Annotated in this window: 58 protein-coding genes (1 of these 58 running past the window's edge); 12 read left to right on the top strand and 46 right to left on the bottom strand. The window is 36.1% G+C overall.

The features are described from left to right. The 16 genes from spoIIGA to panE form a co-directional block, all read right to left on the bottom strand. Window positions 1–617, bottom strand: partial view of a sigma-E processing peptidase SpoIIGA gene (spoIIGA, locus tag BAQ48_RS25075; RefSeq protein WP_071713198.1) — the 5' portion only. 301 nt of this gene lie to the left of the window's left edge; the window shows 617 of its 918 coding nt (coding positions 1–617); it begins with the start codon at window positions 615–617; the stop codon falls past the left edge of the window. 347 nt (window positions 618–964) lie between these two features. Then, entirely contained in the window at window positions 965–2116 is a 1152-nt protein-coding gene (ftsZ, locus tag BAQ48_RS25070; RefSeq protein ID WP_000888989.1) for a cell division protein FtsZ, read from the bottom strand. A gap of 39 nt (window positions 2117–2155) precedes the next feature. Continuing rightward, window positions 2156–3457: a cell division protein FtsA gene (gene ftsA / locus BAQ48_RS25065; RefSeq protein WP_071713197.1), complete on the bottom strand. Its 1302-nt coding sequence runs from the start codon at window positions 3455–3457 to the stop codon at window positions 2156–2158. Window positions 3458–3856: 399 nt separating this feature from the next. After that, a complete protein-coding gene (gene divIB, locus BAQ48_RS25060) occupies window positions 3857–4633 on the bottom strand; it encodes a cell division protein DivIB (RefSeq protein WP_071713196.1) in 777 nt (258 codons plus the stop codon). Between the two features lie 98 nt (window positions 4634–4731). Beyond that, window positions 4732–5637, bottom strand: a complete 906-nt coding sequence (gene murB / locus BAQ48_RS25055; RefSeq protein WP_071713195.1) for a UDP-N-acetylmuramate dehydrogenase — start codon at window positions 5635–5637, stop codon at window positions 4732–4734. Between the two features lie 61 nt (window positions 5638–5698). Further along, on the bottom strand, window positions 5699–6793 hold the full coding sequence (gene murG / locus BAQ48_RS25050) for an undecaprenyldiphospho-muramoylpentapeptide beta-N-acetylglucosaminyltransferase (protein WP_001265417.1): 1095 nt from the start codon (window positions 6791–6793) through the stop codon (window positions 5699–5701). 103 nt (window positions 6794–6896) lie between these two features. Beyond that, window positions 6897–7988, bottom strand: coding sequence for a stage V sporulation protein E (spoVE, locus tag BAQ48_RS25045; RefSeq protein WP_000749496.1), 1092 nt, complete (start codon window positions 7986–7988; stop codon window positions 6897–6899). Between the two features lie 90 nt (window positions 7989–8078). Beyond that, window positions 8079–9431, bottom strand: a complete 1353-nt coding sequence (gene murD / locus BAQ48_RS25040; RefSeq protein ID WP_071713194.1) for a UDP-N-acetylmuramoyl-L-alanine--D-glutamate ligase — start codon at window positions 9429–9431, stop codon at window positions 8079–8081. Continuing rightward, the gene (gene mraY / locus BAQ48_RS25035; RefSeq protein ID WP_071713193.1) at window positions 9432–10406 is read right to left on the bottom strand and encodes a phospho-N-acetylmuramoyl-pentapeptide-transferase; all 975 of its coding nucleotides are present in this window, start codon (window positions 10404–10406) and stop codon (window positions 9432–9434) included. Window positions 10407–10428: 22 nt separating this feature from the next. Further along, a complete protein-coding gene (gene murE, locus BAQ48_RS25030; RefSeq protein WP_071713192.1) occupies window positions 10429–11904 on the bottom strand; it encodes a UDP-N-acetylmuramoyl-L-alanyl-D-glutamate--2,6-diaminopimelate ligase in 1476 nt (491 codons plus the stop codon). A gap of 207 nt (window positions 11905–12111) precedes the next feature. Then, window positions 12112–14028, bottom strand: coding sequence for a stage V sporulation protein D (locus tag BAQ48_RS25025; RefSeq protein ID WP_001266242.1), 1917 nt, complete (start codon window positions 14026–14028; stop codon window positions 12112–12114). Between the two features lie 81 nt (window positions 14029–14109). Beyond that, window positions 14110–16260 (bottom strand): penicillin-binding protein, encoded by a 2151-nt coding sequence (locus BAQ48_RS25020; RefSeq protein WP_084065092.1) that lies wholly within the window; start codon window positions 16258–16260, stop codon window positions 14110–14112. Window positions 16261–16281: 21 nt separating this feature from the next. Next, on the bottom strand, window positions 16282–16644 hold the full coding sequence (gene ftsL / locus BAQ48_RS25015; RefSeq protein WP_000067084.1) for a cell division protein FtsL: 363 nt from the start codon (window positions 16642–16644) through the stop codon (window positions 16282–16284). Window positions 16645–16659: 15 nt separating this feature from the next. Beyond that, the gene (gene rsmH / locus BAQ48_RS25010; RefSeq protein ID WP_071713190.1) at window positions 16660–17592 is read right to left on the bottom strand and encodes a 16S rRNA (cytosine(1402)-N(4))-methyltransferase RsmH; all 933 of its coding nucleotides are present in this window, start codon (window positions 17590–17592) and stop codon (window positions 16660–16662) included. A gap of 357 nt (window positions 17593–17949) precedes the next feature. Next, a complete protein-coding gene (gene bshC / locus BAQ48_RS25005) occupies window positions 17950–19566 on the bottom strand; it encodes a bacillithiol biosynthesis cysteine-adding enzyme BshC (RefSeq protein ID WP_071713189.1) in 1617 nt (538 codons plus the stop codon). A 79-nt stretch (window positions 19567–19645) separates the two neighbouring features. After that, window positions 19646–20536, bottom strand: a complete 891-nt coding sequence (gene panE / locus BAQ48_RS25000; RefSeq protein WP_084065089.1) for a 2-dehydropantoate 2-reductase — start codon at window positions 20534–20536, stop codon at window positions 19646–19648. A gap of 299 nt (window positions 20537–20835) precedes the next feature. Between panE and BAQ48_RS24995 the strand changes: the two genes are divergently transcribed. Beyond that, the gene (locus BAQ48_RS24995) at window positions 20836–21309 is read left to right on the top strand and encodes an N-acetyltransferase (protein WP_000506705.1); all 474 of its coding nucleotides are present in this window, start codon (window positions 20836–20838) and stop codon (window positions 21307–21309) included. A 33-nt stretch (window positions 21310–21342) separates the two neighbouring features. Here BAQ48_RS24995 and BAQ48_RS24990 read toward each other — a convergent pair whose 3' ends face one another. The 3 genes from BAQ48_RS24990 to BAQ48_RS24980 all read right to left on the bottom strand — a co-directional run bounded on the left by BAQ48_RS24990 (window position 21343) and on the right by BAQ48_RS24980 (window position 22715). Continuing rightward, a complete protein-coding gene (locus BAQ48_RS24990) occupies window positions 21343–21849 on the bottom strand; it encodes an RsfA family transcriptional regulator (RefSeq protein ID WP_000246477.1) in 507 nt (168 codons plus the stop codon). Window positions 21850–21979: 130 nt separating this feature from the next. Next, a complete protein-coding gene (gene rpmF, locus BAQ48_RS24985; RefSeq protein ID WP_001984764.1) occupies window positions 21980–22153 on the bottom strand; it encodes a 50S ribosomal protein L32 in 174 nt (57 codons plus the stop codon). Window positions 22154–22214: 61 nt separating this feature from the next. Beyond that, complete coding sequence (locus tag BAQ48_RS24980) at window positions 22215–22715, bottom strand: YceD family protein (protein ID WP_000872143.1); 501 nt, start codon at window positions 22713–22715, stop codon at window positions 22215–22217. A 168-nt stretch (window positions 22716–22883) separates the two neighbouring features. Between BAQ48_RS24980 and BAQ48_RS24975 the strand changes: the two genes are divergently transcribed. Then, window positions 22884–24110: a nucleotidyltransferase gene (locus BAQ48_RS24975; RefSeq protein ID WP_071713188.1), complete on the top strand. Its 1227-nt coding sequence runs from the start codon at window positions 22884–22886 to the stop codon at window positions 24108–24110. Window positions 24111–24136: 26 nt separating this feature from the next. On the opposite strand, the gene BAQ48_RS24970 is transcribed toward BAQ48_RS24975, so the two are convergent. Together BAQ48_RS24970 and BAQ48_RS24965 are read right to left on the bottom strand one after the other, a co-directional pair. Further along, the gene (locus BAQ48_RS24970) at window positions 24137–25162 is read right to left on the bottom strand and encodes a SepM family pheromone-processing serine protease (protein WP_071713187.1); all 1026 of its coding nucleotides are present in this window, start codon (window positions 25160–25162) and stop codon (window positions 24137–24139) included. Then, entirely contained in the window at window positions 25155–25946 is a 792-nt protein-coding gene (locus BAQ48_RS24965) for a patatin-like phospholipase family protein (RefSeq protein WP_000662600.1), read from the bottom strand. Before BAQ48_RS24965 ends, BAQ48_RS24970 begins: the two co-directional genes overlap by 8 nt. A 113-nt stretch (window positions 25947–26059) precedes the next feature. On the opposite strand from BAQ48_RS24965, the gene ylbJ reads away from it, so the two are divergent. Next, window positions 26060–27289, top strand: a complete 1230-nt coding sequence (ylbJ, locus tag BAQ48_RS24960; protein WP_071713186.1) for a sporulation integral membrane protein YlbJ — start codon at window positions 26060–26062, stop codon at window positions 27287–27289. Here the strand turns inward: ylbJ and coaD are convergent. Together coaD and rsmD are read right to left on the bottom strand one after the other, a co-directional pair. Continuing rightward, window positions 27281–27772, bottom strand: coding sequence for a pantetheine-phosphate adenylyltransferase (gene coaD, locus BAQ48_RS24955; RefSeq protein WP_000200601.1), 492 nt, complete (start codon window positions 27770–27772; stop codon window positions 27281–27283). The genes ylbJ and coaD overlap by 9 nt on opposite strands. Next, window positions 27769–28335, bottom strand: coding sequence for a 16S rRNA (guanine(966)-N(2))-methyltransferase RsmD (rsmD, locus tag BAQ48_RS24950; RefSeq protein WP_071713185.1), 567 nt, complete (start codon window positions 28333–28335; stop codon window positions 27769–27771). The genes coaD and rsmD overlap by 4 nt, the downstream gene beginning before the upstream one ends. A gap of 448 nt (window positions 28336–28783) precedes the next feature. On the opposite strand from rsmD, the gene BAQ48_RS24945 reads away from it, so the two are divergent. Continuing rightward, window positions 28784–29173, top strand: coding sequence for a DUF7147 family protein (locus tag BAQ48_RS24945; RefSeq protein WP_071713184.1), 390 nt, complete (start codon window positions 28784–28786; stop codon window positions 29171–29173). A 55-nt stretch (window positions 29174–29228) separates the two neighbouring features. Here BAQ48_RS24945 and BAQ48_RS24940 read toward each other — a convergent pair whose 3' ends face one another. The 6 genes from BAQ48_RS24940 to BAQ48_RS24915 all read right to left on the bottom strand — a co-directional run bounded on the left by BAQ48_RS24940 (window position 29229) and on the right by BAQ48_RS24915 (window position 32771). Further along, window positions 29229–29495 carry a YlbG family protein gene (locus BAQ48_RS24940; protein ID WP_002093356.1) on the bottom strand — a complete coding sequence of 89 codons (267 nt, stop codon included), beginning with the start codon at window positions 29493–29495 and terminating at the stop codon, window positions 29229–29231. A gap of 127 nt (window positions 29496–29622) precedes the next feature. Next, window positions 29623–30075, bottom strand: coding sequence for a YlbF/YmcA family competence regulator (locus BAQ48_RS24935; protein WP_000634352.1), 453 nt, complete (start codon window positions 30073–30075; stop codon window positions 29623–29625). Between the two features lie 114 nt (window positions 30076–30189). Next, complete coding sequence (locus tag BAQ48_RS24930) at window positions 30190–30762, bottom strand: histidine phosphatase family protein (RefSeq protein ID WP_071713183.1); 573 nt, start codon at window positions 30760–30762, stop codon at window positions 30190–30192. 76 nt (window positions 30763–30838) lie between these two features. Beyond that, window positions 30839–31084 carry a YlbE-like family protein gene (locus BAQ48_RS24925; RefSeq protein ID WP_001255876.1) on the bottom strand — a complete coding sequence of 82 codons (246 nt, stop codon included), beginning with the start codon at window positions 31082–31084 and terminating at the stop codon, window positions 30839–30841. An 11-nt stretch (window positions 31085–31095) separates the two neighbouring features. Beyond that, on the bottom strand, window positions 31096–31539 hold the full coding sequence (ylbD, locus tag BAQ48_RS24920; RefSeq protein ID WP_071713182.1) for a YlbD family protein: 444 nt from the start codon (window positions 31537–31539) through the stop codon (window positions 31096–31098). 197 nt (window positions 31540–31736) lie between these two features. Beyond that, window positions 31737–32771, bottom strand: a complete 1035-nt coding sequence (locus BAQ48_RS24915; RefSeq protein WP_071713181.1) for a CAP domain-containing protein — start codon at window positions 32769–32771, stop codon at window positions 31737–31739. 205 nt (window positions 32772–32976) lie between these two features. Between BAQ48_RS24915 and BAQ48_RS24910 the strand changes: the two genes are divergently transcribed. Then, entirely contained in the window at window positions 32977–33342 is a 366-nt protein-coding gene (locus tag BAQ48_RS24910) for a YugN family protein (protein WP_071713180.1), read from the top strand. Window positions 33343–33431: 89 nt separating this feature from the next. On the opposite strand, the gene ctaG is transcribed toward BAQ48_RS24910, so the two are convergent. The 6 genes from ctaG to ctaB all read right to left on the bottom strand — a co-directional run bounded on the left by ctaG (window position 33432) and on the right by ctaB (window position 39349). After that, entirely contained in the window at window positions 33432–34337 is a 906-nt protein-coding gene (gene ctaG / locus BAQ48_RS24905; protein ID WP_071713179.1) for a cytochrome c oxidase assembly factor CtaG, read from the bottom strand. Between the two features lie 90 nt (window positions 34338–34427). Continuing rightward, window positions 34428–34760 carry a cytochrome c oxidase subunit IVB gene (ctaF, locus tag BAQ48_RS24900; protein WP_000985701.1) on the bottom strand — a complete coding sequence of 111 codons (333 nt, stop codon included), beginning with the start codon at window positions 34758–34760 and terminating at the stop codon, window positions 34428–34430. 3 nt (window positions 34761–34763) lie between these two features. After that, entirely contained in the window at window positions 34764–35387 is a 624-nt protein-coding gene (gene ctaE, locus BAQ48_RS24895; protein WP_000557856.1) for a cytochrome c oxidase subunit III, read from the bottom strand. Continuing rightward, on the bottom strand, window positions 35387–37222 hold the full coding sequence (ctaD, locus tag BAQ48_RS24890; RefSeq protein WP_176547481.1) for a cytochrome c oxidase subunit I: 1836 nt from the start codon (window positions 37220–37222) through the stop codon (window positions 35387–35389). The genes ctaE and ctaD overlap by 1 nt, the downstream gene beginning before the upstream one ends. 60 nt (window positions 37223–37282) lie before the next feature. Then, window positions 37283–38332 (bottom strand): cytochrome c oxidase subunit II, encoded by a 1050-nt coding sequence (coxB, locus tag BAQ48_RS24885; protein ID WP_071713178.1) that lies wholly within the window; start codon window positions 38330–38332, stop codon window positions 37283–37285. A 93-nt stretch (window positions 38333–38425) separates the two neighbouring features. Continuing rightward, the gene (gene ctaB / locus BAQ48_RS24880) at window positions 38426–39349 is read right to left on the bottom strand and encodes a protoheme IX farnesyltransferase (protein ID WP_001015062.1); all 924 of its coding nucleotides are present in this window, start codon (window positions 39347–39349) and stop codon (window positions 38426–38428) included. Between the two features lie 498 nt (window positions 39350–39847). Between ctaB and ctaA the strand changes: the two genes are divergently transcribed. After that, window positions 39848–40780: a heme A synthase gene (ctaA, locus tag BAQ48_RS24875; RefSeq protein ID WP_071713177.1), complete on the top strand. Its 933-nt coding sequence runs from the start codon at window positions 39848–39850 to the stop codon at window positions 40778–40780. Window positions 40781–40860: 80 nt separating this feature from the next. On the opposite strand, the gene pyc is transcribed toward ctaA, so the two are convergent. From pyc to BAQ48_RS24855, 3 genes are all read right to left on the bottom strand, one after another. Next, window positions 40861–44307: a pyruvate carboxylase gene (gene pyc / locus BAQ48_RS24870; RefSeq protein WP_071713176.1), complete on the bottom strand. Its 3447-nt coding sequence runs from the start codon at window positions 44305–44307 to the stop codon at window positions 40861–40863. A gap of 333 nt (window positions 44308–44640) precedes the next feature. Then, on the bottom strand, window positions 44641–45822 hold the full coding sequence (gene ftsW / locus BAQ48_RS24860; RefSeq protein WP_000758415.1) for a putative lipid II flippase FtsW: 1182 nt from the start codon (window positions 45820–45822) through the stop codon (window positions 44641–44643). A 125-nt stretch (window positions 45823–45947) separates the two neighbouring features. Then, window positions 45948–46235 (bottom strand): Fpa/YlaN family protein, encoded by a 288-nt coding sequence (locus tag BAQ48_RS24855; RefSeq protein ID WP_000135694.1) that lies wholly within the window; start codon window positions 46233–46235, stop codon window positions 45948–45950. A gap of 155 nt (window positions 46236–46390) precedes the next feature. Between BAQ48_RS24855 and BAQ48_RS24850 the strand changes: the two genes are divergently transcribed. Beyond that, window positions 46391–46888 carry a molybdopterin-binding protein gene (locus BAQ48_RS24850; RefSeq protein WP_001289787.1) on the top strand — a complete coding sequence of 166 codons (498 nt, stop codon included), beginning with the start codon at window positions 46391–46393 and terminating at the stop codon, window positions 46886–46888. A gap of 37 nt (window positions 46889–46925) precedes the next feature. On the opposite strand, the gene BAQ48_RS24845 is transcribed toward BAQ48_RS24850, so the two are convergent. Continuing rightward, window positions 46926–48254: a PhoH family protein gene (locus BAQ48_RS24845; RefSeq protein WP_000358078.1), complete on the bottom strand. Its 1329-nt coding sequence runs from the start codon at window positions 48252–48254 to the stop codon at window positions 46926–46928. A gap of 246 nt (window positions 48255–48500) precedes the next feature. Beyond that, window positions 48501–48956: a pyridoxamine 5'-phosphate oxidase family protein gene (locus tag BAQ48_RS24840; RefSeq protein WP_000024585.1), complete on the bottom strand. Its 456-nt coding sequence runs from the start codon at window positions 48954–48956 to the stop codon at window positions 48501–48503. Between the two features lie 145 nt (window positions 48957–49101). On the opposite strand from BAQ48_RS24840, the gene BAQ48_RS24835 reads away from it, so the two are divergent. Further along, window positions 49102–49302: a YlaI family protein gene (locus BAQ48_RS24835; RefSeq protein ID WP_001995040.1), complete on the top strand. Its 201-nt coding sequence runs from the start codon at window positions 49102–49104 to the stop codon at window positions 49300–49302. Between the two features lie 35 nt (window positions 49303–49337). Here BAQ48_RS24835 and BAQ48_RS24830 read toward each other — a convergent pair whose 3' ends face one another. From BAQ48_RS24830 to typA, 3 genes are all read right to left on the bottom strand, one after another. Further along, window positions 49338–49613 carry a hypothetical protein gene (locus tag BAQ48_RS24830; protein WP_001258131.1) on the bottom strand — a complete coding sequence of 92 codons (276 nt, stop codon included), beginning with the start codon at window positions 49611–49613 and terminating at the stop codon, window positions 49338–49340. 15 nt (window positions 49614–49628) lie between these two features. Then, entirely contained in the window at window positions 49629–49931 is a 303-nt protein-coding gene (locus BAQ48_RS24825; protein WP_071713175.1) for a YlaH-like family protein, read from the bottom strand. Window positions 49932–50081: 150 nt separating this feature from the next. Beyond that, on the bottom strand, window positions 50082–51926 hold the full coding sequence (gene typA, locus BAQ48_RS24820; protein ID WP_000914755.1) for a translational GTPase TypA: 1845 nt from the start codon (window positions 51924–51926) through the stop codon (window positions 50082–50084). Window positions 51927–52066: 140 nt separating this feature from the next. On the opposite strand from typA, the gene BAQ48_RS24815 reads away from it, so the two are divergent. Then, window positions 52067–52246 (top strand): DUF5325 family protein, encoded by a 180-nt coding sequence (locus BAQ48_RS24815; protein ID WP_000400129.1) that lies wholly within the window; start codon window positions 52067–52069, stop codon window positions 52244–52246. A 45-nt stretch (window positions 52247–52291) separates the two neighbouring features. Here BAQ48_RS24815 and BAQ48_RS24810 read toward each other — a convergent pair whose 3' ends face one another. Together BAQ48_RS24810 and BAQ48_RS24805 are read right to left on the bottom strand one after the other, a co-directional pair. Further along, window positions 52292–53083: an inositol monophosphatase family protein gene (locus BAQ48_RS24810; protein ID WP_071713174.1), complete on the bottom strand. Its 792-nt coding sequence runs from the start codon at window positions 53081–53083 to the stop codon at window positions 52292–52294. A gap of 88 nt (window positions 53084–53171) precedes the next feature. Continuing rightward, complete coding sequence (locus tag BAQ48_RS24805; RefSeq protein WP_001250164.1) at window positions 53172–53360, bottom strand: hypothetical protein; 189 nt, start codon at window positions 53358–53360, stop codon at window positions 53172–53174. Between the two features lie 206 nt (window positions 53361–53566). On the opposite strand from BAQ48_RS24805, the gene BAQ48_RS24800 reads away from it, so the two are divergent. Further along, the gene (locus tag BAQ48_RS24800) at window positions 53567–54193 is read left to right on the top strand and encodes a YktB family protein (RefSeq protein ID WP_000175086.1); all 627 of its coding nucleotides are present in this window, start codon (window positions 53567–53569) and stop codon (window positions 54191–54193) included. Between the two features lie 81 nt (window positions 54194–54274). On the opposite strand, the gene BAQ48_RS24795 is transcribed toward BAQ48_RS24800, so the two are convergent. Further along, on the bottom strand, window positions 54275–54544 hold the full coding sequence (locus BAQ48_RS24795) for a UPF0223 family protein (protein WP_071713173.1): 270 nt from the start codon (window positions 54542–54544) through the stop codon (window positions 54275–54277). A 368-nt stretch (window positions 54545–54912) separates the two neighbouring features. Here BAQ48_RS24795 and speA point away from each other — a divergent pair, with 368 nt between their 5' ends. Both speA and BAQ48_RS24785 read left to right on the top strand, forming a co-directional pair. Further along, complete coding sequence (speA, locus tag BAQ48_RS24790; RefSeq protein WP_000084893.1) at window positions 54913–56385, top strand: arginine decarboxylase; 1473 nt, start codon at window positions 54913–54915, stop codon at window positions 56383–56385. A gap of 504 nt (window positions 56386–56889) precedes the next feature. Further along, window positions 56890–57671, top strand: a 782-nt coding sequence (locus BAQ48_RS24785) for a protein-glutamine gamma-glutamyltransferase (RefSeq protein WP_071713172.1), incomplete at its 3' end; no start/stop codon positions are given.

Below are 57671 nucleotides of genomic sequence, written 5' to 3'. Positions count from 1 at the left end.
TGTTCTAATGATGAAATATGCATAATCATAACGGGTGTTTTTGTTAATGGGTCGTACAGTTGATTCCCACTGTCAATTAAACCTGCTAGTTCTAATTCTTCTTCAGCTAATTGAATTTTCACTTTTACGATTTGATCGTAGTGTATTTTCGTAACCTCCACGCTTTCAATACGCTTTTTAGAAAAATAATAGATTACTGGAAAGCCAAAAATAACAAATAACCAACTAATTGGATCGCCGTAAGAAATGGATTGAGATTGAACCAATCCATTTACCATTTCATTCGTTTGCAAAAAGAAATGCGTTCCAATTAATCCTCCGCCAACCATAAAGGTGACAAAGTAAAAAGTAAAAACAGTTTGTGTATAATTTCTAAACGTTGTAAACCCAAATGCTGTATACACAATAAGTAACGAGTACAGTAGTTTCATAATAGGATGTGTCATCATAGAAGCAAAAGGAGTAAAGGCAAAAATAACAATGGTTGAACCTATAAATGCCCCTAACACAAGCCTCCATCTCTTGATCTTCTTTTTTAACACGGTAGCTGTTAATAAAAGTAAAAGAAAATCAATGCAGGCGTTTAACAACCAAACAATGTCGGCGTAAACAACCAAACAATTCACCTCTTTTTTTAAGTTGAGACTAGTATAATGCATATCCAATAGGAAAGTGTGTCAATTTGCGGAGGTGTTTTTTTGTTATTTTGTGATTTCTAGACATAATCTGTCGGTAAAAAATAAAAGTATAGTTTCATAGCGTAATATACTTTTATTTTTTATAAACAGATTAACTGAACTATAACTACGGCTATAAAGCAACACTGGAATTAGTGATATGTAAAAAACGAATTTCACAGGTAGTTAATGCGAAGTAAATTGAAATATACGAAATAAAAAAAGACCTGCTTAGCAGATCTTTTCCATTTAGAAAACAAAAAAGGAGCATGAAAGCTCCTTTTCTTTTATCGTCTACGACGGTTACGTAAAAATGCTGGAATATCGATGTCATCTGAGTCTGAATGGCGCTCATGTACAACCGGCTCTTCACGCTTCATTTCACGTTTTACTTCACGTTGTTTTGAAGGTTGAGCTACTGGTTGTTGCTGTTGCGTGTGATTCGAAGTCGGACGAATAATTGGTTTTGGTGGTTGAGTTGCAATGCTGTCATCAAAACCAGTTGCAATTACAGTTACAACGATATCATCTTTTAATCCTTCATTAATAACAGAACCGAAGATCATATTTACTTCTGGATCAGAAGCCGAAGCTACAATATCTGCCGCTTCTTGTACTTCATATAAGCTTAAGTTAGCTCCACCCGTAATGTTCATAATAACACCTTGAGCTCCATCAATAGATGTTTCTAATAATGGACTAGAAATCGCTTTTTTCGCAGCTTCAGCAGCACGATTTTCCCCATTACCAGAACCGATACCCATTAAAGCAGAACCTCTATTAGACATAATTGTCTTTACGTCTGCAAAGTCTAAGTTAATTAAACCTGGTGTTGCAATTAAATCAGAAATACCTTGAACACCTTGACGTAATACGTTATCCGCTTCACGGAACGCTTCTAACATCGGCGTATTTTTATCAACAATCTCTAATAAGCGATCGTTTGGAATTACAATTAACGTATCTACATTTTCTTTAAATGCTGCAATACCAGATGCTGCTTGCGTTGCGCGCTTACGGCCTTCAAATGTAAATGGACGTGTTACAACACCAACTGTTAATGCGCCTAGTTCTTTTGCAACTTGAGCAACAACTGGAGCTGCACCAGTTCCAGTTCCGCCGCCCATACCAGCTGTTACGAAGACCATATCCGCACCACGAAGTGCTTCTTGGATTTGCTCTTTACTTTCTTCTGCAGCTTTTTTCCCTACTTCAGGGTTTGCGCCTGCACCAAGTCCGCGCGTTAATTTTCCACCAATTTGCATTTTTGTTTCAGCTTTTGATAGATTTAATGCTTGTGCATCAGTATTCACAGCGATAAAGTCTACACCTTGTACACCGTGTTCAATCATACGGTTTACAGCATTGTTTCCGCCACCGCCGACACCGATAACTTTTATATTCGCTAATTGATCTTGAGTAGTATCAAACTCTAACATGTCGAAATCCCCCTAGAACCTCATTTTTCGTGTCCAATTTTAATCCCATAAATAACGGAATACACGTTTTACTTTTGACATCATACGGTCATCATTTTGATTATTATTGTTTTGATTACGAGTTTTTTGTTTCGCAGGTTGCTGTTGTACCGGCATTGGTGCAGGTACTGGTTCAAAATGCTCTTGCTTTTCCTGCACGTTTTTTCCACGTAATTTAGCTTTTTGATAAGAGTGTTTAATTAATCCAACTCCAATTGTATATTGAGGCTCACGCACACCAATATAATCAGGAGTCGCTATACGAACATTTTCATGTAAAATATCATATGCAAGATCAAGAACACCTGGCATAGAAGCAATTCCGCCAGTTAGTACATAACCAGAAGCAACTTGTTTGATTCCTAACTTACGTACTTCTTCTTGAACAAACATTAAAATTTCCTCTACACGAGCCTCGATAATATCAGATAATTCCAATTGTGAATACTGTTCTGTTTGATCACTTCCCATGATAGGAACCGTAAACATTTCTTCTTCAGATGCTGTATCATAAAAAGCATGTCCATATTTCAACTTAATTTGATCTGCATTTTCTGTTGAAGTTTTCAATCCAATCGCAATATCCTTCGTTATATGGTCCCCACCTAATGGCAATACGCTCGTCGCTTGTAACTCTCCATCTTTAAAAATAGATAACGTTGTAGAACCTCCCCCAATATCAACAAGGGCTACACCTCTATTTTTTTCATCTGAAGATATAGCAACTGTCGCAGCTGCTAACGGTTGAAGACAAATATCAACAATTTCAAGACCTGCTTTTTCTACACAACGAAGTAGGTTATGTAGTAAAGTTCTCGAGCCTGTAATAAGTGTACCTTCCATTTCTAATCTTACACCGATCATCCCGCGTGGATCGTTAATCTCGTCAAGACCGTCTACGATGAACTGTCGAGGTACCACATCAATAAACTCACGTTCAGGAGCAATTGACACAACTTGTGCTGCATCTAGAACGCGTAAGACATCTTCATTCCCGATTTCACGATCTTCATTTGAAACAGCGACTACTCCATGACAAGGAAGTAGCTGTACCTGGTTTGCATTGACACCTACTACAACTTGCTCAATGTGGATTCCCACCATGCGCTCAGCTTGTTCAATTGCTTTTTTAATTGATCGAACAGTCTCGTCTATATCAACTATCGATCCCTTCTTTAAACCACTTGATTTTACATTTCCAACACCAATAATGTTTAAGCTGTCATTAACCATTTCACCAATGATGACTTTAACATTGGATGTACCGATGTCAAGACTAACATATATTTCATTGCTGTTCATTCTTTGGCACCTCCTTCTTTATTTATACCATACAACTCAATATATGGAACAACAATCGCAACTTTACTATTTATAAGAAAAATATTCAACGTCTTTATACGTTTCCCTTTTTTAACCCTATATTTTTCTTATTTTTATTTAACATTCATTTAAGAATATCGCAGTAAACTGTGAATAACTGCTTATCTTGAAATAATTCTATTTCAAGTGTAAAGATTACCGCCAAGTATAAGTCTACACTAAGATGTACTCATAGAAAAGTGAAACTTGTACCAATCCTAGTATGAATCTACGAATTTTTACATATTTTTCATCAAATGAACCATTCTTGTAAATTCATACGCTCACAATAGAACGTCTGTTTCGTTTTTCTATAATAACGTAGCGAAAACTACCGTTCTATTCTTTTTTTTCTTCTGCTTCTAACTCTTTCGTATATGCTCCTACTTCTAAGTCAATTAATACCTTCTTACCTGGTTCAATTGTTTTTAAAATAAGAGGATAAGCTTCCATACGCTTTGCGAAATTTTGAATGGTAGTGCTCACTTCATACCCTTCATTCATATATAAAGTAAGATGGTCTTCATTCGCATTCGTAGGTGAATAACGGATTTCAGAAATGGATCTTAAAATAGTCGGTGTTAATTTTTCTAACTCAGCAATTAACTCTTTCATTTTTTCCTCTTTAAAAGGTTCAAAAATCGGTGCTGCAACAGGAAGTTTTCCGTTTGGGAGTACATCAAGTGTTTTCCCATTTTCCAACAACGGTTGTAATTTTCCATCTTTGTTTATATAACCAATCGTTACATACTCTTCAATATGAACATCAATTTTGTTCGGAAAACGTTTTTTTACATTTACTGCTTTAATTTCTTTTCGTTTCGTTAAGTTTTCTTCTGCTTTATGTGCTGTCACTCGGAAATAACTTGTATCATATGTCACACCTGATTCCTTCATCACTTGTTCATCCGTCATATAATGATTTCCAAGTACACTTATCTTTTTTATATTACTAAGCGGAGACCGAAAATAAATTAAAAAGAGTACTAATAAAAATAAAATTGATATGTATAAAATCAATCGATGATTAACATTTTTTTTGTTTTTGTTTTTTTTCTTTTGATTTTTCAACTTTGGTACACGATCTTGTAGTTTAATCACTTTACTATTTTTCATGTACGATCCCCCTATGTAACATAAAGAACGGCATGTTCCTCATGCCGTTCTTATCTTCTTATTATAACATAAATGATAATGAGCGGAACGAATAACCGTTATCTTCCAATGATTTCTACTTCTGTATGCATATCTATACCGAATTTATCCTTAATCGTATGTTTTATCAATGCGATTAAGGATAATACATCTTGCGCTGATGCCCCTCCAGTATTAACAATAAAATTCCCGTGCATTTCAGAAATTTGGGCTCCACCTATTTGATAACCACGAAGCCCCGCTTTTTCTACTAAATTTCCTGCAAATTCTGGGAGGGGATTTCGAAATACACTTCCTGCACAAGGATGATTCCACGGCTGTGTTTCGCGGCGGTAATCTTTATTCTTTTGCATGTTTCTTACAATTTCCTCACGCTTTCCTACCTGTAATTGAAACTCCGCTTCCAAAACAATACCAGGACGTTTCGTTTGTAATACAGATGTACGATAAGAAAATTCCATTTCTCTATTCATCAACCACTCAATTGTTCCGTTTTCAAATAGAATAAGAGCCTTTGATAACACATTTGATATATCTGATTTATGTGCACCTGCATTCATATACACTGCGCCACCAACACTCCCTGGAATACCACTTGCAAATTCCAGTCCAGCTAACCCTTGGCGACTAAGTAAAGTTGACAATTTAATAAGGGGATATCCACCACCAACTCTTACTCTATGGTTTTCGACCTCTAAGTGGTCTAATCCTTCTCCTAAACGAATAACGACACCTTCTATCCCTTTATCAGATACGAGAAGGTTTGAACCTCGACCAATTACAGTCCACTTTGTTTTATATTGCTTTACTAGCTGCAATGTCTTCTCAATACTGGTAACATGCTTTGGCACAATTAAAATATCAGCTGGTCCACCTATTTTCATAGTAGTGTAACGCGCTAACGGTTCGTTAACTAATACTCGACCAACATTTGCTTTTATAAGCTCATTTACTAATTGTTCCATAAACGATCTCCCCCATATTAAGTCTCCTTATTACAGTAGTATGCAGGTCGTTCACCTAACGTTATTTTTTCACAAGCTTATTCATTACTTCGTACAACTTATTTGCCGCATCTGGAATACCTAATTGCTTAGCAGCTAGCTTCATATTTTGTAATGTTTGTGCATCTAATAAAATCTCATCAATATCACGAATTAGCGTTTCAGACGTTAAATCTTTTTCAAGTAGCATTTTTGCTGCTCCTTTATCAACAACTGAACGTGCATTTTTTTCCTGATGGTTATTTGTTACGTACGGACTCGGAATTAACACACTTGGCTTACCTAACGCTGTTAATTCTGCAAGTGTTGTTGCCCCCGCTCTTGAAACAACAAGATCTACACCTGTAAGTACTTCTGGCATGTTATGAATGAAAGGTTTAATGATAACATTATCTGGATTCCCCTTTTGCTTCACCGCTTCCATCACTTTGTCATAATGTACTTCACCTGTTACATACAAAATTTCGTAACTTTTATTCCCAAATTGTTCTATCGCCTCTACAAAGGCGTCGTTAATCGGTCTAGCCCCACGACTCCCTCCGAAAATAAGTACGGATTTTTTAGGAAGAGATAAACCTACTGAACGCTTTCCTTTCATTCCATTTTGATCCATTACTTCTGAAGCTCGTGGATTACCTGTCATAACCACTTTTGACTGTGGAAAATGTTCTGTCGCTGCTTCAAAACAAACAGCAACTTTATCAACATAACGACTTAAAAATTTGTTCGTTACACCTGGTACACTATTCTGTTCATGTACAATAGTTGGAATACCTAATTTTGCTGCAGCATACACAACTGGGCCACATACATATCCACCCGTTCCAATCACAATGTCCGGATTAAAACGACGGATATATCGTTTACTATCTTGTACACCCTTTAGGAAACGCATTACTGTTTTCACATTATCTAACGATATTTTTCTTTTAAATCCACTTATAACAATAGATTGAAACGGTATACCTGCTTTTGGAACAATTGTACTCTCCAATCCATTTTCTGTACCAATATATAAAAACCTTGCTTCTGGATTTAACTTTTTTATTTCTCTAATTAAAGCAAGAGCCGGATAAATATGACCTCCAGTACCCCCACCACTTACTAATACACGCACTACTAACTCCTCCGCTTCTCATTTCTTATTTCAATCGTATTTATTTCTATATACATATTGTATTTTCACACACATACGAAAAACCCTGTCTTATAAACAGGGTTTAGTAGCGAGAATGGCGACTTATATTTAATAATACACCTACCGCCATTAACATTAATGTTAAACTTGATCCACCATAACTTAAAAACGGTAAAGTAATACCCGTAACAGGCATCAGTCCTGTTACAACACCAACATTAATCATTACTTGAATCGCAATCATCGCCACAATACCTACTGCTAAAAACGTACCATATAAATCTGGCGCTCCTAATGCGATACGAATCCCGCGCCATAATAATAGACTAAATAATAATAACACAAATGAACCACCAATAAAACCTAATTCCTCGGATAAGATTGCAAATATAAAGTCTGTTTGTGGTTCAGGTAAATAAAGAAATTTTTGTCTACTTTGTCCAAGTCCAAGACCGAATAATCCACCAGGTCCAATTGCGAGTAATGATTGGATAATTTGAAATCCACTTCCAAGCGGATCTGACCACGGATCTAAATATGATGTAATGCGTTTCATTCGATACGGTGCTGATACAATTAACCCTACAAATCCTGCTACACCAAGCAAACCAAACATTGCAAAGTGAAAGACCCTTGCTCCCGAAATAAATATCATAATGATACATGTCCCAACCATTACCGTCCCTGTACCAAGGTCTGGCTGTAACATAATCATCCCAAAAGCAAGAAACACAAAACTAAGAGCCGGTAATAAACCACGTTTAAAAGATGTAATTAATTTTTGCCGTTCCGCTAAAAATTTTGCCAAGAAAATTATCATCGCAAACTTCATAAACTCTGACGGTTGAATCGAAAATGCTCCGATTCCAATCCAACTTCGTGCTCCCCCTCGAACAAGACCAACTCCTGGAATAAGAACGAGAATAAGAAGAATGAAACAAACTAGCAAAATTACTTTTGAGTACGTACGCCACACCCAATAATCAATTTTCATAATCAAAAACATAGCCACTACACCAAGACCTGCAAACAGTAATTGTCTTTTTGCAAAAAAGAATGAGTCCCCCATTTTATAAGAGGCCCAAACTGCACTCGCACTGTAAACCATAATCATTCCGATTGTCAACAACGAAAGTGTAACGATGATGAGAATAAAATCAGGCGATTTCTTCATTACCCATAAACACCACCTCTTTAGGCAGAACCTTTTGCCCTATGTAACAAAACATCAGTAGGTGTTAGCCTACTGATGTTTTGATTTACTTTATATAAGTTTATGCACAGCTTGTATAAAAATGTCTCCTCTTTCTTCAAATGTTTTAAATTGATCCCAGCTTGCACATGCTGGAGAAAGAAGAATAACATCGCCGTCTGTAGAATGAGCATAAGCTTTCACAACTGCTTCTTCTAAAGTATCGACACTTTCAATTATATCTAATCCGGCTTTCCCTGCTGCCCTTACTAATTTTGGTGCTGTTTGTCCAAATGTTACAATCGCTTTTACATTTTTGAAATATGGAATTAAATCATCGAATTCATTTCCACGATCAAGCCCACCTGCTAGTAACACAATCGGTTGTGCAAACGCAGATAATGCTTTCTCAGTTGCTAGCATATTCGTCGCTTTCGAGTCATTATAAAACTTACGATTGTTAAGAGTTGTTACATATTCTAAACGATGTTTTACACCTGTAAAACGTTTTAACACTACCGTAATCGCTTCGTTAGAAACACCTAACAATTTCGCAATACTCATCGCAGCTAAAATATTTTCTAAATTATGCTGACCTGGTAAAACGATATCACTTACTTCAACAACTTTTTCCCCTTTAAAATAAAGAGCATTGTCTTTTATATACGCACCATCTTCAATTTCTTTCGTTGTCGAAAACAATACTTTTTGTCCTTTAGTATTCACAGATAAGGCCATCACATCTGCATCATCTGCATTTATTACACTATAATCGTTTTCTGTTTGGTTTTTAAAAATATTTGCTTTTGCTAAACCATATTCCTTCTTCGTCCCATGATAATCTAAGTGGGCTTCAAATAAGTTTAAAAACGCAGCAATTTTAGGCTGGAATGATTCTACTCCCATCAATTGGAACGATGAAAGTTCTGTAACTACAACTTCATTTTCTTTTGCATCCTGCGCTACTTCACAAGCTACAGTTCCTATGTTTCCTGCAATAACAGGATGCTTTTGTCCTTCTTTTAACATTTCAAATGTAAGCATTGTCGTTGTCGTTTTACCGTTAGATCCCGTAATTCCAACAAATGGAGCTTCTGAAATACGATATGCTAATTCCACTTCTGTCACTATTGGAATTTGCTTTTCTTTCGCAGCAACTAATATTGGATTAGAATACGGAATCCCCGGATTTTTTACAACAAGTGAGATATTTCTCTCTAACAATTCTAAAGGATGACCGCCACATACAACGTCCATTCCTTTTGCTTGCAATTCTGCAGCAAGTACATTTTCTGCTAAAGGCTTTCCGTCATTTACAATAACATTTGCCCCTAATTTTTGTAACAAGGTAGCTGCTGCATAACCACTTTTTGCAATGCCTAGTACAAGAATATTTTTATTTTGAAATTCAGTTACAGTTTTCAATTACATCCACACCCCGATATAAATTCCTAACACAGCTAATAAAAATCCTACAGACCAAAACGTTACCACGACGCGCCACTCTGACCAACCACATAATTCATAATGGTGATGTAATGGACTCATTTTAAAGACACGTTTTCCTGTTGTTTTAAACGAAATAACTTGAATAATAACAGATAAAGTTTCCGCTACGAATACGCCGCCAATAATTACAAGTAGCAATTCTTGTTTTAATAAAATTGCTACAGCTGCGATGGCACCACCTAAAGCTAAGGAACCTGTGTCTCCCATAAATACTTTTGCTGGATTCGCATTGAACACTAGAAATCCAAGTACAGCTCCTACAACCGCCATACAGAATATTGCTACTCCAAATTGCTCTTGTGCTACAGCAATAATACTAAACGCCCCAAATGCAATAGCAGCTGTTCCTGATAATAAACCATCTAAACCGTCAGTTAAGTTAACTGCATTTGATCCACCAATAAGCATAAATAGTACAAGTACAAAATACGCCCAACCTAATTCAAACTTAACATCCGTTCCCGGAATCATGATGTATGTGTGAAACGCTTGCCCTTTTCCAATTAAAAAGAACGCAATAGCAATAACAAGCTGACCTACTAATTTTTGTTTTGATGTTAACCCAAGATTTCTTTTCTTAACTACCTTTATGTAGTCATCTAAAAATCCAATCAGTCCGTAACCAAACGTCACTAATAGTAATAACGATACCTCTGCACCTAAATGATTAAACTTAATCGCCATAATAAGTGAAGTCACCATCATAGATACATATATGACAATACCACCCATTGTCGGTGTCCCTGATTTTTTTTGATGTGACTTTGGTCCCTCATCACGAATACTCTGTCCGAACTTTAATTTTCTTAAAAATGGAATAAACAATGGCGATAGGGCAACAGAAATTAAGAATGCTACCCCAGCCGTTACTAATAAACCTTGCTCAAGCACATGTAGTCCTCCTCTCACGTTGTTACTCTTCGTTGTTTAAACGCTCTGTAATTGCTTCTTTAGCGACTTCACGATCGTCAAAATGATGAACATCTTTACCAATAATTTGATACGTTTCATGACCCTTACCAGCAATGATGATGATATCTTCAGCTTTCGCGTTAGAAATTGCATGGTATATCGCTTCTTTTCTATCAATAATCACTTCATAATTATTCCCATTTGCACCCTGTACCATATCATCTAAAATAGCTCCTGGCTCTTCACTTCTTGGATTATCTGAAGTGTAAATTGCGTGAGTTGCATATTTTGTTGCAACACTTGCCATGATTGGTCTCTTCGTTCGATCTCTATCACCGCCACAACCGACGATGCAATATACGTCACCTTTTGCAAATTGTTTTGCTGTTTTCAATACATTCTCTAAGCTATCTGGTGTATGTGCATAATCAACAATAACTGTATAATTTTGTCCACCATCAACTACTTCAAAACGTCCTGGAACTCCAGCTAGTTTCTTTATCACATCAATGACAGTTTCTAAACTTACACCAGAAACAAGTCCTGCCGCTGTTGCCGCTAGTACGTTATATACATTAAATTTCCCAATCAATTTCATCGTAACATTTACGCTTTCATACGGTGTTACAAGCGTGAACGTAGTTCCACCACTTGTCATAACGATATCTTTTGCCATAATATCACTTGTTGTATCAATTCCATACGTTACAACAGTTGCTGCAGTACTTCTCATATATTCCGCTGTTACAGCATCATCGTTATTCAGTACCGCGTATTTTTCACGATTATGATTATAACTATTGCCAAGTTGTGCAAATAGCAATCCTTTTGCATGTTTATATTCTTCCATCGTTTTATGATAGTCTAAATGATCTTGTGTTAAATTTGTAAACACCGCTACATCGTAATCACATCCGTGTACACGACCAAGATCTAAAGCATGTGACGAAACTTCCATTACTGTGCTATCCACACCGTATTCAACCATTTTTGAAAATGTCTGTTGAAGTGTTAGTGCATCTGGCGTTGTATTTTTCACCTCAAATGTTTCATCACCGATTTTCATATTAATCGTTCCAATTAGCCCCGTTTTATGACCATGTGCGCGCATAATCTCATCCATAATATGCGATGTTGTTGTCTTTCCATTTGTACCTGTAATTCCGATTAAATGTAACTTGTGTGTTGGTTGACCATAAAAATAATCAGCTAAAACCGCTAACGAACGAAAAGTGTTTTTCACAAGTACAACTGGAACGTCAACATCAATTGGTCTTTCCGCAACAATAGCAGCCGCTCCTTGTGCCGCTGCTTGCTTAGCAAAATCATGGCTATCAACCGTATATCCTTTCATACATACAAATAAGCTTCCCTCTTTCACTTTACGTGAATCAGCTTCTATAGATGTGATTTCTGGATTTTCTTTTGGAACAACTGGAAAATCATGCAAACATGATACAAGTGTATGCAACTTCATTTCACTAAACCCTCTCTACATTGTGTATTTATCTCTTTTTCAATAAGCAACACGCTACCTCCTAATTATGTAAAATAGGAGGTAAGTGCTACTGTGTCTAATAAATAGACCTATTTATAACTGAGACTCTTACGGCCTCAAATTAAGTAACTCTTCTATAAAGAACTCACTTCCACCAATTGTACCATAAAACGTACTATGTTACCTTTAATTCCCGAAGTAAATTCTAATTTTCGAACCTTCTTTTACTTTAGCCCCAGCTTCTGGTGATTGTTTAATTACTTTCTCTCCATCACCACTTATATCAAGCTTCAAATCGACAAGCTGCGTCTGTAAATCTTTCTTTTTCATACCAATTAAATTCGGGACTTCCACAGTTGGTGTATCGCCCCATTTATATTCTCTCTCAACTTGTTCTTTTCTCGGTTTCACTCCCATAACAGGAAGTGCATCTCGAAGAATATTCCCAACAATTGGAGCCGCTACTACTCCACCAAACTGCGTGACTCCTTTTGGATTATCAACAGCAACATAGACAACAATTTGCGGATCATCTGCTGGAGCAAAACCAATAAAGGATACAATATAGTTATTTTCTAAATATTTTCCATCCTTTACCTTTTGAGCAGTTCCTGTTTTCCCACCTACGCGATATCCATCAATATATGCACCTTTACCAGACCCTTTCGCTACAACATTCTCTAATGCGTAACGAACTTTTTCTGAAGTTTCCTTGGAAATAACTTTCCTTTTCTCAACAGGTGTCTTTTTACTGACAACTTGATTATTTTTTGGATCGATAAATTCCTTAGCTATATACGGTTGATACAACGTTCCGCCATTTACAGCTGCAGCTACTGCTGCTACTTGCTGTATTGGTGTAACAGAAACACCTTGACCGAACGAAGTCGTTGCTTGCTCGACTGGACCGACTTTATCTAAATTAAATAAAATCCCGCTACCTTCGCCTTGCAAATCAATGCCTGTTTTCTGTCCAAAGCCGAAATTACGAATGTATTTAAACAATCGGTCTTTACCAAGACGATCACCTAGTTCAATAAATCCTGGGTTACAAGAGTTTTGAACTACTTCTAAAAACGTTTGGCTACCATGACCTCCTGCTTTCCAACACTTCAATCTAGCTCCACCAACTTCAGCCGCTCCATCATCATAAAACGTATCTTTCTCTAAGTCTACTAAATTTTCATTCAAAGCTGCGGCTAACGTAATGATCTTAAATGTTGAACCAGGCTCATACGTACTCCATACAGGTAAGTTTCTGTTATACACCTCAGGAGAGACACTTTGAAAATCTGCTGGATCAAAACTCGGCCGGCTTGACATACCTAAAATTTCACCATTTTTCGGATTCATTGCAATTGCAATCATACCGTCTGGATTATACGTTGACTCTGCAATATTCATTTCTCTTTCCATAATCCTCGTAATTCGTGCATCAATTGTTAGCCCCAAATTCAATCCAGCTTCTGGTTTTTTGAAATCATCACCAACGTTAGGCATTCTCTGTCCTTTCGCATCTGCAAAAAAGCGCACATGACCTTTATCACCATTTAGCTCTTTATCATAATATTTTTCTAGTCCCATGAGACCTTGGTTATCACTACCTGCAAACCCTAATACATGTGATAAAAAGTTTCCAAATGGATAGTACCGGATCGAATCCTCTGCGATATACACACCTTTCAAACTTAATCCTCGTACCTCTTTCGCTTTGTCATGTGATATTTTCCTTCCGCCTTTGTCTAACCTTACAATTGACTCTTTTTTTGTAACTCTCTTATAAATCTCATCTTTTTCCACACCTAATACTGCAGCTAGTTTCTCTGCAGTCTCTGCTGGTTTTTCAATTTGCCTTGGTACAACAAAGACAGTTGGGGCACTTTTATTCGTGGCAAGTTCCACACCATTTCGGTCTAAAATCTTCCCCCGTTCAGGTTCAAAAGTAATATTACGACTCCATGAATCCTTCGCACGATCCGTTAACATATTTCCAAGAAAAAACTGCACATATCCAAGACGAATATCAATGATAGTGAAAATAAGTATACCTGATATAAGTATAAAAATAAGTCGTTTTCTAACTGTTACATTTGATACACGCATATTGGAACAAGCCTCCTTTACGCCTAGCTTGTTCCAATATATGCTTGTACTTATTTAATTAGAACTTTTCGCTTCTTACCATTACGGTTTTTCTGCTTCTTGTTGCGGTTCGAGTGGTGGTACGAGTGTAACACCTAATTCTGTACCCGGTTGCAATAATGTTCCTTCTGCTACACTTTGTTCGGTTACGTACCCAGTGCCAGAAGGTTTTAAATTAAGCTGTAATGTTTTTGCTAAATTCATAACATCACGCAGTGCCCAACCTTGTATATTCGGCATTGTAGGCTTATCTCCCACTAAGAAGACCCGATCTCCTCTTAATGTTTGTTCAGTCGCTTTTGGTACTTGTTGCTGTATTTTTCCTTCACCTAATACGATTGGACGGAGTTTTGCTTTATCGATTGCTTTCCCTGCTTCTGCCATCGTTTTTCCAGTTACATCTGGAACTGCTGTTTGTTGCTCTTTCAAATATTTTTTCGGATCTTTCACTTCATTCGGCTTAATCTTTAAATACTCTAAACTATTTTTTGTTACATATTTAAAGATATCAGCTAAAGGCTGCGCGCCATTTTCATCATCTTTTAACTTCGGCTGTTTAACAGCCACATACACAACAAGTTGTGGGTCGTCCATCGGTGCCATACCTAAGAATGAGAATATATAATTCTCTCTTCCTGTCATATATCCACCTTTTCCATCGGGAATTTGTGCTGTCCCAGTTTTACCACCCACTGAATACCCATCAACTTTATATGCGGTTCCTGTTCCTTTAGGTGATGTAACAACGCGTTCTAATAACTGCCTTACTTGCGCTGCTGTTTCTTTTGTAACAGGCTTTCCTACTTCTTCTGGTTTATGTTCTAATTTTACTTTCCCTGTTATCGGATCTACAATTTTATCAATTGTATAAGGTTTCATCATTTTCCCATCATTTGCAATAGCTGTTGCAGCTTGTACAAGTTGAATAGGCGTTACAGTAGAACCTTGTCCAAATGCTGTTGTTACTTGCTGTATTTGCTGATCGAATAAAATTGTATTTGAACCTTCACCAGGTAAATCAATATTCGTTTTTTCATCTAATCCGAAAGCATGGATATACTTACGAAAACGTTCCGGACCAAGCTTTTGATCACCTAAAATAGCAAATGCTACGTTTGAAGAGCGCTCTACCCCTTCATCAAACGTAATAGAGCCCCAACCAGCACCACCGTTATGATCTTTTATTTTCCGATTACCAACTTGGTATGTACCAGATTGATAATAATCTTGTCCTTTGTACACACCTTCATTAATAGCGGCCGCTAATGTGAAAATCTTCATTGTTGATCCAGGTTCAAATGCATTTGCAATCGCATCATTAAAGAAATATTTAATTTGACGCTCATTTGGATCATAACTAGGTTTACTAGACATCCCTAATATTTTTCCGGTTTTCGGATCCGCAACAATCCCTATTAAACTTTCTGGCTCATAATGCTTATTCGCAGCTTTCATCGCATCTTCTAAATAACTTTGAATACGTTGATCCATTGTTAAATACACGTTATCTCCATTTTTAGGGGCTTCTACGTTAACTTTTCCGCCATCGAGAGATACACCTTTACGATCACCTGTATAAGCTACTTTCCCATTAGAAGCACTTAAATATTTATCCAAACTTTGTTCTAAGCCAAATTGACCTACCGAAGTTCCTTTATCATTTGGTTTCGCATGACCTATAACGTAAGATGCAAAATCACCATTTGGATATACTCTGGCATTTTCTGTAATGAAGGATATTCCAGGCAACTTCAACGCTTCTATTTGTTCCTTCTGCTCTTTCGTCAGATCCTTACCTAGCGTTCCAAATTCAACTTGACTTCTACCTTCTTTATTTAATGCAGCTAAAATATCTTCTTCACCTTTTCCGAGTACTCCCGCAATTTTCTTTGCGGTACCCTCTTTATCCTTAACAGGATTAGCACCTTTTAATTCTGCTACAAGTTTATACGAATTTGCGTCTTGCGCTAACACATGACCGTTTTGATCATAAATTGTTCCTCGATTCGCTTCGAGGACTCCTGTTTTGCTATGTTTTTGCTTAGCAAGTGTATCCAAATCTTGGTTATGCACAGTTCCTGTCGCTTGTATGTAAAAAAATCGGGCTAATAACAGCAAAAAGAGCAGGAGGAATAATATCATAAAATACCCTGCTCCCTTATTGGTATGAAATTTAGTCATATTACTCTTCATCTTTCCTTCACACCTATTGCCTTACTTGAGGCCCTTCACATTATTTGCATTAATTTCTAGCCCGTGTTTTTTTGCAACTTCAGCGATTCGCTCATAACGACTTAACTTCTCTACTTCAGCCTGTAACTCTTGATTTTCTTTTTGCTGCTTCACAATTTTTTCTTCTATTGTCGCTGCTTCTACATTAACTTGATACAGGCCCGCTTTATTTCCAATAAACGCTACGCAGGCATACAATAAAAAGCCAATAAACGCTACATATAACAGTTTTTCAATTCTTGTAATTTTTGCTTTAACTTTTGGTTGAACCATCTGCTGTGGGGGTGTTTGAATCTGGACCTCTTCTTGCGCTTGTTGCTTATACTTTACAGCTAAGTTACTCATACCTCTCTCCCCTTTTTATCGTTTTTCAGCGATCCTCAACTTCGCAGAACGCGCTCGATTATTTTCTTCTAGCTCTATATCAGAAGGTAAAATCGGCTTTCTTGTAATAAGTTTTAATTTCGGTTTGAATTCCTCAGGAATAATTGGTAATCCTGGCGGCAATTGTGGCGTTGTACTATTTCGCTTAAACGTTGTTTTACAAATACGGTCTTCTAAAGAATGGAATGTTATAACACTGATTCTTCCACCTGGCTTGACCATACTAATTGCAGATTCTAGAGCTTCTTCAAATACTTTCAATTCATCATTTACAGCAATACGAATCGCCTGGAACACACGTTTCGCAGGATGTCCACCCGTTCTACGTGCAGGAGCCGGGATACCTTCTTTAATTAGTTCTACTAACTCTCCAGTCGTTTCAATAGCTTTATTCTCACGATACGCTTCAATTTTCCTTGCTATTTGTTTTGAAAATTTCTCTTCACCATACTGGAAGAAAATTCTTACGAGTTGTTCATATGACCAGCTGTTTACAACATCATATGCTGTTAATGGGGCATCTTGATCCATCCGCATATCTAACGGTGCATCATGATGGTAACTAAAGCCACGCTCTGGTGTGTCTAATTGTGGAGATGAAACACCTAAATCGAATAAAATACCATCTACTTCTGTTATACCTAATTCCTGTAGTTTTTCAGATAAATAACGGAAATTGCTCTTTACTGTTACAAACTGCTCACCATATGAAGCAAATTTTTCTTTCGCATTTTGAATCGCTATCTCATCTTGATCAAAAGCTATTAATTTCCCGCCATCAGTTAATTGGGATAATAGATAAGAACTATGTCCTCCTCCCCCCAGTGTACAATCTACATATGTACCACCTGGCTTTATATCTAAGCCGTCTACCGTTTCTTTCAAAAGTACTGTTACGTGTTTAAACATTGTTGCACCTACTCTTTTTCCAATTAATTATGTTGAATGCATCCCTTCCTCTACACGATTAGAGAACGAAATACTACTAAAGAACGACTCATTTAACTTGCCTACAAAGGCAGCATACTATACAAATCGCTATTTTCTTTTATTATATACTAAATTTTATCATCTTTTGCGGGAATTTAAATAAAAAACTGTCGAAAAAGATAATAATACGTTTACATTTTGTGCTATTTTGTCATATATTTAAGTATCCTGCCTACATACAATCTTCATTGTTTTCAAATTGATAATTCAGAAAAATTACACTTCACAGTAAATTCAACGAGACAAAAATAAAATCCTGCTCCGAAGAGCAAGATTCTATAGTTTTATAACATGATGTTTTCCATCCCAAGAAAATGAGTTTTCCATTACTCGCTCAACAAAATCTAAACCGAACTGATTTAAATAATAGCACACATTCCAAACGCGCTCTTGCGGCGCTCCTAGCGGACGAAGTGCACATTGTATATGACGGAATTTATTTAGCTGAACCTCATGTTTTTTCTCAACATTCTTTTTCAACATTCTTTCCAACAGTTCAATTTGTTCATTTATTTTCAATTCATTTTTTCCTGCAAATTCACTTAATCCTGGATCTATCTTCTTCACAAACTGCTGTAATGATGCGTGAATATCCATTATTTCTTTTTTCGCACCTACAAATCGCTCATCTATCGGTTCCTCTATTTGATTAGACAACCAGTTCTCACGAAGTTTATCTACATTCTTTACAAATGGATCACTCTCTTGTAATTGTAAATCTTTCACATCTGTCGCTATATCTCTCTCCAAATAAGAAATTGTAATACGTGGAACGACAGGCGGCATTCGGAAACCGACAGTATGAAATACTTGTTGCAATTCACTCCAGTAGGCTAATTCTCCTGGACCTCCAATAAACGCAAGCGTAGGAAATACATACTCTTGCATAAGCGGGCGTGTTACAACATTATTACTAAAACGTTCTGGATTTCTTTCCATCTCTTCGATTAATTCTTCATAAGAAAAGGAATACGCTCCATCTTTCCCAACAAATTTCCCTTTATTCTCTTCAAGTAGTACTCGCTCATTATCAATTTCCATGAATATATGCACCGCATTATTCTTTGTTTCAATAATCGGTTTATATCCTAATTCTTTAATTACTTCCTGTTGATTATGAAGCCCCTCTTGCACCTCTTTATACTTGCCTATAATTTGTTTAAAGAACGGCACTTCTAATTTTCTCAATTCAGGATGATGTGAATCAACGAGAATTAAACCAGAGCTAATGAACATTTTAGTAATAAGGTAACCAAAGAAATCTACATACGTATTCGATTTTTCCAAAGCATCATCAATAAATTGTAATACATCCTTAGTAAAATTCGTTTCGGGATACGTTTTAAAAATCTCTTCAATCCACTTTCTACAGTCTTCCACAGAAAGTTCCGACTCTGAAGCACTCGCCTTTTTCGGATTACGATCATGAAAAATAGTCTTTTTAATGTTTTTATTCTTCATTACGAAAGTATGATTAATTTCATCCATATCATGGTCTTCACCAGCAATCCAGAAAACAGGAACAACTTTAACACCTAAACTTTCTTCCTTTTCCTTCGCAAGCTGTAAAATTGAAATAATTTTATGAATTGTATAAAGCGGCCCAGTTAATAGCCCTGCTTGTTGTCCAGCTATAACAACATATGTATTTTCATCTCCAAGCGCTTTTACATTTTGAATTGTAGTTTCTCCCGCTTGTAATTTTGTATTATATTCTAATAAATGCGCTACTAAATCTTGACGGAAAAACTCTCTCTCACGCAAATCATGTAAACGCTGTTTAAAAGCATCTTCTGTTAACATATAATCAAAACACGACTGTATCTCTTTCTCACCGTTCATATAGTCCGCTACAACACCTTGTTGCGGAACAGAGATTTCTTTTATCTCCATATAATTCTTCCTTTCGTATCCTGTTCTCTCACCAATCCACATTGTAGTCAATGTTTCACGTAAAAGCAAAGAATAACACTTATACTTTTACTTCTAATCCTTTTATTGCATCGAACAAAAATTGTAGTGTCGGAACTGGTCTTTGCTGTTTCTTAGCTTCTTCTAATACATATCCAATTATCGCATTGATTTCCGTTTGTCTATTCGCTCTCACATCCGCCAACATAGATGATGTATTACGAGACGTTCTTTCACATACATGTCGTACCATCTGCCATACAATTTCTTTTTCTTCTTTCACAAGAAAAACCACTTCCTGAAATACTTGCTCCATCATTTGATAAAAAAACGGATTAGAAATCAACTCTCCATTCTGAACTCGTAATAACGCCGTCAACGGATTAATACATACATTAACTACTAATTTTTTGTGCATAACGTCCTTCCAATCAGATGCTATTTGAAGAGGAAAATGAGGAGAGGAAAAACAATCAAATATTTTTTCAAAATATATAGATTGACCGCGCACTATACCAAACTTTGTAACACCTATTCCTGTATGATGAACTGTATGCATCCCTTCTTTTTTCGCACCATGTTCTACAATCCCAACAGCTATATTCTCATTCCCTATTTTCTGCATAGCATGCAAATGTGACATTCCGTTTTGTAAAAAGATTAATGATGATTCTCCCTGCACAAAAGATAATATGTCAGTTATATGATATTGCTTTACGGCAATAAATATAAAGTCTAATTTCTGCTTTGGCATACTCTCTATTGGTAAAACCGATGTGAATACCGTTTCATATACCCCATCCCTAATACAAGTTACACCCGTTATATTCAATTCCTCAGCCTGTTTAGCCGTTCTTGTAAACAACGTAACATCTTGATTACTTTTTTGTAAATAAAATGTATACAATAGACCGATAGCACCCGGTCCCACAATCCCAATTTTCATCTTCACACAAGGAACTCCTATGAACAAGTTACATAAGTTCCCTTGCCCTCCCCCCTTTATATCTTCCTAAATTACACTAATACAACTAATGATTTCACTGTTTCCCGGCAAATAAATGCAACCTCTTCTTTCACTATGTATATACTACCTATTAATACGCTTCTACTCTTAGTTTAGCAAATCCTCAAAAAAATAATAAAAGAAATATACTATCTTCTTCATAAAAATCAAAAAATGAGTTATAATATTATTATAAATATTTTTACTTTTCTGTATTCATCAACATAAGAAAAGGACGTGATGTAATGGGATTCCCAAAAGTTGAGCGTTTGCTCATCAATTATAAAACATTAGATGAATTTAAAAAATTTAAAGGTTGCGGAGCTCAAGAACTATCCATGTTAGAAGAATTACAAGCAAACATTATTGAAAATGATAGTGAATCTCCATTTTACGGTATCTATTATGGTGGATCATTAATTGCACGTATGAGCTTATACATGAAAAGAAACGGCGGAGAGCCATTTGAAATTACAGGTACTTACCTAGAACTCTATAAACTTGAAGTGTTACCGACTTTCCAAAAACAAGGATATGGAGAAATGCTTGTAAATTATGCGAAACAACTGCAATTCCCAGTTAAAACAATTGCACGTATCCACTCAGCTGGTTTTTGGGATAAATTAAATTTCCAACCTGTATCAGTACCTGATGGTGATTTTTATGTTTGGCACCCAGAAACAAATTTGAATGCGGTTACAAATGAAGAATCTGCTTAAAAATAAAAAAACAGCTACATAGCAGCTGTTTTTTTATTTCTTTAATTTCTCTAATTTTCCATTGGAACGAGCGCTATTTCTTTCCGCAACCATTACACTTCTTTTTTGATCGATATAATCAAGTAATGTCCTATATTCTTCCTCATATACTGATAATCGCTCCAAAAGACGCTCTCTCTCTGTTTGTAACGATTCAATTTGTTGTTGCAGCACCATTAAAGAATTTTCATCTTTATAATTTTGCAAGAAATCGATAACATCATTCAATGTAATTGACGTAGGCTCTAATACCTTCGTTTCTTTCACTTCATAATTCTCTACTTTACGCAATTGCTTCGCTTCTTCAATACGTTCTTTATATTGCTTTCTAACATAAGAATTCCATCTAAACCCACATGCTGCTGGTGTACGAGACAAATGTCTTCCCACTTCTTTAAAGGCAGAAAGCTGTGTTCCACCTTCTCGAATATGCCGGAGTACTACTTCTGCCAGAAGCAAATCTTCATCATCAGTCCAAGCATCTTGTCTTGTTGTCGCCATCTCTCTAGTCCTCCCTATGCATTTTTTATTAAACATATGCAGTTACTAGAAAAGATAGAATACACCAACTAAAGAATTAGACAAAAAAAAATAAACGCAGAAGATATCTTCTACGTTTATTTTCCCGCAATTACTTGCTGATTACTTCTTTACCTTTGTAAGTACCGCATGCTTTACATACACGGTGAGCTAATTTCGCTTCACCACAGCTTGGGCACTCTACCATACCAGGTACTGATAATTTGAAATGCGTACGACGCTTTCTTTTTACTGTTTTAGAAGTTCTTCTAAAAGGTACAGCCATTCTTCCCACCTCCTTAAAAGAAATAGTTATTTTCATATGAAGGCCTGAACCAGTCTTCCGATTATTTGTCAAAAAACTTTGCAAGTCCTGCCAATCTTGGATCAACAGGCTTTTCTTTGTTTTCTTCCGAAATCACTTGCCAGTCTTGACCTTGCGTCGGTGCTCCACCAGAAACATCATCACTGAAAATTTGCATTGGAATCTCCAAAAGTATATTTTCCTTGATTACGGGCAGTAAGTCAAGTACTTCTCCTTCTAAACAATGAATTTCAGCTTCTGTTTCAAAATCTTCTTGTGAAGTTTGGAACACCTCAGTTGTTTTAATGTCAAATGGTAATGTCACATCTACTAAAGAGCGAGAACACGGTAAAACCATGCTTCCAGTTATATGTAGATGAAACGTAAACTTACCGGAGCCAAAATCAACTCTTCCTGTTACATGAACAGGATTAATTTCACGAATATCTTTCTCGACCTCTTTTAGCTCACTTACATCTACCATCTCATCCAATGTCAATCCTTTATTTCTCAATTTATTCAATTGATGGATGGACCATTTCATATCATATCACCTCAAGGCAACAAACAAAATTATAGCTAGCCATTTTATATTTGTCAATGTTTTTTCTTTACACTATAATGAAGTCATCATAGTAAATAATATATAGAGTATCATGTTTTTCAAAAAGATGCTACATCGAAAGGAGAGATTACCATAAAAGCCAGTGGTATTGTTGTTGAATATAACCCTTTTCATAACGGTCATGATTATCATGTGCAACAAACAAAAAAGTTAACACACTCTGATATTACAATTGCCGTTATGAGTGGCCCTTTTTTACAGCGTGGTGAGCCGGCACTCCTATCTAAATGGTACCGCACCAAAATGGCGTTAGAAAGCGGCGTAGACCTTATTGTAGAGCTTCCATACGCTTTCGCCACACAAAAGGCTGAAACATTTGCAAATGGCGCTATTTCCATTTTAAACGCCTTACATGTTTCTGAAATTTGTTTCGGTAGTGAAGATGGAATAATCGAAAATTTTTATAATACCATCTCTGTACAAAAAAATGAAGAAGAAACTTTCAATCGACTTGTTAAACAATTTATGAACACAGGTAATAGTTACGCAAAAGCTACATCTGAAGCCTTCCTGCATATTTTACCATCCGAAAAAAACATAGACATGTCTCAGCCAAATAACATTTTAGGCTTCCAATACATGAAAGCAATTCTCTCGCAAAATAGTTCTATGCAAGCTCAAACGATAAAAAGATTTGCCTCTCATTATCATGATGAAACATTTACTGATCAACATATCGCAAGCGCAACCAGTATTCGTAAACAGCTCTTTAACGAGAATAGTTCATTTACAGCAATTGAGCCCTTCATCCCAAAAGCAACCGCTTCACTTTTAGCAAATTACAAACAAAGCTATGGGGTATTACATAATTGGGAACAATATTTCTCATTTTTTAAATACAAACTCATGACGATGTCTCCCAAGGACTTACAACATATATATGAAATAGAAGAAGGCTTAGAGCATCGCATTTTATCAAAAATACAAAACAGTTCCTCTTTCTATTCATTCATGGAGGCATTAAAAACTAAACGTTATACATGGACTAGATTACAAAGAGCTTGCACACACATTTTAACCAACACAACAAAAGAAGAAATGCATAATGCAAATATAGAACAGCATGCACCTTATATCCGCCTACTTGGCATGTCACAAAAAGGACAAACTTACCTTTCAAAAAACAAGAAAAAAATAGAACTTCCAATCCTTACTCATACAAAAACTTTTAATCACCCCACTTTAGATATAGAGCGAAAAGCAAATTCTGTCTATTTCTCCATCATGCAAGAACCATTACGGACACAACTACTAAAACAAGACGTAACACACCATCCAATTCGTTACGATGAAACAACTGCAACATTTCTATAAGAAAAACCTCTCTTTTTCAGAGAGGTTTATTTTTTATCACCCATTTTTTCTAAATACGTTAATGCATCATCCAACGTGTCAACTGGTACAATTTTCATTTTTGTTTTAATATCTTTTGCCGCCTCAAGTGCATCTTTATAATTCGATTTCTCCGCACCTTTTTCATTTGGCGCAAAGAACACTTCAGCACCAGCATCACTAGCAGCTACCACTTTTTGCTGAATACCACCAATTGGGCCAATTTCGCCTTTTTCATTGATTGTACCCGTTCCAGCAATCTCGTGCCCTTTTGTTAAATCTTCTTCTACAAGTTGATTATATATTTCTAATGTAAACATTAAACCTGCTGATGGCCCCCCTATTTCATGCGAGTCAATTTTCACTTTCGGATCTACTACTAATTCTCGTTCCGTCACAATAGAGACACCTATACCAACACGCCCATTCCCATTTGGGATTGTCTTAACAGTTAAATTTTCTTTAAGTTGCTTTCCACTTCTCTTGTACTCAATACTTACTGTATCGCCCTCTTTTTTTCCAGTCATATACTCAATAAATTGCTCCGTCTTTTCGAATATTTTTCCATCAACAGCTATGATGACATCCCCAAGCTTAAGCTTTCCTTCCGACGGCATTCCCTTCGACACTCCCGCTACTAAAACACCTTTATTTTCAAAAGAAACAGAACGATTTGCACGTTTATAAGCATTGTAAATCGCTGCATTTTGCGAATCTTTCATTGCATAATTTTGGCGGAATTGATATTCTTCATCACTCTCGCCTCTTTGTAATATTTCTTCCGCCTTCGATACATGTGTATATTTGTTAAACTGCGCTGCTATTAAATTCACAACATTTGCCGGCCCCATTGAAACCGTTACAAGCATAAAATCACCAGATTCTTTTGTTCCACCCTCAACTTGAACATACGGCTCTAATTTTGCAGCCATTCCTGGTTTTGTTACATAATACGGCAAACGTACGTAAACAAGTAACATCGCCAATATTACACCTATTAAAATTGCATATATAAACCGAAAACGCTTAAACATTATGTTTCTCCTTCCACTGCTCAATTAATAAATAAATATTTGAAACATGTTTTTCCGCTTCTACTTCTCCGACTTGAATAATGTCTTCAATGTTTGTAAAAGCACGTGAACTAAATTGTTCCACAGCTGGTCGCATCATTAAATCTGATGCAATTTGCCGATTCATCACAAGCTCATGTTGCATAATTTCAATACTCTGCATAATCACATCATAAATAGACGTAACCTCACCATTCACCTTAATCGGAGATACATCAACAGCAATAACAATATCAGCGCCTAACTCCTTCACAACCGATACTGGAATACGATCAATAACTCCGCCATCCACTAATAATCGCCCATCTACTTTTTCTGGTACAAACACCCCAGGCACCGATATGCTAGCCCTCACTGCATCTGCAACAGGACCACTTGTAAAAACTACCTTTTCCCCTTTCAAGATGTCAGTAGCCACAACAGCTGTCGGGATATCTAACTCTTCTAAATTTTTATTATATGTAAACATTTTAATCATATCTTTGACACGTTTTCCAGCAATAAATCCCATTTTCGGAACCGTGAAATCTAAATAATATTTCCTCTTGAAAACAGTCGCCATTTTATACAGCCTTTCAACGTTACTGCCAGCTGCATAAAATGTACCTATTAAAGCTCCCATGCTACTTCCCGCAATCATATGAATCGGTATACCATTTTCCCTCAAAACTTTTATAACGCCAATATGAGCAAATCCTTTCGCTCCCCCAGATCCAAGCGCTAAACCAATTTTCGGTTCTTTCATTTTTCTCACCCTTTAACTTTTTTCATTCCTTTTTCATACTTATGGTCTAAATTCACCACGTATCCACGTATACTGAAATGAACGTTTTTTGGGACAAAGGGGGATTTACTTACATGTATGAAAAATGGAAAACGGCTTTACTTACCATATCAACACTGTTTTTAACCTTTTCTCTTGTACTCCACCCCCAAGCTGCTTTGCAAGCTTCCATTCGAGGGTTAAATATATGGTGGGAAGTTGTATTCCCTTCTCTATTACCGTTTTTCATCATTGCGGAACTTCTAATTAGTATTGGTGTTGTAAAATTTATCGGTGTTATATTAGAACCACTCATGCGACCACTGTTTCGCGTTCCAGGAATAGGCGGATTTGTTTGGGCAATGGGAATGGCTTCAGGTTTTCCTGCTGGCGCTAAATTAAGCGCTAGACTACGCAAAAGCAATCAACTCACACAAATCGAAGCAGAACGCCTCGTATCTTTTACTAACTCTTCTAATCCACTTTTTATTTTCGGAGCCGTTTCTATCGGTTTTTTCAATAATCCGAAATTAGGAATCGTATTAGCTGCCGCACATTATTTAAGTAACTTTGCCGTCGGGTTACTGATGCGTTTTTACGGTAATAACACCACTAAAACAAATGATAAACACACTACTAAAAAACGACCTTTTCAAAACCCTTTTTCAATTCTTCACCAGACACGCATGCAAGAAAAAAGACCAATAGGAAAATTACTTGGGGACGCTATCGTTTCTTCTATTCAAACGCTACTTATGATTGGTGGATTTATTATTTTATTCTCTGTTTTAAATAAAATGATTACTGTATTTCATATTACAACAGCCCTTTCTTTTATTATGCAACATATTTTATCATTCTTCCAACTAACTACCGAATTTAGTATTCCGATATTATCTGGCATTTTTGAAATGACACTTGGAAGCCAAATGATTAGTCAAATAAATGAAACACCTCTTCTGCAACAAGCTATGGTAACAAGCTTCATTTTAGCGTTTAGCGGTCTTTCTATTCAGGCACAAGTTGCTAGCATATTAGCTGAAACTGACATCCGATTTAAACCATATTTTTTCGCACGGATTATTCAAAGCATTCTCGCTCCTATGTTTACTTTTATATTTTGGAAACCATTTTACGAAAAAGTCAATTCTTTCTCACCCATGCAAAAAGATACTCCCGTATTTTTATCAAATCATTCTTCTATACTGCATGAAATTTGGACATCTTTCGTACAATACGGACCGATATTCACATTATTTTGTTTATATGTATACGTTATCTTATTATTTTTTCGCAACAATAAAGAAAAACCCCGTTCACTTTAACGGGGTTTGAAACTTTTCTTTTAAAGCGCGCTCTACAATAGGTGGTACAAGATCTACTACACTTCCTCCATATCTCGCAACTTCTTTCACAATACTCGAGCTTAAAAATGAATATTGGTTGTTCGTCATAATAAAGAAGGTTTCAATGTTTTCATCTAATTTTCGATTCATAGAAGTGATTTGCATCTCGTATTCAAAATCAGATACCGCTCGTAAACCACGTAATATCGCGTTTGCATTACGCATTTTTGCATACTCCACCAATAATCCACTATGTGAATCTACTTTCACATTCGGGATATCCTTTGTTGCTTCACGAATTAATTCTAAGCGCTCTTCGACTGAAAAGAACGGTTTTTTTGATGAGTTGTTTAAAACAACTACATATACCTCATCAAATACTTTTGCTCCCCTTTTAATAATATCCAGATGCCCTAGGGTAATTGGATCAAAACTTCCTGAAGAAATAGCTATACTTGTCATTCCGTCCCCTCACCTTCATACTTATAAATCGATATCGCCGTAATACCATAATTCTCAGCCCGCACTTTGGCAAGCCCCCCTATGGAATCAGGTAAAACTACATCATTACCATGCTCTGCCATAATTAATCCATCACTATGTAACAATCCATGTTGATCCATCACACTAATTAAAGATACAATTTTTTGCTCTTTATATGGCGGATCAATTAGTATAAGATCAAATGACATTTCGCGTTTTATAAGCGCCTTTACCGCACGCTCTGCATCATTCCGATATACTTCAGCTTGTTCCTGTATTCTACAACTTTCTAAATTTTGATGGATTACTTTTATTGCTTTACTATCTCGATCAACAAAAATCGCTTTATCAATCCCTCTACTTATAGCCTCAATTCCAAGGCCACCACTACCACCAAATAAATCAAGAGCAATGCCGCCATCAAAATACGGCCCTATCATATTAAAAATAGACTCTTTCACTTTATCTGTCGTTGGACGTGTTGTATTACCAGGCACCGCTTTAAGTGGGTGTCCTTTACATTTACCTGAAACTACTCTCATCTGTTGTCACTACCTTTATTTCAATCTATCGAGCAATTATAGAAAATCCTTCTCAATTCAGTAACCGCTCGCATTTTTTATGTATTCATCTCACCATTCGCTAACACGAATCCATTATGTATATTAATTCCACTTTATCTTTTTTATCCTATCATAAATTAAAAAAAAGAAAAATAAAAAGCCCAACATAAAATTTATTTTCATTGATGTATATCTTCATTTAGATTGGACATAAATAATTATAACAACATCACCTTCGATGTTGTTGCCAACCGCGGAGAAGACTTACGTTTCCCCATAAGTTCTTCCTCCGGTTTCTCCTCTCCCTTTGCCTTCTTACTAGTACATACTAGTATAAGAAGGGCCCTGCTTTGCAGGGTTTTTTTTATTTGTCTACTTTTCATTTAAAAAGTGAGATGGTACAGTAAAAGAAAGAGGAGGAAAAAATATGATTCAACGCTTTATTGAACTCGGAGAAGGCTACTCTGATTTATATGAATTACTTGAAATTGCCAAAGCAAATCAAGAACGTATAACCCACATGTTACAATTCGAAACGATAAAAAATGAAAAAAAAGTTTGTTCACTTGTTGTAATATTAAAACCAACTACTACTGGTGATTTCCAACCATTATACATATGTCGTGAAGGCATTCCTATGCTTGAAAATAAGAAAAGTAAACGTGTCATTTTATTCGAAGAAATGGCAGAACAACTAGGAAAAAAAGTGACTACATTTACTGTAAAACCGTCCTCAACTTTCCCAGAAAAAGAACTATTTTTCAATCATTTAATTGGTATTTTACGAATGAACAATTTCATTCCTCCAATGAAATAACATTTTATTTCAAACGAAAAAATCCCCTGCTAAACGTAGCAGGGGATTTTTTGCATTAACTATAATCGTATTCTTTTGCCCGATCTGGACGAGAATTTTCAAATTCTGTTTTTAAAAACGGGCGGTACGACTGTTCTATCTTTTTCACAAAAGGAAGTTTGTTCAACTTATGCATCATATGCTCAATTTGTTCCATATCACAATATACAACTGCATATTTCAAACGCTTTGATATGTAATGTATGTTACCATATTTCCTCAAAATCTTGGCATGTTTCAATGAGTGTAAATAAACAATCATACTTTGTCGTTGCCCGAACATAATCTTCTCCATCTTCTCCTTTTAAAAACTTAAATTTTTATATTCTATGAAAACCAATCAGAAATTTATGACATTATAGAACAAACTCTGTATACGTTTTCTTCCATATTCTAAAAAACGGGGTAAATCACCCCGTTTTTTTGCAACCACAACCGCCACCAGTACCACAACCGCCACTACAGCCACCAACATCAAAAAATGGATTTCCTGTTGGAACTTTAACGGAAGAAGACACCTCAGAGCCGATTGCAACACTAACTTCATCTAATAATTTTTGCAAAGCAGTTTCTACTCGTTTAAAGGCTGCAATCTTATCATGTAAGTCTACAGAACGCTTTAATTCCCTCATTTTCGTTGAAACGAAAGTATAGTCAGGATGGTATTTACCAAAACGCTGCACTTCCTCATATCGTTCTTTCATCGCTGTAAATTGCTGAATTAACGCCTGAACTTCCATATCTTCATGCAATTCTTTATAACACTTACGATAATCTTCTGCTATATCTGAACAGATAATCGCTTTTGCAAGCTGCTCTGCCTTATCTAATATCAATACGCTTTCCAGCGTCGCTACAATCATGAGAGACACCTCCGAGTATTCATCATACCACATTTAGAATAGAACTACTAATTGAAGTGCCTCACTTAAAAGAAAGATATAACTCTAACTGATTTTATACAATCTCAAATACACTTATACATTAATATGTTCCGCAATATTATATTTAAGAACATCCCATTGTCCACTATTTTCTTTCACATAACTAATACATGCATTTTTTAATGGGGTCTTGAACGTAATTTCATCTGGTTCAATTGCATGTAAAATTGCTTTTATCGCATGGGAATGAGCAACAATGATAATACGTTTGCCAGAATGAGTTGCTGCAACATCTTTTAAAGCAGTAAAGCAACGGGCTACAATTTCTTCATCTTGCTCCATACCCTCTACTTTACCTTCTGCAATCAACTCTCTAACAGTCGCAACCGGCTGCCCAGAAGCTTCACCAAAATTCCGCTCAACAAATCGCTCATCTAATAAAACCGACTGTAATCCAGCTGCCTCTGCGATTTCATTAGCCGTTTCTTGCGCTCTAATTAACGGGCTACTAATAATTAGATCCCACGATTCCGCTTGTAAAGCAGCTGCACTTTGACTCGCTTGCTTCTTCCCAACTTTATTAAGCGGAATATCTTCACGCCCCTGAATAATCTCTTGAAAATTCCAATCAGTTTGTCCATGTCGTACTAAACAAATTTCCGTCATGCTGCAACTCCTTTTTAAATAATCCGTTTCTATTGTAACAAAAGTTCTGCATGACGGACATAGTTTTCCCTTCCAATTATGTCGCATTTTGCTGCTTCATATACTGAAACATATCAATCATGATTGAAGCAACCGCCAATTGATTTTGAAATTTTTCTACTTTATCTGGTATCGTTTTTTTGAAATGCTGCATCGCCGCCAACTCAAAAGCCTCTTTTTCTTCAGGGTTTCGTGTTAATTTTCTATACCAGTACGGTTGTTCCCTAATATAGCGAGATAAATCCTCATCAGCTTTTATAAACTCCATAAGTTCTGATCTCATCATCTTTCCCCCTAATCCTTCTGAAAGAAAAATGGATTATTTTCTGAAGTACTTTGCTCTTGCTGCTCGCGCTTTCCTTGAAACTGTTGAATAACTTGTTGCACGCTACCAATAGCACTCGTCACATTGGCTAAATGATGTTGCATTTGTTCCACATCTAGCTTTTTAAAGAAAGAAAGCATTTGCCCCATCACATCGGCAGTTTTTTCCTCTTCAGTTCGATCATCTTTTTCTTTTACTTTCTCATTTTTTTTTGCTGAAGAAAATGCAGGCGCTCCATCAGGTCTATAAGTTGCCCATATCGGATCTTCTTCACCAAGTAAGTACCATTCTTCATAAAACTGTTGCCAAGTTTTTTCACCATTTCTAACCTCGTGCACCATTTTAGGGTGATGGTTTACAAACTCTTTAAACTGTTGAACCGATGGATGTAACGGCCCTTTTGTTGTTGGCATAATCCTCACCTCTTCATGTGTATCTACTATATTGTAAGAAAAAAAAGGCGCATGGTTCGCCTATTTTTAGACGATTCATGCACCTTTTTATCTCGCTATTTGTTTGCAGGATGATACCCACCTTACAATCCAATAAATGCGAGGGAATTAGCCGAGAGTGTCACTATTCATAAAAGCCTACCGCTTACGGTTTCACTTTATTTTCGGATAAAGTTTTGTGTATAAAATTTATCATATACCCCAACACCTAATCCAGTAAATTGTTCATTCAATAAATTTTTTCTATGACCCTCACTATTTAACCAACCCTGTACCGCCGCAATTCCATCACTATGTTGCGCCGCTATATTCTCACCAGCAAGTTGAAACCCTACTTTCCCGCGCTGCAAACGATCCCCTAATGTACCTAATGTCGGTGAGTCGTGTGAAAAATAATTATTATCCTTCATATCCTTACTGTGACCAATAGCAACTTCTGCTGTTGGTTGATCCCACGTTAACAACGGCAATTCATGACGACTTCGAATAATATTTGTTAAATCAAAAATTTGTTGCATATTCCCATTCTCTACTTGCTTCATTTTTTCTGGCGTCAATGGTTGTTCTGCCAGTAATTCACCTGAATAAACAAGTTGATACGGTCTTTGACGTAATAACGTTTCATCATCCATATAACGAACACCAACAAGCTCATGTGTAAAATGATCAAAATATAATTGTGCCCATCCATCTTCTACAGGTATTAACGGTTGTTCCATTACTTCGGTATCAGATAACTCAAATTGATAATTATTCTTCCCTCTTTTTAATGAAATCTCATGTGAGAGCGGATTCTTTTTATATACTTCTTCATACTTTTCATTTATATAATAAGGCGTCACCTTAACTTGTTCACCAGCAACGTACGCCGTTACAATTTTACGTTCAGCAACTCCAAATTGAACATATTGAGCTAAATCTTGATTGTATATCCACCATTCATATCCGTAAGCAGATGGCTCTATTCGGGATGGTTCGCCCCATTTTGCTAATAAATTTTCAGAGTCCCCACCAATCATATTTAAAACAGTATCCGAAGAGTCTTCATTTACTTGTTTTTTCTTTTTCACAATTTTATTTTCTTGCTTGGATTGAGATGGGGTTAATATATATTGTGAAACGAGTAATTTCCCGTATAAATCAACAGCTAAAATTAAAAATGTAATCATTACGATACGCAATAATTTCTTCAAACGATATACCTCCTGCACAAAACATAAAATTGAGATATACACAAATCCTTTTCTTTCCTTTTTGTGTGTACCGTACTCTTCTCACTATATCATATTTTCGTGAAAAAAGTCTGGATTATCCCTTTTCTCTCAATATGAATTGCACTTTCTTATTATTCATACTATTATAAAAATAATGATGTAATATTAAAAAAGGAGGTATTCTATGCAATTTACAAATACGAAATTTAACGGGGCAGTCGTTGATTTAACACTTTTAACTGAAATTATGGAAAATAACCATTTTGTACTTGCTGGACAGTGGGATTATGAACGGGTTACATACGATTATAAATTTGAGATATTAACGGATGTTTATTATTTGCGAGTACAAGGTATTGCTATTGAAGGTGACATCGGCAGCAGACATGCTGAAGTAAAACTACTCCCTCCCTTATTAGGAAAGCATTATTATCCTCATGGCGTTGAATATGGTGATGATGAGACTTTCCCAACGAATGTACTCCAAAAAAGTGAACAACTCCTTCAAAATGTCGAAAAAGAATTAAAAGAATTTCAAATTATAGAGTAACCAAAAACGAGTGCATCAGTAGGATGCACTCGTTTTTGGTCACTCTATTCGCCGGACAGTAGACGCCCGACTGATTATTAGCCTTCACTTTATTTCGTCTGCAAATACGGTGGTATTTGTTGCAACTGCTCTTTATCCTTTTCGCGTTCCCTACGTGCCCATCTAAAGAATACATAGCCAATAATCGTACCGTACACTATTTCCTGGACAATTTTCATAATGATACCGCCAGTTTGTTGATCTTGTACTACTGGCATCCAGTGTAAAAATTCTGGTCCAGTTATATTTAAATCCGATAAAGTTCCTGCTGGTACACATAATTCCATCGCTTTCATCCAAGCAGCTGAATCCGTATACGTTGCAAATAATGGAGCAGTCGCAAAAATGATCAATGCGCAAGCTGGCGTTAATAGTATACCGTTAGCAAACATGTAACCCAGTTTCTTTATATCACTTAACGTCTGATATTCTGGTAATGGATTTAGCATCGGCCACCACATCATCATTGCTGTAAAAAACAAAAGAGCTAGGCAAATAGGATGTAAAACTTGACTCTGCTTTACAGTATCAAATACAACTGGCAAATGATAAAAAGAAAATAAGCCATTAAATACAAACAAAGCAATAAGTGGTTTTGCAAAGATTTTCAACATAATTTGAACAAACTTAAAAGAAGTAATATAACGATATAACCAAATTGGTATACCAAGTAGTAATAAAGGTGGTACTGCGATATACATAATCGCCATTTCAAACATATGTGCACTGAATACAATATGTCCTATTAAATCGATTGGTCCCCCCTTTACAAAATACAAAAGAACAATTCCAATCGTAAAATAGAAAATCTGTTTTTTACTTACTTTAGTCGCATTTTCAAATCGCTCTCTATACGGCCCGATAATTAGAAAGTACCCAATCAAAATCGAAATCATAAACATCATAAATACAGGACTCCATAAAGCTTGAAAACCGAATATCCATAAGTTATCCATTTCCCACACCTACCTTCTGAAAACTGTTTTCTCCTTTCACTTAACGTGAATAGGGGACTGTGATAGCACACGTCCCCTATGTCTTACTGTTTAAAGCCATACAATTGTCATAAAAGCTAATATTGTAATTAGCCCTATTAGCAAGCCAGAATAGAGAAAGAAACTTGCTGCTTCATGCCCTTTATGACTCATATGCATAAAGTAGTACAATTGAAAAATTACTTGAACCACTGCTAATAGCAAAATAAACGGGACAGAGAAAATTGGACTAAACGTTTTCGGGTATGCTACCGCTACAAACGCTACTAATGTCAAAAATATCATTAATGCAAATGTAATAACTTGGTGCTTCATTTCCTCTGCACTTTTCCTCTTTCGATAAACAAGATCGACCTTAGGGTTATTCGTTTGCTTTATTGCCATTGTTTATCCCACCATTCCCATCAAATATACTACAGTGAAAATAAACACCCAAACTACATCAATAAAGTGCCAATAGATTGATGCAACATAAAACTTTGGTGCATTGTATAGATTTAAGCCTCGCTTCGCATTTCTGAAGATTAAAGTTAATATCCAACACAATCCAAACAATACGTGGAGCCCGTGTGTACCAACAAGAGCATAAAATGCAGAACCAAATGCACTACTTCTCATAGTATGCTTAAATTCATGCGTATAATGATAAAACTCATATATTTCAAATCCCAAAAAGCCTAAGCCAAGTAACACTGTTATAAGTAACCATAGTTGCATTTTCTTGAAGTTAAAGTTCTTCATATGATACATCGCATATACACTCGTTAAACTACTCGTTAATAAAAGCATCGTCATAATAAAAACGAGTGGCATTTGGAACATCTCTTGAGATGTTGCTCCACCATTTGTAGAGTTTTTTAGTGCCAAATATGTGCCAAACAAGGAAGCGAACAACACCGTTTCGCCTCCAAGAAATAACCAAAAACCGACAAACTTATTTTTCCCCTCAAGGGTTGCTTTTTCAGGCTCTGCTGGAAATGTTTCATTCGTTAATTTTTCATCTACATGCATTATGCCTTGCCCCCCTTATCCTCTAAATCTTCCTTATGAATATGATATCCATGATCATCGATTACTGAACGTAGGAACATTGCACCGAATGTAATGATTAAACCAATAATTGCTACTAATAACCAGAACTTATCTTTTCCACCCTGCATATACATTGCACCGAATGCCGCTATAAACAATCCTAAAGAAATGATAAATGGTGAAAATGATGGATTTGGCATATGAATATCCCCAACTGGTTCCGCCGCTGTCATCTCTTTATTCCCTTCACGTTTTTCAATCCAAAACGGATCTAACCCGCGAACAAATGGCAATTGTTTAAAGTTATATTCCGGTGTAGGTGCTGGCATTGTCCATTCTAATGTACGTGCATCCCATGGATCACGACCAGCCTTTTCTTTTGATACTGTTGTTTTAATTACATTGAATAGAAGAACAATTGTTCCAAGAGCCATAAACACCGCTCCAATAGAACTAATCATATTCCCCATTTCCAACCCTTGACCTTCAAGATATGTGTAATAACGACGCGGCATACCAATCAAACCAAGGAAATGCTGAATGAAGAACGTTAAATGGAAACCGATAAAGAATAGCCAAAATGTTATCTTTCCTAACGTTTCATTCAATACTTTATTAAACATCAGTGGCCAATAATAATGAGCTCCTGCAAGTAAACCAAATACAACACCGCCGACGATTACATAATGAAAGTGAGCTACCACGAAATAATTATCATGAAATTGATAATCAGCTGGTGCAGATGCTAGCATAACACCTGTAACTCCTCCCATTACGAATGATGGAATAAAAGCTACTGCCCACATCATCGGTGTCGTAAAACGAATACTTCCGCCCCACATTGTAAAGAGCCAGTTGAATATTTTAATACCGGTTGGAACCGCAATCGCCATTGTTGCAACTGAGAAAATAGCATTTGCTACTGGCCCAAGACCAACTGTAAACATATGATGCGCCCATACCATAAATCCTAAGAATCCAATTAATACTGTCGCAAACACCATTGACGAATAACCAAATAATCGTTTTTTCGAAAATGTAGCGAAGATTTCTGAGAATATTCCGAAAGCTGGGAGTATGAGAATGTATACTTCTGGATGACCAAAGATCCAGAATAAATGCTCCCATATAATTGTATTCCCGCCTAAGGCTGGATTAAAGAAACTTGTGCCAAATAAACGATCTAACATTAAAAGTCCTAATCCTACAGTTAATGGTGGAAACGCAAATAATATAAGTGAAGATGTTACAAATGTTGTCCATGTAAACATCGGCATACGCATATATGTCATTCCTGGCGCACGCATATTAATAATTGTAACAAGGAAGTTAATACCACCAATTAATGTACCAATACCAGATATTTGTAAACCGAGTACATAAAAATCAACACCATGACCTTTAGAAGCTAAAGCTAAAGATGCATAAGAAGTCCAACCTGCATCTGGTGCTCCACCTAAAAACCAACTTAAATTTAAAAATACTCCACCAAAGAAAAATAACCAAAATCCGAGTGAATTCAAAAACGGGAACGCTACATCACGCGCACCAATTTGAAGTGGTACGGCGGCGTTCATAAATGCAAACACGAGTGGCATAGCTGCGAGGAAAATCATTGTTGTACCGTGCATCGTTAATACTTGATTATAAGCATCCCCAACAAGAAAAGCATTGTTAGGAATCGCTAATTGAAGGCGAATAAACAAGGCTTCTATTCCGCCTACTATAAAAAACAATCCACCTGCAATTAAATAGAGAATGGCAATCTTTTTATGGTCTACTGTCGTTAAATAATCCCATATGACAGCACCCATCCCCTGTTTTTTTGCTACAGAACTCACGTTTTCAACCTCCCCTTCGCGAATAATCCCTCTTTACTTTTCAACTTTTAACGTCTGTAAGTATGCATTTAATGCATCAATTTGATCATCCGTTAAGTTGCCATATTTACCAGTCATTTTATTTCCTGGTTTCATATTTTCAGGATCTTTCAGCCATTTTTTTAAGTTCTCTTCATTGTTTTCGGCAATACCGGCAACTGTATCGCGATCAGCAAAGTTTGCTAAGTTCGGTGCGATACGAGCGGAAGGTGGTCTACTATCATTAGATCCAACTGCGTGACAACCAATACAGCTTTTATTAAATATTTCTTGGCCTTCTTGTGCCTTTGTTGAAGCTACTTCTTTCTTCCCATCAATCTTCTTCATATCAGCAAGCCATTTTTTGTACTCGCTTTCATCTAAAGCTTTCACTTTAAATTGCATTAAAGAATGTGATGGGCCGCAAAATTCTGTACAAAAACCATTATAAGTGCCCGATTTGTCTGCCTTTAACCACATTTTGTTTACATTATCTGTATTTGTATCCATTTTCCCTGCTAAAGATGGAACCCAAAATGAATGTTTAATATCGGCACCCTTCAAATTCAAATACACTTTCTTACCTGTGGGGATGACTAAATCTTGAGAAGTTACTATTTTTTCTGATTTATAAGAAAATTCCCACCAATAAAGATTCGCTGTTACATCAACAACGATAGTATCTTTATCAATATTCTTTTTCTCCATCGCACTTACATCAGCAAGTTTGAATGTATATGTAACCGTCGGAACAGCTAAGATTAATAAAAGTATAATCGGAATAACTGTCCATATAATTTCTAGCTTGTGATTCCCTTCAACTTGCTCTGGAATAAAATCTTCCTGACCTTTCTTTTGTCGGAAACGCACAATTACATATAAGAAAATAATAGTAACTACTAGTACTACTCCTACCATGATTGCACTTGCTAGTAAAAGCAGATCATATTGCATTTTTGCTACTTCTCCTTGCGGAATTAAAGTAGATTGAAAGGCTTTACCGCATCCCCCTAACAGTAAAGCCAGCAGTGAAACGAACGAAAGCAGTCGCCACTGTTTCTTCATACAAACAACCCCCACTTTCCTTGTGAATTAGATTGTACTTTATAGTTAAGTAAAGTAAATCTCAACGTAAAGAAATCCAATTATGTCGTTGTCTTAGAAGAATGTAACTACAATCATTGATACAAATAAGATTGTTAAATAATTTAGGGAATAAACAAACATTTGTACGGACCATTTGATGTCATCTTGCTTACGGAAGCCATAAAACCCTAAAACGATCCATCCGATGTTAAGCAATGTTGCGATTACCATAAATGTTATCCCAAGTCCACTCATATAAAATGGTAGTGGTAATAAACATACTGTCCAAATCATAATTTGGCGTTTCGTAATTTCAAATCCATGAACTACAGGAAGCATTGGGATTCCTGCATTTCGATATTCATCAACACGTTTCATCGCTAACGCAAGGAAATGTGGGATTTGCCAAATAAACATAATTAAAAATAACATCCAAGCAATTGGATGGCCTAAAGATGGATCAATTGCTGCCCATCCAATTAAAGGTGGAACTGCTCCAGATATACTACCTACAACAGTATTTAGTGTGTACTTTCTCTTTGTCCATAAAGTATATAAGACAACATATGTGAAAGCACCAATAAATCCCATTAATACTGCCATCGGTGTTGTTAATAATAAAAATACAAATCCAAGAAGTAATATAACTAGTCCAAATGTAAGTGCGAATCCTGGTTTATACTTTCCAGTAACCGTTGGACGGGTTTTTGTTCTTTCCATTAACGGATCGATATCTCGATCAATATAATTATTTAAACAACATACCCCTGCCATAATTAATCCAGAACCAACGATTGTAAAGAATAACTTATCCAGATTGTCCATTACACTTAATCCATTAAAATGTAACGCCAACCAAAATCCTGTAAATACAGTAAGTGTATTTGAGTTTACAATCCCCATTTTAACGAGCGCTGATAAATCTTGTAGCCGAGTTGTTTCCGGTACACTTGTTACAGCTGACTCATCATGCAGCTCACTTGTTGCATGGTTCATCACTTTAACCCCCTCTTAAAACTTTCATCTTTCTTTTTGCGCCTATTTCGAATGAAATAATTCGCTTCTATATAGCAATATTATTACAGTAGAAATATTGTTAACCCATTCTACTACTAATCTACGCCCATACTCCAATATATTAAATCATATTTCCCGAACATTTTGTGAAGAAAACATGAACTTTTTGTGTCGAACATAAAAAACTTTATTCTTACTTATCCTTATCATAACATGATGTTACCTTCTATAATAAACTATTTTGTCTTATTTAACACGTATTCTCCCCATTTCTTTTCAAAATAGCCTATTTTTTTACCTAAAATTTACCTTTTATATCCTATTTTTACAACTGTTTTCTCTCTCCCTCCTTCCCCCTCCATTTCTTTGCTATTTTATTATTTTTTATATATCATAGGAACTAGCGCGTTTTATTCTATACATAATGGAATGAAAATATTTCGCAATAACTTCATAGCAGAAAGATGGTGAAAGAGATTGCAACGCTTTATTAAATGGTTAGCAGTCATTACAAGCCTTGATTTATTAATAGTTTTATTAGGAGGCGCTTTAGTTACAAAAACAGGTTCTGGCCAAGGTTGCGGTAAATCATGGCCACTTTGTAACGGTGAATTTGTTCCATCTAATTTATCAATGGAAACTATTATTGAACTAAGTCACCGCCTTACATCAGGATCAGCAGGAATTCTTGTCACTCTCCTTTGTATTTTGTCCTGGAAATATTATAAACATGTGCGTGAAACAAAAACGTTAGCAATTTTATCCTTCGTATTTTTAGTTGCACAAGCATTAATGGGAGCCGCAGCAGTTGTTTGGGGACAAATGCCAGCAGTACTTGCTATCCATTTTGGTATTTCCTTAATTTCATTTGCTTCTGTTATTTTATTATCATGTCTTATTTTTGAAATTGATCAGAAATTTGATGCACGTTCACTTATTATGGACAAAAAAATGAAATTTCATATTTATGGTGTAACAATTTACTGTTATCTCGTTGTCTACACAGGAGCTTTAGTACGTCATGAACGAGCTAGCTTAGCCTGTCCAGACTTCCCTTTATGTAGCAAAAATAGACCTATGCCAACTCAACTACATGAGTGGGTTCAAATGGGGCATAGAGTTGCAGCAATGTTAATTTTCGTTTGGATACTATACGCGATGATTATTGCTATTCGTCAATACAAACAACAACGCGTAGTATACTGGGGATGGATTATTTCCTTTATCCTTGTAACACTTCAAGCTATTGTTGGGATTTTAGTTGTATTTACAAATGCTAGTTTAGCAATGGCATTATTACATTCCCTATTCATTTCTTGCTTGTTTGCTGTATTATGCTATTTAGTTATGTTGGGTACAAGAAGTAAGGTCAATGCAAAAGAAGCCACATCAACTAAACAAACAAAATAAATTTAAATTTAAATACCTTGCCCATTCGGCAAGGTATTTTTTGTAATAAAAAAGAGCTGTTTTCACAGCTCTTTTTTATTTTAATGATCTAATTCAATCAGTAAGTCACCTGTTTGAATTGCGTCTCCATCATTTACATATACTTTTTTCACCTTACCATTGAACGGTGCTTGAACTGTCGTTTCCATTTTCATCGCTTCCGTAATTGCCATAGAATCGCCTTTTCTCACTTCATCGCCTTCTTTTACAACTACTTTAATAACCGTTCCTGGCATTGTTGCACTAATATGATTTGGATTTTCACGGTTTCCTTTCATACGTTGGGCAACTGTTGCTTTCACACTTTCATCTTTCACAACAATTTCACGTGGTTGACCGTTAAATTCCAAGTAAAGAATACGATTTCCATCCGGCTGAGGTTCTCCGATTGATACGAGTTTAACCATTAATGTTTTACCTTGTTCAATTTCCACATCAATTTCTTCACCAAGTCTCATACCATAGAAGAATGTCGGTGTATCCAGCACAGATACATTGCCATAAAGCTCTGCAACTTTTTCGTAGTCCATAAATACTTTTGGATATAATGCATATGCAACTACATCAAAAATCGTTACTTCGCGTCCAAGTTTATGGAATAACTCTTCTTTTAAAGCGTCAAAATCTACTGGCTCTAGTAATTCACCCGGTCTTACTGTTAAAGGTTTTTTCCCTTTTAAAATAATTTCTTGTAATTCTTTCGGGAAACCACCGTATGGTTGTCCTAAATCACCTGAGAACATTTCAACAACAGATCCTGGGAAGTCCATAGAATGTCCACGCTCTAAAACGTCTTGTTCTGTCAGGTGATTTTGAACCATAAATAATGCCATATCACCGACAACTTTAGATGATGGTGTTACTTTTACAATATCTCCAAACATATCATTCACACGGCGATACATTACTTTCACTTCATCAAAGCGATCACCTAAACCAACTGCTTTCGCTTGTTGTTGAAGGTTACTATACTGTCCACCTGGCATTTCATGCATATATACCTCTGTGTGTGGTGCATTCATACCACTTTCAAACGGTGCATAGTATTTACGTACATCTTCCCAATAATGAGATAGTTTTTCTAATGAATCTATATTAACATCTGGCTGTCTTTCGTTTCCGCCTAATGCATAGTACAGCGTGTTCGCACTTGGTTGTGACGTTTGACCAGCCATAGAACTCACTGCCACATCGACAATGTCAACACCTGCTTCAATTGCCTTCGTATACGTTAATATACCATTTCCACTCGTATCATGTGTGTGCAGGTGGATTGGAATCGATACTGTCTCTTTTAATGCAGAAACTAAATCATATGCCGCGTTAGGTTTTAATAAACCTGCCATATCTTTGATTCCTAATATATGAGCTCCTGATGCTTCTAACTCTTTTGCTAAGTTTTTATAGTAATTCAAATCATACTTGCTACGTAACGGATCATGAATATCCCCTGTGTAACACATTGTCGCTTCTGCAATTTTACCAGTATCTCGGACAGCGTCAATTGCAACTCGCATACCTTCTACCCAGTTTAAACTATCAAAAATTCGGAACACATCAATTCCAGCTTGAGCAGAACATTCTACAAATTTTTGAATTAAATTATCTGGATAGTTTTTATATCCAACTGCATTTGAAGAACGAAGTAACATTTGGAATAAAACGTTAGGCATTTTTTCACGAAGATCTAGTAATCGTTCCCATGGATCTTCTTTTAAGAAACGATATGCGACATCGAACGTTGCACCGCCCCACATTTCCGCTGAGAATAAGTTCGGTAACATTCTCGCTGTTGGCTCTGCAATTTGATGTAAATCTTTCGTACGAATACGAGTTGCAAGTAAGGACTGATGCGCATCTCGGAATGTTGTATCCGTTAAAAGCACACGTTTTTGATCTTGTACCCACTTTACTAATCCATCCGCTCCACGCTCATCCAAAATTTGTTTCGTTCCATTTTGGATGAGCTCTGAGTGTTTTACACTCGGTATACGAGCATCAGGGAAAATCGGCTTCTCTTTTTTCCCTACTCCAGGGAATCCGTTTACTGTTACTGAACCAATGTAATTTAACATTTTTGTTCCGCGGTCTTTACGTTTCGGGAACAAGAATAGTTCAGGTGACACATCAATAAACGAAGTATCATATTCTCCTGATAAAAAGTTTTTATGTTTTACTACATTCTCTAGGAATGGAATATTTGTTTTAATACCACGAATACGGAATTCTTTTAAGTTACGTTCCATTTTTGCAGCAGCTTGTTCAAAAGTAAGTGCCCAAGTTGTAACTTTTACAAGTAAAGAATCATAGTAAGGTGTAATAACTGCACCTTGGAAACTATTACCTGTATCAAGACGCACACCAAAACCACCACCTGATCGGTACGCCATTATCTTCCCTGTATCTGGCATGAAATTATTTAGTGGATCCTCAGTCGTTACACGAGATTGAATTGCAAATCCATGTACAACCACTTCCTCTTGCTTAGGTACACCTACTATCTTACTATGTAACGCATGCCCATCAGCTATTAAAATTTGCGATTGAACGATATCGACTCCTGTAATCATCTCTGTAATCGTATGTTCAACTTGAACACGTGGGTTTACTTCAATGAAGTAAAACTCATCGCCTTTTACAAGGAATTCTACCGTTCCTGCATTTAAATAGTTTACATTTTTCGTTAACTTAACAGCAGCTTCACAAATACGTTGACGCAAATCATCTGGAAGCGACACGCTTGGTGCGATTTCGACAACTTTTTGATGGCGACGTTGTACAGAACAGTCACGCTCATATAAATGAACAACATTGCCCTCTTCATCTGCTAAAATTTGCACTTCTATATGTTTAGGTTTTTCAACGAATTTCTCAACGTACACTTCATCATTACCAAAGGCTGCTTTCGCTTCTGACTTCGCTCGATTATACGATTCTCTTAATTCTTCACTTGTACGTACAATACGCATACCACGACCGCCACCGCCAAGGGACGCTTTAATAATAATCGGGTAATCATACTTTTCAGCAAATTCAGCGACTTCTTCTAGTGAATTTACTGGACCATCACTACCAGGAATAACTGGGATTTTTGCTAGCTGCGCTTGTGTTCTTGCTTTCACTTTATCTCCAAACATATCTAAATGCTTACTTTTTGGACCGATAAAGATAATCCCTTCTTCTTCACAACGTTTTGCGAATTGGATATTTTCTGACAAGAAACCATATCCAGGGTGGATTGCATCTACATGATTACTTTTCGCAATCTCAATAATGCCCTCAATATCTAGATAAGCATCAATTGGCTTTTTCCCTTCCCCAACTAAATAGGACTCATCGGCTTTATAGCGATGATAAGAACCACTATCCTCTTTCGAATAGATTGCAACTGTTTTTAATCCAAGTTCCGAACAAGCTCGAAACACACGAATTGCAATCTCTCCACGGTTAGCTACCAATACTTTTTGAATACGTTGCAGCTTTGTCATGATTTTCCCCCTCTACTTTCCTACCACTCTAGAGATAAAATATATACACACTCTAAAGAGCGTGAAGTTCTTCACTTTCTACATTATATTATACTTAGAAAGCTTCACTTTATTTTTATCCATCATACCTTATTTTTTAACAAATGATAAGTTTTCTGATCAATTTGTTTCACAAAAATAGTATAGCATACCTCTTACTTTTCTAACAACTTAATTGTATATCACATTTAATCAAATGTGATATATTTTTATACATAAAAACGAAATAATATATCATATTAAAAGTTACTAACAAATAAAAAAACACATCGCGCTCTAAAGCACAATGTGTTTTTATTTTACAACTACAAGATGTGGTCCACCTTGTCCTTTTTCTTTCATTAACTCATTCTGTTGTTTCTCTTGTCGTTTTACATGACTAGCAATATTGAGTAATATCCCCATCGCAAGTAAATTAGCTAACAAGGAACTCCCGCCATAACTAATAAACGGCAAAGGTACTCCGGTAAGCGGTATTAATCCAGACATACCGCCAACATTAACAAAAGTTTGTATTCCAATTAAACTTGCGATACCGATTGCAATTAAACTTCCAAATGGATCTTTACACTTTTGCGCCACTCTAAATGAACGAATTATTATGAGTAATAAACAGATTAAAATGATAGCCACACCTATAAAGCCTAGTTCTTCAGATATAATCGCCATAATAAAATCGGTTTGAGGCTCTGGTAAGTATCCATACTTCTGCACACTATTCCCTAACCCTCTACCATTTAATCCACCTGAAGCAATTCCAATAAATGAATTTACTAATTGAAATCCATCATTTTGAGGATCGTTAAACGGATCGAGAAAAACTGAAAAGCGAGCTTTTTGGTACGGACTTAACTTGTAATTTCCAATAAAATACAACGCAGGTATCCATATTATAGACGTTAAAAGGAATCTTTTTATCCACAAGTTAACATTAACTCCTGAACAAAAGAACATAATCAGTATAGTTCCACATATTAGTATATCGGTTCCTAAGTCATTTTGAAGTAAAATGATTACTATTGTTCCACCGACAAAACCTAGTGGGGGAATGATCCCTTGAAAAAAAGGCGTTTGCATCTCTTGCTTCTTCGCAAAAAAGTTTGCTAGCGTAATAATAACCGCTATTTTCACAAACTCAGCTGGTTGTATACCTAATATCCATCCTTTTGCGCCATTAATGTCCTTACCGAAAATCAAGGCTGCTAATAATAAAACAATACTCCCCATTCCCATCGCAATCAAAACTATTCGTTTTCTCCAAATTGTATAAGGAATGGAAACAATAATCGCTAACATTACTGTCCCAATAGCAAGAGCAAATAATTGTTTTTTAAAAAAGTAATCTGCCGGCCAGTTATATCTTGACGAAATCGCAACAATGGAACTCGAACTATATACCATTATAACTCCCAGCACACATAAGATAACAAGAGGAAGTAACAATGAATAATCCATTGATTTCCATACTTTTTTCATTTCATTTCCTCTCTCTGTTTCAATTTAATTATTGTTGTATTCCATATGTATATAGGTTCTTCCTGCTTTATTATACAAATAAAAAGCTCAAACTAATGTAGTTTGAGCCCCCTTATTTGAACCCGTTATTGTTGTTTGTTTGTAAACGCTTCATGAAGTGCAGATAACTCACGTTCGAGCTCACCTAACATTGCTTTCCCTTGTTCTTCTGCAATAAGACCAAGGCGAACTGCAAAATCGACCTCGCGGGATAGTCCAAACATTTGTGTGTCTAACACTTCTTCATATAATGGACATTGCGGCATTGTAAGATGGTCCATTTGCACCTTAATAAGTCTTAAAATCTTCTCTGCATCCGCTTGTAGAAGGGCTAGTGCCTTTTCCTGATGATTTGCTACTGTCTCAGACGCCAAATTGATTCCCTCCGTTTCCGTCCTACTCTCCTCTATCCTATCTATTAATATTAGCGATAGTTTTAATAAATTGCAATAGAAACATTTTTTGTGACAACAGTGTCTAATACTATTATACTGAAAAGTGGGAGTATAACACAAATGGGGGAACAACAATGAGCGAAATTTTATTTATTAATGGAAAAGTACGTTTTCCAATCACTATTGATCCAACTGTTTGGATTTTTGATGATCGAAAAGTAGATTTGACAACTTACTTTGATGAAACTAGAGAAGAGTCATCCGAATTAGAAACATACTTAAAACATACTTCAGAGCATTGGGATCGTGAAATCCGCGATGGTGCGGCCTTCCCGCCGATACAACAAAGTGTAAAGAAATATAAAAAAGAACAGCTAATTACTGGAACGTTCGGTATACCATTTCAACCTTTTCTTGCTAACGCCGAAATTTCAAATGACGCTACGCAAGTCGAGATTGAAACAGTCGACCATACAATAACGCTTCCATTAGAAACTGTCAAAAAGGCTATTCTTGGTTTTTCAAAAGAAGGAAAACCATTAAAAGAGGATGGACCTGTTCATTTATATTACAATGATGGATCTAATAGACAAAATCCAATCCGTAACATCCGTAAATTTACAATTATTTAAAGTGTATAAAAAGGAGTGAGCTAAGGCTCACTCCTTTTTATAATAAATCCGCTGCTAATTGAGCTAAATTAGAACGCTCTCCTTTAACGAACTTTACATGACCACTAATACGTTGCTCTTTAAATTTCTCCACAACGTATGTTAAACCGTTATTATATTCATCTAAATACGGATGATCGATTTGCTGGGGATCTCCCATTAATACAATTTTACTTTTCTCTCCTACTCTCGTTAATATCGTCTTCACTTCATGCTTCGTTAAATTTTGAGCCTCATCAATAATAATGAATTGGTCCGGAATACTTCTGCCGCGTATATAAGTAAGGGCTTCTACTTCAATCGAACCCATTCCAGCTAAAATAGCATCTAACTCTCCTGGCTTTTTCGTATTAAATAAATACTCTAGATTATCAAAAATCGGCTGCATCCATGGTCTTAACTTCTCTTCTTTTTCTCCTGGTAAATAACCGATATCTTTTCCGACTGGAACAATTGGTCTTGCAACAAGTAATTTTTTGTATAATCCCAAATCCTCCGTTTGCATTAATCCCGAAGCTAACGCAAGTAACGTTTTTCCTGTACCAGCTTTTCCTGTTAACGTTACAAGCGGAATATCTTCACGAAGCAACAATTCTAATCCCATTATTTGTTGCACGTTTCGTGGTCGTATTCCCCATACTTGTTCATTGTGAAAAATAAGTTTCTTCACCTTCTTACCTAAGTGATCCACAATTCCAAGTGCAGAACTAGAACCCCCTAGTGCATCTTTCATTACTACAAACTGATTTGGATAAAAAGGATGATTTGCAATTTCAGATAAAGGTAATTCCCCTTTTTCATAAAAATAATCCAATTGTTCTTTTGATATATATCCTTCTAAAAATCCTGAGTATATATTATCCACTTCAATTACGCGATCACTTAAATAATCTTCAGCCTTCAATCCAATTGCATCAGCTTTTACCCTGACGAGCACATCTTTACTTACTAAAATAACAGACTTCCCGTCCTCTTTTTCTTGTTCTTCTAAAGATAGATTTTTTGCTACTGCCAAAATTCGATTATCATTTGTTTTTTCTACAAAAATATCTTGGAGTTGAACAAATGAACGATGATTTAATTCAATACGAAATGTACCGCCGTTTTCTAGCGGAATACTTTCATGCAGCTTTCCTATTTCGCGAAATTTATCTATTAACTTAGATACATAACGAGCATTTCGTCCTACTTCGTCCATATAACGTTTCTTCGAATCAACCTCTTCTAATACAACTGCTGGAATCACTACTTCATTGGTTGCAAACGAAAAAATAGATAAAGGATCCTGCAAAAGTACATTCGTATCTAACACATAAATTTTATCCAACCTGTTACCCCCTGACTCCACTTTTAAATTTGTAGAACAAGGGTTTCATCCATAAAATATGGACGAACCATTGTTATAATTATATGTACCGTATAAACGAGGTAGAATCGAAACTTATAGCAATTAAACCTTTTCTTTATTTTTTATTCATTTCTATTCAATATATTACTTTTAATTTTAATTATTAACGTTAAATCACAATAACTGCTTCCAAAAGTTAATGAGCCATCTTCTTATTCATCTCATTTATAATTCTTTCATCCCTATCAACACTTGGTTATCCAGTTTTTTCGCTGCCCGAAGATCGTATGTTTTTTCATATGTTGGTTCAATTGCAAGTTTTGCTCCATAAAACATAACATCACGTACTTCTTGCACATTTACTTCTATTACAGTTAATTTTAGAGGAATGCCTTCCATTCTATCTGTCAAAATTTCACCTGCACCACTTATGGAAAATACGGATCCATTCGCCATTATAGTCAATACCACTCCTGTATTGTGCCTTATATTTTCCACAATACGTGAACGTTGATCTACCGCAAATCGAATACTAGTTTCACTCACTGCATACACCCAAGAAATAGCACTTACGTTAGGGACTTGTTTTTCGAAATCTGTTGTTGCTACCATAACAATGCATTCTTTACGTAATGTTTGTACTAAATCATCTGTTAATGTAGGCTCTACTACATTCGCCATATTTCCACCTCCAAATATACTTAGTATATCCTTATCATAACTTATTTTTCGAATTGCGAAAATATTATTTTTTCCTGCTATTATTCAAAAACATTACACTTCCATGATATACTTATACTGATAGAATCCGTATTGAGGTGACGAAATGAGAGTCAAATGTATGATTTGTGATAAAAAAGATATGTTAGATGATGAAAATCCTATGGCAAAAAAACTGCGTAATCGCCCTATTCATACATATATGTGCATGGAATGTTCGGAACGAATTGCAGAACGTACAATGGAACGTCATGCAAGTGGTAATTTCCGACTATACCGTGATAAAAAGGTAGAAGACGATTGGTAAAATATAAATAAGTCCTTAATCACATAGATAAGGACTTATTTATATTTTTCAGGTTCACGATTCATCTGATCCAGAAAACAATCAATAGCTTCTAACGGAAATCTCGCAGATTTTCTTTCCTCATTCAATTCATATGTAATCAAATACATTTCCTCGTTCTTCTGAACTGCTACATTTCTTAATTTGTATTCTTCATATATCATATTTTGAAATAACAAATACGTTTCTTCTGCAGCGCGATCATCTGGACGTGCTTCCGCGACTGTTTTAATTGTTAACCAATTATATAGCGCATCTTGTACTGAACGCATGAAAACACTCCCTTCTCATCCTGCTTTTTGTTGCTTCGCTTGGCGTAAACGCAGTCTATACATCCCAAGTACAATTGCCGCCACAACAAGTCCCTCACCAACAGGTAAAAAAACTGCAAAGAAAGTTAAAACCGTACATCCAATCACTAACGATATATATATCACTATATTTTTTATTATCGATAATTTCCTTGCAAATCCTAAATTATACACAAGTGCACTTAATATAATAATAATGCCATACAATAACCACATCCCTAGTTCTGGATTTACATCAACTTTACATAATTTCGCAAAAAACGACATTCTTTCTAACACTATTTCTCCCCCCTTCTCAAAAAAATTCATTTATGTACTTAATACAAGAGTAACCCGTGAAAAAAATACTGTCCACAAAAAAGAGTAAATATTCTAAAAAATAAACATAAAAAAACAGCTACCCTAATTAAAGGTAGCTGTTCTAATATTTTACGCTTCTACAGATTTCTTTTTCTTAGCAGCTCTTTCACGCTCGCTCTTATCAAGAATCTTTTTACGTAAACGAATTGATTCTGGAGTTACTTCACAGAACTCATCATCGTTTAAGTACTCTAATGACTCTTCTAAAGTCATTAAGCGTGGTTTTTTCATTGTTGAAGTTTGATCTTTCGTCGCAGAACGAATGTTAGTTTGTTGTTTCATTTTCACAACGTTAACTGTTAAGTCGTTCTCACGAGTGTGTTCTCCGACAATCATACCAGCATATACTTCTGTACCTGGTTCAACGAAAATTACACCACGGTCTTCAACTTGCATAATACCGTATTGTGATGCTTTTCCTGTTTCAAGTGAAACTAGAACACCTTGGCGACGTCCACCAACTTGTCCAGCGTGTACTGGTTGGTAGCAATCGAATGTATGGTTTAAAATACCGTAACCACGAGTTAATGTTAAGAATTCTGTTGTGTAACCAATTAAACCACGTGCTGGAACCATGAAAGTAAGGCGAACTTGACCGTTTCCGTTATTCACCATATCTAACATTTCACCTTTACGTGCACCCATAGATTCCATAATAGAACCAGTGTATTCTTCAGGTACATCGATTTGCACGCGCTCTACAGGCTCACATCTTACGCCATCAACTTCTTTAATAATTACTTCAGGCTTAGATACTTGTAGTTCATAACCTTCACGACGCATGTTTTCAATTAGGATAGATAAATGTAATTCCCCACGTCCAGATACGATCCACGCATCAGGAGAATCTGTATTATCTACACGTAAACTTACATCTGTTTCTAATTGTGAACGAAGACGCTCTTCAATTTTACGAGATGTAATGAATTTACCTTCACGACCTGCAAATGGGCTGTTATTTACAAGGAATGTCATTTGTAGTGTTGGCTCATCAATACGTAATAATGGTAAAGCCTCTTCATGCTCAACCGGACATACTGTTTCACCTACGTTAATGTCTTCCATACCTGAAACAGCTACTAAATCTCCAGCTTTTGCTTCTTCAATTTCTTGACGTTTTAATCCAATGTAACCAAATAATTTCGTTACACGGAATTGTTTTACAGTTCCGTCAACTTTCATTAATGCAACTTGTTGTCCTACTTTCATTGTACCACGGAATACGCGTCCAACCCCGATACGACCAACATAGTCATTATAATCAAGAAGTGCTACTTGGAATTGAAGTGGCTCTTCGCTGTTATCAACTGGTGCTGGAATATGTTCAATAATTGTGTCAAACAATGATTTCATATTCTCTTCTTGATTTGCTGGATTTGAATCTAAGCTTGCTGTCCCGTTCATTGCTGATGCAAATACAACTGGGAACTCTAATTGATCTTCGTTTGCACCAAGTTCGATGAATAAATCAACTACTTCATCAACTACTTCATCAGGGCGAGCGAAGTCACGGTCAATTTTGTTTACAACAACGATTGGAGTTAAGTTTTGCTCAAGAGCTTTCTTTAAAACAAATCGTGTTTGTGGCATACAACCTTCATATGCATCAACAACAAGTAGAACACCATCAACCATTTTCATGATACGTTCTACTTCTCCACCGAAGTCAGCGTGACCAGGTGTATCTAAAATGTTAATTCTTTTATCTTCATAGTGAATCGCAGTATTCTTCGCTAAAATTGTAATACCACGTTCTCTTTCTAGATCGTTTGAGTCCATTGCGCGTTCTTCAATATGTTCATTCGCACGGAACGTCCCCGCTTGACGTAATAACTGGTCAACAAGTGTTGTTTTACCATGGTCAACGTGGGCAATAATTGCTATATTTCGTAAATCTTGTCGTTTTTTCAACATGTCCAACTCCTAATGTCTTTTTAATCCTTCTCTATTATAAGAGCGAAGGGGATACAATGGCAATCAAAATAAAATCAAGAATGAAAATATAGTTGTATTCTTACTTTTGTGAAAGTAAAATGAGATTGGAGGGTGAAGAAATGGAACACATTCAATATCGCTTTTTATTAACTGCAATTATCGGTGTTATTTTCTTAATCGGTATCGGTATTATGGTTGCTGAAAATAGTCCCATCGGTATTATTATTTGCATTATCGGCACATTTGTTACAGTTGGATACGGTTTTGTAACAAAAAGAAAAATGCGTAAATCGCAATAACGTTAAAAAGTAAGAAGCTCCTTTAATAGCCTCTTACTTTTTTTGTTATTGCGATACGAATGGTAATATTTCTTCATATACGCCCGGCTTTCCAACTAACACGCTGCTCTTCTCTACGATAGAAAGTGGAGTTCCGGAGAATGTTGTCACCTTTCCTCCAACTTCCTCTACTATTATTTGTCCCCCACCAAAATCCCATGGTGATAACCTCGGTGTTACATATGCATCTATTCTGCCCGTTGCAACATATACCATTTCTAATGCTGCGCAACCATATGACCTCGTACCTCTCGCTTTCTTAACAAGCTTCATCATTTTTTCCATATTAAGCAATCGGTTGTCAGTAAGCCAAATTGCATTTAGAGCAATGATTCCTTGTTCTACTGTACCCTCTTCCAACATGGGAATAGATACATCATTACAAAAAGCCCCTTCCCCCTGTACAGCATGATATAATTCATCATGCACTGGATCATAGATTAGGCCAATTTTTCCGATACCGTTCTCATAAATCCCAATTGAGATTGCGAAATTTCTTTTTTGATGAACAAAGTTCATCGTGCCATCAATTGGATCAATTAACCAAACAACCCCATCAGATGAAGTAACCTCATCTCCGTAACCTTCTTCACCTAAAATATAATGTTCCGGGTATGTTTCTTTAATTTTCCCAATTAAATACTGCTCCGTTTCTCGATCCATATTTGTTACTAAATCTGCTGCATTTGATTTTGTTTCTATAATAAGTGCTTTTTTCATCGATAACATTAAACGCTCTCCTGCGTCTCGAATCCATTGTTTCGCGTGTGTATCAATGTCTTTCCATACCTCGTGCATGTTTAAACACTCCGATCTTTACTGTTCACAGAAAAAACGAACCCTTTATAAGGTTCGCACCAACTAATTTTTTATACATATACTATTATTACGCTTCTAAACGAATCATTTCAAGTCTTAACACTTCTAACTTTTGTACACACTCTTCTTTTTTCTGCTTATCGTCTTCCATCATCGCATCATATAATGTTGCTAATTCATAATCTAGCTCCAAACGTAGCACCGGAATCCTCTTTTCAGCATCTGTTCTCTTTAACGCATTAATCACCTGTCTCATATTATTTGCCTCCTCCCAATATTCGTCTGCCCTCGGACTAGAATTAATTCAATTTTCTGATTTTTTGTTTTATACTATACTATGTTGGATAAATCATCTATGCAACAAAATTATATTTTTTTATTTAAATTTTTTTGTGCTGTTTTTTTTATGAATAGTACAAGCTATGCTAAAATAAAAGCAAAATAGGAGTTGGAGGAACAATCATGACACTACAAACATTCAAATCAACTGATTTTGAGGTCTTTACAGTTGATGGTCTCGAAGAACGAATGAGTGCAATTAAAACGAATATTCATCCTAAGCTAGAAGCTTTAGGGGAACAGTTTGCAGAGTATTTATCCAAACAAACTGATGAAAACTTTTTCTATCATGTAGCAAAACACGCACGTCGTAAAGTCAATCCACCAAATGATACTTGGGTTGCTTTTTCAACAAATAAACGCGGATATAAAATGTTACCACATTTCCAAATTGGATTATGGGGTACTCATGCCTTCATATACTTTGGTTTAATCTATGAGTGTCCACAAAAAGTGGAGACGGCTCACGCCTTCTTAGAACATTTAAATGATTTAAAAACAAATATTCCAAATAATTTCGTTTGGTCCATTGACCATACTAAACCGAGTGTAAAATTGCATAAAACACTTGAAACAGAAGACTTACAAAAGATGATTGAACGTTTAGCTACTGTGAAAAAAGCAGAATTATTAGTTGGTATTCATATATCACCAGAGGAGTTTTCAGCAATGACCAACGAACAATTCCTTGCTAAGATTGAATCTACGATGCAATCACTCCTTCCTTTATATGCACTTTGTAATCGATAGTAGAAAACGGACAATTTATATTGTCCGTTTTTAGTTGTTATCACATTATATCACTTCAGTTTTTATTTTTCAAAATATTTTTTACATTTTCACAAGCTTTTGTTCTTCGACTTCTTTAGCTCTTTGAATGGCATGATATATAGAATATCCACTTACTTCTTGAAACTCTTTATCAATTTTCTTTTCTTCTGCTTTCGATGGAACAATCTCTTTAAAACGACGATACAATCCCATTAATTCCTCTCTCATAATTCCTTTTTCATATGCTTTCTCAATTGCTTCATAAAACTTCACAATTGCAACCATTTCCTCATTTGACCAATCATAATCTAACGGATATTGATATTCCATTTTGCACCTCATTTATCATTTCTTCTTATTTCAATATGCTATCTTGAAGAGATTTTTTTCTTCTTCCCTATAGACACTTTGCATTATACACTATTTATTCATTTTAATGGAATTGTCTTCCTCTATTCATTCATTGAACCTAACTTTTAAACATACTCACCTTAAAAATATTTTTTTCTATACATCTATAATTATTGGTGATATAATGCTTTTGTTTTATAGAAAATAAAGTGAACCTACCATCTCAAAAAAGCTTTTTGGAATGGCAGAAAAACAAGCCTCACTCTGAAAAAGAACTTAGCTTTTTTAGAACAGGATTATATAAAACAAATTATACTAAATATTATGAAGAAGAAGGGGTGTATAGATTGTCCCAATACGAAACACCATTGTTTACCGCTTTAGTTGAGCACAGTAAGCGAAATCCAATTCAATTCCATATTCCTGGCCACAAAAAAGGACAAGGCATGGATCCTACATTTCGCGAATTTATTGGGCATAATGCATTAGCAATTGATTTAATTAATATTGCGCCGCTCGATGATTTACATCATCCAAAAGGTATGATTAAAGAAGCACAGGATTTAGCCGCCGCTGCATTTGGTGCAGATCATACTTTCTTTTCTATTCAAGGTACAAGTGGCGCAATTATGACAATGGTGATGAGCGTTTGCGGTCCTGGTGACAAAATCCTAGTACCACGGAACGTGCATAAATCAGTAATGTCAGCGATTATTTTCTCAGGTGCAAAACCGATTTTCATGCATCCTGAGATCGATCCAAAACTTGGAATTTCACACGGAATCACAATTCAATCTGTCAAAAAGGCACTTGAAGAGCACTCAGATGCGAAAGGCTTACTTGTTATTAATCCAACATACTTCGGCTTTGCTGCAGACTTAGAACAGATTGTACAATTAGCACATTCATACGATATCCCTGTACTAGTCGATGAAGCTCATGGTGTTCATATTCATTTCCATGATGAATTGCCAATGTCAGCGATGCAAGCCGGTGCAGACATGGCAGCAACAAGTGTTCACAAATTAGGAGGTTCTTTAACTCAAAGTTCTATTCTTAATGTGAAGGAAGGCCTTGTGAACGTAAAACATGTCCAATCTATTATTAGCATGCTTACGACTACATCAACTTCTTACATTTTGTTAGCATCACTTGATGTTGCTAGAAAACGTCTCGCTACAGAAGGAAAAGCGCTTATAGAACAAACAATACAATTAGCTGAACATGTTCGTGATGCTATAAATGCTATTGAGCATCTTTACTGTCCTGGAAAAGAAATGTTAGGTACAGACGCTACTTTTAACTATGATCCTACAAAGATAATTGTATCTGTAAAAGATTTAGGTATTACCGGCCATCAGGCTGAAGTATGGCTTAGAGAGCACTATAACATTGAAGTAGAACTCTCAGATTTATACAACATACTATGCCTTATCACTTTTGGAGATACAGAAAGTGAAACAAATACACTTATTACAGCATTACAAGATTTAGCAGCAACATTTAGTAATAGGGCAGATAAAGGTGTTCAAGTACAAGTAGAAATTCCGGAAATACCGGTGCTAGCACTTTCTCCTCGAGATGCTTTTTATTCAGAAACAGAAGTCATTCCATTTGAAAATGCAGCGGGTCGTATTATAGCTGATTTTGTTATGGTTTATCCACCAGGGATTCCAATCTTTACTCCGGGGGAAATTATTACACAAGATAACTTAGAGTATATTCGTAAAAATTTAGAAGCAGGTTTACCTGTACAAGGTCCTGAAGATATGACATTGCAAACATTACGTGTCATTAAAGAGTACAAGCCTATCATTTGATAGGCTTTTCTTTCACCTTTTTTTCTTTTTTTCATACGATATTAAAGAATTTGACACTCCCACCCTTCCTAGGGCAAGCTGACTAACGTTAGCGGGATTCTTGCTCCAACAGGCGATGTCCATTTCTAGTATCGCTAACGTGCAAGATTGCGGTGTGCCATCACTACTCTCACGACACGCCTTATAGGTTCGTGAGCTACCGTTCTATCACCATACCGTACAGATTCGTGTTCAGGTGTTTTAGCGTCTTGTTCTTGACGACACATATCATATCATTTTACCGATAACGTGAATCCGACTATCGAGCTCCCTACGATATCTTTTTTCAAAGAACATATTGGCGTTTTAAAGACTTGTATTTGTCTATAGTTAATATGTACCGAATATATAAATGTTTTTCTATAAACAAGCGATACTTTCATCCTATGCCAAAAGGCGGACTAAAGTCCTATATGGGGCTTTCCTGTATCACGAAATCTGTAACATATAGGTGGGGATACCATTATGATTGTAATAGGCCGTTCTATTGTACACCCTTATATCACAAATGAATATGAGCCATTTGCAGCTGAGAAGCAACAAATTTTATCCATAATGGCGGGAAATCAAGAAGTTTATTCCTTCCGAACAGCTGATGAACTCAGCTTTGATTTAAATTTACGCGTTAATATTATTATCTCTGCATTAGAACTTTTTCAAAGTGGATTTCAATTTCGTACGTTCCAACAATCTTTTTGCAACCCCCAGTTTTGGAAAAGAACATCACTAGGAGGGTTCCAGCTCCTCTCAAACATTCCACCTTCTATTGCCATCCAAGATATTTTCAAAAACGGTAAACTATATGGAACTGAATGCGCAACCGCTATGATAATTATTTTTTACAAAGCTTTACTATCATTATATGAGGAAGAAACTTTCAACCGCCTATTTGCTAACCTTTTACTTTATACATGGGACTACGATCAAGATTTAAAACTCATAACAAAAACAGGGGGCGATCTTGTTCCAGGCGATCTCGTTTATTTTAAAAATCCACAAGTGAATCCAGCTACGATCGAGTGGCAAGGAGAAAACACAATCTATCTAGGAAACTTCTTTTTTTACGGACATGGCGTAGGTGTAAAAACAAAAGAAGAAATTATCTACTCATTAAATGAACGAAGAGTCCCTTACGCTTTTATTTCAGCTTTTTTGACTGATACGATTACTCGTATCGATAGCCGTCTAATGAGTCACTACGCTTCTCCAAACACACCACAAACAGCCATAGGGTTTATCCCAATTAG

Origin of the sequence: Bacillus luti (genome assembly GCF_001884105.1) — a bacterium.
Taxonomy (GTDB): Bacteria; Bacillota; Bacilli; order Bacillales; family Bacillaceae_G; genus Bacillus_A; species Bacillus_A luti.
Note: the sequence above shows the minus strand (reverse complement) of the source record. Positions and strands in the feature narration are given on the sequence as shown.

Bases quoted from the DNA above. Each gene is read 5' to 3' on its own strand.
- ylbJ (WP_071713186.1), top strand. From the start codon at position 26,060: ATGTATGAAAAATGGAAAACGGCTTTACTTACCATATCAACACTGTTT.
- BAQ48_RS24995 (WP_000506705.1), top strand. From the start codon at position 20,836: ATGGGATTCCCAAAAGTTGAGCGTTTGCTCATCAATTATAAAACATTA.
- ftsZ (WP_000888989.1), bottom strand. From the start codon at position 2,116: ATGTTAGAGTTTGATACTACTCAAGATCAATTAGCGAATATAAAAGTT.
- BAQ48_RS24925 (WP_001255876.1), bottom strand. From the start codon at position 31,084: ATGAGATCAGAACTTATGGAGTTTATAAAAGCTGATGAGGATTTATCT.
- BAQ48_RS24930 (WP_071713183.1), bottom strand. From the start codon at position 30,762: ATGACGGAAATTTGTTTAGTACGACATGGACAAACTGATTGGAATTTT.
- coaD (WP_000200601.1), bottom strand. From the start codon at position 27,772: ATGACAAGTATAGCTATTTCTTCAGGAAGTTTTGATCCAATTACCCTA.
- coxB (WP_071713178.1), bottom strand. From the start codon at position 38,332: ATGAAGAAACAGTGGCGACTGCTTTCGTTCGTTTCACTGCTGGCTTTA.
- BAQ48_RS24805 (WP_001250164.1), bottom strand. From the start codon at position 53,360: ATGAGACAGGTGATTAATGCGTTAAAGAGAACAGATGCTGAAAAGAGG.
- ylbD (WP_071713182.1), bottom strand. From the start codon at position 31,539: ATGCCAACAACAAAAGGGCCGTTACATCCATCGGTTCAACAGTTTAAA.
- BAQ48_RS24965 (WP_000662600.1), bottom strand. From the start codon at position 25,946: ATGAAAGAACCGAAAATTGGTTTAGCGCTTGGATCTGGGGGAGCGAAA.
- BAQ48_RS24980 (WP_000872143.1), bottom strand. From the start codon at position 22,715: ATGAAATGGTCCATCCATCAATTGAATAAATTGAGAAATAAAGGATTG.
- BAQ48_RS24810 (WP_071713174.1), bottom strand. From the start codon at position 53,083: ATGCACGAGGTATGGAAAGACATTGATACACACGCGAAACAATGGATT.
- BAQ48_RS24850 (WP_001289787.1), top strand. From the start codon at position 46,391: ATGAGCGAAATTTTATTTATTAATGGAAAAGTACGTTTTCCAATCACT.
- divIB (WP_071713196.1), bottom strand. From the start codon at position 4,633: ATGAAAAATAGTAAAGTGATTAAACTACAAGATCGTGTACCAAAGTTG.
- BAQ48_RS24815 (WP_000400129.1), top strand. From the start codon at position 52,067: ATGGAACACATTCAATATCGCTTTTTATTAACTGCAATTATCGGTGTT.
- murB (WP_071713195.1), bottom strand. From the start codon at position 5,637: ATGGAACAATTAGTAAATGAGCTTATAAAAGCAAATGTTGGTCGAGTA.
- ftsW (WP_000758415.1), bottom strand. From the start codon at position 45,822: ATGAAAAAAGTATGGAAATCAATGGATTATTCATTGTTACTTCCTCTT.
- BAQ48_RS24990 (WP_000246477.1), bottom strand. From the start codon at position 21,849: ATGGCGACAACAAGACAAGATGCTTGGACTGATGATGAAGATTTGCTT.
- ctaG (WP_071713179.1), bottom strand. From the start codon at position 34,337: ATGGATAACTTATGGATATTCGGTTTTCAAGCTTTATGGAGTCCTGTA.
- ftsA (WP_071713197.1), bottom strand. From the start codon at position 3,457: ATGAACAGCAATGAAATATATGTTAGTCTTGACATCGGTACATCCAAT.
- BAQ48_RS24910 (WP_071713180.1), top strand. From the start codon at position 32,977: ATGCAATTTACAAATACGAAATTTAACGGGGCAGTCGTTGATTTAACA.
- BAQ48_RS24800 (WP_000175086.1), top strand. From the start codon at position 53,567: ATGACACTACAAACATTCAAATCAACTGATTTTGAGGTCTTTACAGTT.
- BAQ48_RS24795 (WP_071713173.1), bottom strand. From the start codon at position 54,544: ATGGAATATCAATATCCGTTAGATTATGATTGGTCAAATGAGGAAATG.
- rsmH (WP_071713190.1), bottom strand. From the start codon at position 17,592: ATGTTTAAACACGTAACAGTACTTTTGAAAGAAACGGTAGACGGCTTA.
- BAQ48_RS25025 (WP_001266242.1), bottom strand. From the start codon at position 14,028: ATGCGTGTATCAAATGTAACAGTTAGAAAACGACTTATTTTTATACTT.
- BAQ48_RS25020 (WP_084065092.1), bottom strand. From the start codon at position 16,260: ATGAAGAGTAATATGACTAAATTTCATACCAATAAGGGAGCAGGGTAT.
- bshC (WP_071713189.1), bottom strand. From the start codon at position 19,566: ATGGAGATAAAAGAAATCTCTGTTCCGCAACAAGGTGTTGTAGCGGAC.
- murE (WP_071713192.1), bottom strand. From the start codon at position 11,904: ATGAAGTTGCATACACTTGTATCATGTTTGCATGATTTTCCAGTTGTT.
- rpmF (WP_001984764.1), bottom strand. From the start codon at position 22,153: ATGGCTGTACCTTTTAGAAGAACTTCTAAAACAGTAAAAAGAAAGCGT.
- ctaB (WP_001015062.1), bottom strand. From the start codon at position 39,349: ATGAACCATGCAACAAGTGAGCTGCATGATGAGTCAGCTGTAACAAGT.
- BAQ48_RS24970 (WP_071713187.1), bottom strand. From the start codon at position 25,162: ATGTTTAAGCGTTTTCGGTTTATATATGCAATTTTAATAGGTGTAATA.
- BAQ48_RS24835 (WP_001995040.1), top strand. From the start codon at position 49,102: ATGAGAGTCAAATGTATGATTTGTGATAAAAAAGATATGTTAGATGAT.
- BAQ48_RS24935 (WP_000634352.1), bottom strand. From the start codon at position 30,075: ATGATTGTAGCGACGCTGGAAAGCGTATTGATATTAGATAAGGCAGAG.
- ctaE (WP_000557856.1), bottom strand. From the start codon at position 35,387: ATGCATGTAGATGAAAAATTAACGAATGAAACATTTCCAGCAGAGCCT.
- BAQ48_RS24830 (WP_001258131.1), bottom strand. From the start codon at position 49,613: ATGCGTTCAGTACAAGATGCGCTATATAATTGGTTAACAATTAAAACA.
- ctaF (WP_000985701.1), bottom strand. From the start codon at position 34,760: ATGGCAATAAAGCAAACGAATAACCCTAAGGTCGATCTTGTTTATCGA.
- typA (WP_000914755.1), bottom strand. From the start codon at position 51,926: ATGTTGAAAAAACGACAAGATTTACGAAATATAGCAATTATTGCCCAC.
- BAQ48_RS24840 (WP_000024585.1), bottom strand. From the start codon at position 48,956: ATGGCGAATGTAGTAGAGCCTACATTAACAGATGATTTAGTACAAACA.
- BAQ48_RS24945 (WP_071713184.1), top strand. From the start codon at position 28,784: ATGATTCAACGCTTTATTGAACTCGGAGAAGGCTACTCTGATTTATAT.
- ctaD (WP_176547481.1), bottom strand. From the start codon at position 37,222: ATGGGTGCTGTCATATGGGATTATTTAACGACAGTAGACCATAAAAAG.
- ftsL (WP_000067084.1), bottom strand. From the start codon at position 16,644: ATGAGTAACTTAGCTGTAAAGTATAAGCAACAAGCGCAAGAAGAGGTC.
- BAQ48_RS24940 (WP_002093356.1), bottom strand. From the start codon at position 29,495: ATGTTCGGGCAACGACAAAGTATGATTGTTTATTTACACTCATTGAAA.
- pyc (WP_071713176.1), bottom strand. From the start codon at position 44,307: ATGACAAAGCTGCAACGTATTCAAAAAGTATTGGTAGCTAACCGTGGA.
- spoVE (WP_000749496.1), bottom strand. From the start codon at position 7,988: ATGAAGAAATCGCCTGATTTTATTCTCATCATCGTTACACTTTCGTTG.
- rsmD (WP_071713185.1), bottom strand. From the start codon at position 28,335: ATGAGAGTAGTTTCAGGTAAATGTAAAGGACACCCACTTAAAGCGGTG.